Below are 57,671 nucleotides of genomic sequence, written 5' to 3'. Positions count from 1 at the left end.
TGACCTCCAGCGAAAAAAACAATCTGCTGCGCTATGGCATCGACGAGCCGTTGCTGTTCGTCGGCCACTACTGGCGCAGCGGCAAACCGGCGCCGATCCGCCCGAACCTCGCGTGTCTCGATTACAGCGCGGTGCTCTACGGCAAACTGGTGGCCTATCGTCTGGATCAGGAAACACGTCTGGATCCGCATAAATTTGTCTGGGTCGATGTCGAGCGGCCGGAGGTGCTGCAATGAGTGCGGTAGCGGTATTGCGTCTGCCGTTGGCGGTGGATCTGAGCGGTTTCGTCAAACTGCTGCAACGGATGCAGGTGCCGCATCGAGTCAGCGAAGAGGCGGGCGAGCAGGTGCTGTGGGCGCCTTCGGAAATCAGCGAGGACGTGCGTTCGCTATACGAGCGCTTCCCGGCCGGTGACCCCGATCAGCAACTGGACATTCCGCTGGCGCCGACCTTCAAGCGTCCGAGCTTCGCCGAGCAACTCAAACACGCCAAGGCCACCGGGTTGATCCTGCTGCTGAGCCTGCTGGTCGGCGGCCTGACCTATCTGGGTGACAACCTCGACACCATTCGCTGGCTGACCTTCCTCGACTTCCGCGTGGTCGGCGAGTACATCCAGTTCACGCCGCTGGCCGACAGCCTGGCGGCGGGGCAGTGGTGGCGCCTGTTCACGCCGATGCTGCTGCACTTCGGCATCCTGCACCTGGCCATGAACGGCATGTGGTACTGGGAACTGGGGCGGCGCATCGAGTCACGTCAGGGCAGCATCAACCTGCTCGGTCTGACCCTGCTGTTCAGCCTGGTGTCGAACTACGCGCAGTTTGCCTGGAGCGGCCCGAGCCTGTTTGGCGGCTTGTCTGGCGTGCTCTACGGTTTGCTCGGCCATTGCTGGATTTTCCAGTTGCTGGCGCCGAACCCGGCGTATCGCCTGCCGCGAGGCGTGCTGGTGATGATGCTGGTGTGGCTGGTGATTTGCATGTCCGGACTGGTCTCGATGATCGGTTTCGGCCAGATCGCCAACGCCGCGCACGTCAGCGGGTTACTCATCGGATGCTTCACCGGTTTGTTGGGCGGTTTGTATAACCGCCGTAAACTGGCCGCCTGAAATTTTAAGTGAATAAAGAGCACGGAGACCCTGATGTCCTCTTTTAACGACATGATCAAAAACATCACCCCGGACATCTACGAGAGCCTGAAACTGGCCGTGGAAATCGGCAAGTGGTCCGACGGTGGCAAACTCACCGCCGAACAGCGCGAGCTTTCGCTGCAGGCGATGATCGCCTGGGAAATCCAGAACCTGCCTGAAGACCAGCGCACCGGTTACATGGGCCCGCAGGAATGTGCGTCGAAGTCGATCGAAGTGCCGAACATCCTGTTCAAGTCGGATGCCATCCATTGATCGAGATTGGCCGCGGTGCAATCAGCAAAATGTCGGCGCGCCTGGACGGGCCGAATGTGCAATACGCGTTTCGTCTGGATGACGTCGAGGTCCCGGTCAACCCCATGATCGGCACCACGGTGCGTCTGGAGTACCTGGGGGCGATTCATTGCACCCATTGCGGGCGCAAGACCAAAACCAGTTTCAGCCAGGGTTACTGCTACCCGTGCATGACCAAACTGGCGCAGTGCGATCTGTGCATCATGAGCCCGGAGCGTTGTCACTTCGAGGCCGGCACCTGCCGGGAGCCGGAGTGGGGTCAGAAGTTCTGCATGACTGATCATGTGGTGTATCTGGCCAACTCGTCGGGGATCAAGGTCGGTATCACCCGCGCCACGCAGTTGCCGACCCGCTGGCTCGATCAGGGCGCGAGTCAGGCGCTGCCGATCATGCGCGTATCGACGCGCCAGCAGTCGGGCTTCGTCGAAGACCTGTTCCGCAGCCAGGTGGCCGACAAGACCAACTGGCGCGCCTTGCTCAAGGGCGATGCGGCGGCGGTGGATCTGGCGCAAGTGCGCGATCAACTGTTTGAAAGCTGCGCCGAGGGCTTGCAAGGCCTGCAGCAGCGATTCGGCCTACAAGCAATTCAGACGATTGCCGATGTAGAACCTCTCGAAATCCGCTATCCGGTCGAGCAATACCCGGCCAAAATCGTCAGCTTCAACCTGGACAAGAACCCGATTGCCGAAGGCACGCTGCTGGGAATCAAGGGTCAGTACCTGATTTTTGACACCGGCGTGATCAACATTCGTAAATACACGGCCTATCAGCTCGCCGTGCATCAATAAGGATTCCAGCATGCGCACCGAACAACCGAAGATGATTTACCTGAAGGACTATCAGGCGCCCGAGTACCTGATCGACGAGACGCACCTGACCTTCGAGCTGTTCGAGGACCACAGCCTGGTCCACGCGCAACTGGTGATGCGCCGCAACCCGGAGCGTGGCCCGGGCCTGCCGCCGCTGGTGCTCGACGGCCAGCAGTTGGAACTGCTGTCGGTAACCCTGGCCGACCAGGAACTGAGCGCCGGCGATTATCAGCTGAGCGAAAATACCCTGACCCTGCAGCCGGCCAGCGCCAGCTTCACGGTCGACACCAGCGTCCGGATTCACCCGGAAACCAATACCGCGCTGGAAGGCCTGTACAAGTCCGGCACGATGTTCTGCACCCAGTGCGAGGCCGAAGGCTTCCGCAAGATCACCTATTACCTCGACCGCCCGGACGTGATGAGCAAGTTCACCACCACGGTGGTCGCCGAGCAGCACAGCTATCCGGTGCTGCTGTCCAACGGCAACCCGATTGCCTCCGGCCCGGGCGAAGACGGCCGACACTGGGCGACCTGGGAAGACCCGTTCATGAAACCGGCGTACCTGTTCGCGCTGGTGGCCGGTGATTTGTGGTGTGTCGAAGACACCTTCACCACCATGACCAATCGCAATGTTGCACTGCGCATTTACGTCGAGCCGGAAAACATCGACAAGTGCCAGCACGCGATGAACAGCCTGAAGAAGTCGATGCGCTGGGACGAAGAGGTCTACGGTCGCGAGTACGATCTGGACATCTTCATGATCGTCGCCGTCAACGACTTCAACATGGGCGCGATGGAGAACAAGGGCCTCAACATCTTCAACTCCAGCGCCGTGCTGGCCCGCGCCGAAACCGCCACCGACGCCGCGCACCAGCGGGTCGAGGCGATCGTCGCCCACGAATACTTCCACAACTGGTCGGGCAACCGCGTGACCTGCCGCGACTGGTTCCAGCTGTCGCTCAAGGAAGGCTTCACGGTGTTCCGCGACGCCGGTTTCTCCTCGGACATGAACTCGGCCACGGTCAAGCGCATTCAGGACGTGGCGTACCTGCGCACCCACCAGTTCGCCGAAGATGCAGGTCCCATGGCCCACGCGGTACGCCCGGACAGCTTCATCGAGATCTCCAACTTCTACACCCTGACCGTGTACGAAAAGGGCTCGGAAGTGGTCGGCATGATCCACACCCTGCTGGGCGCCGAAGGCTTCCGCAAGGGCAGTGACCTGTACTTCGAACGCCACGACGGCCAGGCCGTGACCTGCGACGATTTCGTCAAGGCCATGGAAGACGCCAACGGTGTCGACCTGACTCAGTTCAAACGCTGGTACAGCCAGGCCGGCACGCCGCGTCTGGCGGTCAGCGAGTCCTACGACGCCGCGGCGAAAACCTACAGCCTGACCTTCCGCCAGAGCTGCCCGGAAACCCCGGACAAAGTGGAAAAACTGCCGTTCGTGATCCCGGTCGAACTCGGTCTGCTCGACAGCAAAGGCAACGAGATCGCGCTGCGTCTGGCCGGTGAAGCGTCGGCGCAAGGCACAACCCGCGTGATCTCGGTGACCGAGGCTGAGCAGACCTTCACCTTCGTCGACATCGCTGAACAGCCGCTGCCATCGTTGCTGCGTGGTTTCTCGGCACCGGTGAAACTGAGCTTCCCGTACAACCGTGACCAGTTGATGTTCCTGATGCAACACGACAGCGACGGCTTCAACCGCTGGGATGCCGGTCAGCAGCTGTCGGTGCAGGTCCTGCAGGAGCTGATCGCCCAGCAGCAGAAGGGCGAGAGCCTGGTGCTCGATCCGCGTCTGATCTCGGCGTTGAAAACCGTGCTGTCCGACGAGTCGCTGGATCAGGCCATGGTCGCCGAAATGCTCTCGCTGCCAAGTGAAGCGTATCTGACCGAAATCAGCGAAGTGGCGGATGTCGAGGCGATCCACACCGCTCGCGAGTTTGCCCGCAAGCAACTGGCGGACAACCTGTTCGAAGCGCTGTGGCTGCGTTATCAGGCCAACCGCGATTTGTCGAAGCAGACACCGTATGTGGCCGAGGCCGAGCACTTTGCCCGTCGCGCGCTGCAGAACATTGCGCTGTCGTACCTGATGCTCAGCGGCAAGCCGCAAGTGCTGGCCGCTACGCAAGAACAGTTCGAAAACAGCGACAACATGACCGAGCGCCTGACCGCGCTGGCGGTGCTGGTCAACTCTCCGTTCGAAGAACACAAGGCCAAAGCGCTGGCGACGTTCGCCGAGCACTTCAAGGACAATCCGCTGGTCATGGATCAGTGGTTCAGCGTGCAGGCCGGCAGCACACTGCCGGGCGGTCTGGCGCGGGTGAAGGCGTTGATGCAGCACCCGGCGTTCAATATCAAGAACCCGAACAAGGTGCGTGCGCTGGTCGGTGCGTTTGCCGGGCAGAACCTGATCAACTTCCACGCCGCCGACGGTTCGGGCTACCGCTTCCTTGCGGATCTGGTGATCGAACTGAACGGCTTCAACCCGCAGATTGCTTCGCGGCAACTGGCGCCACTGACTCGCTGGCGCAAATACGACAGCGCCCGTCAGGCGTTGATGAAGGCTGAGCTGGAGCGGATTCTGGCTTCCGGTCAGCTGTCCAGCGATGTATATGAAGTGGTGAGCAAAAGCCTGGCGTAACGCATAACGAAATGTGGGAGCGGGCTTGCTCGCGAACGCGGTGTGTCAGACACGGAGATGTCGACTGGTATACCGCATTCGCGAGCAAGCCCGCTCCCACAGGTTTTTGCGTTTTCCGTTATTTCAGGTCGAATCGATCCAGCTCCATCACCTTGGCCCACGCCGCCACGAAGTCTTTGACGAACTGTTCCTTCGCGTCAGAACTCGCATACACCTCGGCCAGCGCACGCAGTATTGCGTTGGAACCAAACACCAGATCGACCCGCGTCGCGGTCCACTTCACGCTACCGGTCTTGCGGTCGCGTCCTTCGAACTCGTCCGCTGCCGCTGACGTCGGCTTCCACTCCACGCCCATGTCCAGCAGGTTGGTGAAGAAGTCGTTGCTCAGGGTTTCCGTGCGCGAGGTGAACACGCCATGCCGGCTCTGCCCGACATTCGCCCCCAATACCCGCAGACCACCGACCAGTACGGTCATTTCCGGAGCGGAGAGGGTGAGCAGTTGCGCCTTGTCGATCAGCAGCGCTTCGGCCGACACGGTGTATTTGCCCTTGCTGTAGTTGCGGAAACCATCGGCAATCGGTTCGAGGAAACCAAACGACTCGACATCGGTTTGCTCCTGAGTCGCGTCGGTGCGTCCTGGATTGAACGGCACAGAGACCGAGTGCCCGGCGTTTTTCGCCGCTTGCTCGACCCCGGCGTTACCCGCCAGCACGATCAGATCCGCCAGCGAGACTTTCTTGCCGGATGATCCGGCGTTGAACTCGTTCTGAATGCCCTCAAGGGTCTTCAGCACCTTGTCCAGTTGCTCCGGCTGGTTGGCCTGCCAGAATTTCTGCGGGGCCAGACGCAGACGTCCGCCGTTGGCGCCGCCACGTTTGTCCGAACCACGGAAGGTCGATGCGGCGGCCCAGGCGGTGGAAACCAGTTGCGACACCGACAGACCGGACGCCAGCACTTTGCTTTTCAGCGCAGCCGCGTCGTTGCTGTCGATCAGTGGGTGAGTGGCCTCAGGAATCGGGTCCTGCCACAGCAGTTCTTCGTTCGGCAGTTCCGGGCCGAGGTAGCGCGACAGTGGGCCCATGTCGCGGTGGATCAGTTTGTACCAGGCGCGGGCGAAGGCGTCGGCCAATTGATCAGGATTGGCCAGGAAACGGCGGGCGATCGGCTCGTAGATCGGGTCGAAACGCAGCGCCAGGTCGGAGGTGAGCATGGTCGGCGAAAGCTTCTTGCTTGGATCGTGCGCGTGCGGAACGGTGCCAGCGCCGCCGCCGTTCTTCGGTTTCCACTGGTGCGCACCGGCCGGGCTTTTGAACAGTTCCCACTCGAAACCGAACAGGTTTTCCAGGTAGTTGTTGCTCCACTGAGTCGGGGTCGTGGTCCAGGTGACTTCGAGGCCGCTGGTGATGGTGTCGGCGCCTTTGCCGGTGCCGAATGCGTTGCGCCAGCCGAGGCCTTGTTCTTCCAGGCCGGCCGCTTCCGGCTCAGGCCCGACATTATCGGCCGGGCCGGCGCCGTGGGTCTTGCCGAAGGCGTGACCGCCGGCGATCAGCGCGACGGTTTCTTCGTCGTTCATGGCCATGCGGCCGAAGGTTTCGCGGATATCGCGACCGGAGGCGACCGGGTCGGGATTGCCTTCAGGGCCTTCCGGGTTCACGTAAATCAGGCCCATCTGCACGGCGGCCAATGGATTTTCCAGATTACGTTCGCCCTGATCGGTGCGGCTTTGCTCTTTGCCGTGCAAGTCCGGTTCGGCCACCAGCGTACCGTCACCCGGTTCCTGCATGGCCGACTTGTCTTTGCCGTAGCGGCTGTCGCCGCCGAGCCATTCGCGCTCCGAACCCCAATACACGTCTTCGTCCGGTTCCCAGACATCGGGACGTCCGCCGGAGAAGCCGAAGGTCTTGAAGCCCATCGACTCCAGTGCAACGTTGCCGGTGAGCACGATCAGGTCGGCCCAGGAAATATTGCGGCCGTATTTCTGTTTGATCGGCCACAGCAGTCGCCGCGCTTTGTCGAGGCTGACGTTGTCCGGCCAGCTGTTGAGCGGAGCGAAACGCTGTTGCCCGGAGCCGGCGCCACCGCGGCCATCGGCGGTGCGATAGGTGCCGGCGCTGTGCCAGGCCATGCGGATGAACAGCGGGCCGTAGTGGCCGAAGTCCGCCGGCCACCAGTCCTGGGAGTCGGTCATCAGCGCACGCAGGTCTTGTTTCAGGGCCTGGAAGTCCAGGCTCTGGAAGGCTTTGGCGTAGTCGAAGTCCTTGCCCAGCGGATCGGACTTGGGCGAGTGCTGGCTGAGGATCTTCAGGTTCAGTTGATTCGGCCACCAGTCACGGTTTGTCGTACCACCACCGGCGGCGTGGTTGAACGGGCATTTCGATTCGTTTGCCATGTTCGAGTCCTTATCAGGTCTTGTGCGGCCGGCTCATGCCGACTTCGGACTAGTAAGGCTAGACCCGACTCGGGCAGTCAGCTAATAGGCCGACTATTGGAGGCTGATAGGCAAACTCTTCAATGAATGATGCTATGGAATGAGTTGAAAGGTTTTTAGCTCGAAATCGACTAAACGACTGTCATTTCTGACAGTGCGCGGAGGAATTAATAAAAAATATATTGGCTGCATGTTAAGGGCCTGATGAATCACAAACCTTTGTTGGCAATCGAGTCGGGAGTGTATTTGCATGAAAAATTCAATTAAACCAGAAGAGCAAATTCTTAAGCTGATTCATGAAGGTCGCGGTAAATATAAAGGCACGTTTAAAGCTAGCGTTGATAACGTAGAGTTCATGTTCGCGGATACGAACGTGGTGTTTCACAGGGCAGGAGAGGAATATTACATTGTTGGGGCTGATAGAGATAATAAAAACTCCGTAGCCTTCTGTGTTCCATGGGCTATAAAAGAAGGCCCTCACGAGGTGAAGTGGTACAAAGGTGGTCTGGTTTGGAGCGTTAGTAAGGGCGGCGATTTTCACGAGATTCAACAAGGGGTGGCAACTGTGACGTTCTTACAAAGCGGCGAATATAAATACGGTGTTAAAGGTGAAATCGATTTTAGTTTGCCTCGAGTAGGGAAAATAACAGGTAAATTTGAAATTAAGCTCCGTGAGTAAACGTAAAGGGACGGATCCAACCAATCCGTCCCTTCCCTGATTTCAACTCGATTGCACAGTCTCATCATCCGGCAACGCATCCAGCGGATCTTCCTGCCCCGGCAATTCAGTAATCACACTGAAATCCGTGACCTCGACCGCACCCAATCCATAACCCAGCAAATGAAACGAGAAAGCCTTGCGCTGTTGCGGGTTGTCGAAACTGAAATCCATCTTCAGCGGCTGATCCGCCGTGGCGACCATCTCGGTCGGCAGGCCCAGTTGCACGTCCTGTTCGAACTCCTTGGCCTTGAGCTGAATGTACGCCGCCTGCTGCGGGTCCACCGAGCGCACGGTCAGGCGCACGCGGGTGTGCGAACCCTTGGGCATTTCCAGGTATTGCGCACCGATCAGGTTATCGGCCCAGTCATCCTTGATCTGCGCCTGCAGCGGGATGACGTTGTTGCTGCCGAACTGGTAACGCTGATTGAGCGGGGTGCGCAGCAGCGACAGGTCCAGCGCCATGGCCCGCGCGGCAATCTGCCGGGCCTGCTGGCTGCTTTCATTGCCCTTGAAGGTGGCCCGCTCGGCAATGAACCCGGCGCTTTCGTAGTAGCGGCAGCGGCGCGGCATGTCGCACTCGGAAAAGATCCCCTGGCCGTTGTGGTAGCGCAGCTTGCCGTTGGTGTAGGACATGATTTCGCGTCCGCTGTCGTAGTCGCGGAACAGCGAACGGCCGCTCAGCGCCGACGGCACCGGCAGATCGAAATAGTCGAGGATCGACGCGCTCAGATCGACATGACCGTAGACCCCGGCATTCAGTCGCGGCAGTTGCTCGTGTTCCGGGGCCAAGGTCAGGTTGAAACCCCAGGACGACGCCAGACGCACGCCATCGATGCCGTGGGATTCGTCCGAGGTGATCACCACCAGCGTGTCTTTCAGTACGCCCTGGCGTTCGAGACCGCTGAGAAACTGCTCCAGCGCATCATCGAGATAACCGACGGCAGCCTGTTTCGGCGTCTCGTAGCGCGCCAGATAGTCTTCCGGTGCGGAGTAGGGCTGGTGCGTGCCGACGGTCAACAGAGTGAGCATCCACGGTTGCTTCTGCTTCTTCAGTTGGCCGACGTAATCCAGCGCGCCTTCGAAGAACGCCTTGTCATCCTTGCCCCACGGAAACTCCAGATAGTTGGCGTTGCTGAACCACTCCAGACCATGGGTCGCATCGAAACCGATGTGCGGCATGATCTTGTCTTTGGCCATGAAACGCAGACCGGCGCCTTGCAGGTAGTGAGTGCTGAAGCCGTTCTGCCGCAGTTGCGCCGGCAGGCAGGCCTGATTGCGCTCCTGCTGGGTGAGCATTTCCACGCCTTTGGGCGTGCCGTTGTTGAGCTTGTCGTAATCGCCACAGAGCATGGCGTACAGGCCACGAATGGTCTGGTGCGTATGCAGCACGTAATCCGGGGTGTTCATGCCGCGCTCGGCCCAGCGACTGAGATGAGGCATCAGGTCTTCCTGATAATGACTGCCGATGGCCTCGCGATTGGCGCGGATGTACGCGCCGGGGATGCCCTCCAGGGCGATGATCAGCACATTGCGCGCCTGCCCCGGTGCGGCCAGCAGCTTGTGGCCATTGAGATCCAGATCGGTCAGCCCGGCCATCTGTGGCGCGGCGGGTTCGACGTCACCGTCCAGCCATTCCTCGGCCTGCAACTGCAGCTCGGCGACTTGCGAGGCGAGCAATTGATGCGGCAGGTTGTACATGCGCCACGGATCCTCCTCGCTCGGCCACTGGTTTTGCACGCCCCAGTGCGCGGCGAACAGCAGCGCCGGTGCGGCCCACACGGCACGGGGCAGAGCAGCAGCGGGTTGCGCGCGATTGGCGAAACGCGTCAGCAACCAGAGCAGCAGCGCCAGCAACAGGGCCACGCCCAGCGCCGGATGGGCAAAGCCGCCACCGGTGGAGTTCTCCACGAACTGCGGGTCAATCAGGTAATGCAGGTCGGATGGGTTCGGCAACCGGCCGACAGCGCTGACCAGCTCCGCCGTCGCCACCGCCAGCACCCCCCAGAACAGCAGCAACGGCAACGCCTGCCACCACGCACGGCGATGAAGCAACAGCACCAGCAAACTGCCAATGGCCAAGTCAGACAAATAGCCCGGCGACGACGACCAGCCCAACGCCGCGCGCAGGCACACCGGTACGATCAGCACCAGCAGAATCAGGGAAAACAGGCGGGCATGCGGCTGCCGCAACCAACGCAAAAGAACGCTCACAAACAAAGACCTTCCAGCCATCAAACCGTCATAAAAGTGTGCGCGATGATACCAAGGGTGGGCTGTCTGATCGCCCTTTTAAACTACCGGCTGATCCGCTCTCGCAGGCACGGCGCAGGGCTTGAGGCCGTGACTGGCGTTGGTGTCAGCGCGCTGACGGCTGACGCACAGCGTGTAATCGATGGCAGATTTATTGTTTCAGGCTGTTTAAATCAGCGCACGATGGCAAACGTGAGCGTGCTATGGATATTCGATAACGGTATTTAATTTCTGTTTTTTATAGCGATAGAGTTCGGCCTTTCAGCCAATTCACCCAGCTGCGAGGTTGTCATGGCCATACCGTTCAAACGTTCTGCGCTGATTCTGTTGGCCGCATCCCTGGCAGGCAGTCTTCTGCTCAGCGGCGGTGCCCAGGCCGAAGGCAAGATCAGCATCGCCCAGCAATTCGGCATCGGTTATCTGATTCTCGATGTGGTCCGTGATCAGCAGTTGATCGAAAAACACGGCAAGGCGCAGGGGCTGGAGATCAAGGTCGACTGGAACAGCATCTCCGGCGCCACCGCCATGAACGAAGCGCTGCTGACCGGCGCGCTGGACGTGGTCTCCGCCGGGGTGCCGCCGATGCTCACCGTGTGGGATCGCACCCGTGGCAAACAGAACGTCAAGGCGATTGCCTCGCTCGGCTCGATGCCCAATTACCTGCTGACCAACAACCCGAACATCAAGACCCTGAAGGATTTCAGCGACAAGGATCGCATCGCCGTGCCGGCGGCGGGCGTGGGGTTCCAGTCGCGGACCCTGCAGATCGAAACGGCCAGGGAATTCGGCAATGACCAGTACAAAAAATTTGACGACATCTCGGTCAGCCTGCCGCATCCGGACGCCACGGCGGCGCTGATTGCCGGTGGTTCGGAAATCAACTCGCACTTCTCCAGCCCGCCGTTCCAGTATCAGGCGTTGCAAAACCCCAACGTGCACAAAGTGCTGAGTTCCTACGACGTGCTCGGCGGTCAGGCCACGTTCAACGTGCTCTACACCACGGAAAAATTCCACGACGAAAATCCCAGGACCTACAAGGCGTTCTACGACGCGTTGGCCGAAGCGGAAAAAATCATCAAGGCCGACAAACCCGCCGCCGCCCAGGCGTACATCCGCGTCGAACAGTCGAAGCTGCCGCTGGCGCTGGTCGAGCAGATCGTCACCGATCCGGAAATCGACTTCACAGTGGTGCCGCAGCGCACGTTCATCTATGCCGAGAAACTGCAGGAACTGGGCGTGCTGAAGAACAAGGCCGACAGTTGGAAGGATTACTTCTTTGAAGAGGCGCATGGCGGCGCGGGGAGCTGATAACGGCTCGCCAAAGCGTTGAAACCTGTGGCTGTTTCTGGACAGCCTGATGGCCACTCAGTAGCATTCGAGCCCAACGGATTTTCCCTTCGCACGTCGTCCGACGTGGAGTTCTCAAGGAATCGACATGCGCGACACCCCCAATGGCGAACAACGAACGGTCGTGACCTTGGTCAACGGCGAGATTCATCACGAAACCCAGATCAGTTTCAGCTCGGTGTCGGTCGTCAATGGCGAAGTGCGGGTGCATACCGCTGAAGGCAATCAGATAAATGTCCAGGTACCGGGGGCGGACTTCTCATTGCGCTTTGATCTGGATGGAGTGCAGCAGACTCCAGTGGCGCAGCAGGCACCGGTTGAAACGGTGCCCGTCGACAACAACCTGAAGCTGTTCACCTGGAAAACCGTACTGATCACCCTTGGGCTGTGGACAGTGGTCAACCTGATCACCGGTTGGCTGGGATTTTTTGCGGCGGCCGGTTATCTCGGTTATCGCTGGAGTCAGGTGTTGAAGCGCAAGCAGCAGTTGGCTGTGGCGCCCGTGGAGAAAACTGCAGCGGCATCGCGCTCGGGGATGTCGAGAGAAAGCGTGCGCAATGCACTGGCCCGCAAGCGCGGCTGACATGCGCGATAAAAAAGGGGCGACCTGATCATCAATCAGGCCGCCCCTTTTTATTACCGCCAAGTCAGATCAATGCATCTTGCTGTGATCGTGGCCTTCCATGTGCGTCAGCGCACGCACTTCGGCTTTGACTTCGACGGTTTCTTTCTCGCCCTTGGCGTTTTCCACGGTCAGGGTCAGCGGTACGCTTTCGCCTTCCTTGAGCTGGCCGGTCAGGCCCATCAGCATCACGTGGTAGCCGTTCGGGTCGAAGGTGACGGCTTTGCCGGCTGGCAGGTCAACCGATTTGACCGGGCCCATGCTCATCACGTCGTTCTTCATCGACATTTCGTGGATCTGCACATCCTTGGCCACTGGCGAGGCCACGCTCAGCAGTTTGCTGTCGCTGTCCGCGGTGACGGTCATGAACGCGCCGCTGGCCGATTGGGTCGGCACGGTCGCACGCACCCAGGCATCATCGACCTTGGTCTGAGCCGAGGCTTGAAACGCCAGGCCCAGCAGGGACAGGGCGAAAACGGCGCGTTTGATGTTGTTCAAAACGGGGTGCATCAGCAGACCTCCATAACGGTGAGCAAATCTTCCGTGCACTCTTGTGCCGAAAGCGATACAGACAGACCCATGCGCAACTGGCCGCGCGAGTCGTAGACGTAACTGGTGGACGTGTGGGAGATGGTGTAGGTTTCGCCGGCCGGCACCTTCTCGAAGAACACGTCGAATTCCTTGGCGGTGGCCTGGGTTTCTTCCAGCGTGCCGTACAGTGCGACGAAGCTCGGGTCGAAGGCTTTGACGTAGGCGTCGAGGATCTGCGGCGTGTCGCGTTCCGGGTCGAGGGTGATGAAGATCACCTGCAGACGGTCGCCGTCCTTGCCCATCAGCTTCTTGATTTGCGCGGCGCGGGCGAGAGTGGTCGGGCACACCGCCGGGCATTGGGTGAAGCCGAAGAAGATCATCGGCATCATCCCGCGAAAGCTCGACAGCGTCATGGTTTCACCGTCGGTGTTCTTCAGCTTGAAGGTGCGTCCGAGGATCTTGTCACTCAGGTCCTTGCCGTACTTGTACGACAGTTGGCCACGGGTGTCGCAGCCGGCGAGCAGGCCCAGGCCCAGCACGCCCATTCCCGCAAGCACCTTGCGGCGAGTCAACAAAGCCGTCATCTAATACCGCCTTTTGCAGCCCGTCAGTCGGCAGGACTGGCGGGGGGTTAACCGTAAAAGCGGCGCATGATACCAAACTGACGGCAGACGCCGGCCACGGATCGCCGCGCGGCGTCGTATCGGGCGACAAAAGGTGTAAGAAAAAGTGACGAGGGGCTACTGAACCCGGGCCTCATCGGCCTGCCAGCCGCCGCCCAGCGCGGTGTACAGGTTGACCTCGGCAACCAGCTGCGCCAGCCGATCAGTGATCAGCCCCTGCTGTGAACTGAACAGTGAACGTTGCGCATCAAGAAACGTCAGGCTGCTGTCGACACCGTTTTGATAGCGGTGCTGCGCCAGGTTGTAGTAGTCCTGTGTCGCCTGCACCAGATCGCGCTGTGCCTGCAATTGCTGCTGATAAGTGCTGCGCGCTGCCAGGCCGTCGGCAACTTCCTGAAACGCGGTTTGAATCGATTTCTCGTATTCGGCGACCGCGACGTCTTTCTGCAATTTCGAATAATCCAGACTCGCGCGCAGGCCGCCGGCGTTGAAAATCGGCAGGTTGATTTGCGGCTGGAACGTCCACGCCCCGGAGCCGGCGCTGAACAGGCCGGACAGATCGCGGCTGGAGGTGCCGGCGCTGGCGGTCAGGCTGACACTGGGGAAAAACGCCGCGCGCGCTGCACCGATATTGGCGTTGGCCGCTTTCAGTTTGTACTCGGCCTGGAGAATGTCCGGGCGCCGTTGCAGCAGATCCGACGGCAACCCGGCCGGCAATTGCTGAACCAGATCGCTGGCCAGTGGTTGCGCCGGCAGTTGCTCGGGGATCTGAGCGCCAACCAGTAGCGTCAGGCTGTTGAGATCTTGCGCCACCTGACGTTTGTATCGCGCCAGATTGGCTCGCGAACTGTCGACGCTGGTTTGCGCCTGCGCCTGTTCCAGCGCCGAAGACTTGCCGGCGTCGCGGTTGCGCGTGGTCAGGCGCAGGCTTTGCTGATCGGCGGCCAGGGTCTGGCGCGTCAGTTCGAGCAACTCCTGATCGGCGCGCCAGGTCAGGTAGGCATTGGCGACGTTGGCCACCAGACTCAGCTCGGCACTGCGCCGCGCCTGTTCGGTCGCCAGCCAGGTTTGCAGCGCCTGTTCGCTGAGGCTGCGCACCCGGCCGAAAAAATCTAACTCATAGGCACTGACGCCCAGGTTCACCGCATAGGTCGAATTGATCATGGCTTTGCTGCGGGTCACGCTGGGCGGCATGCGCTGGCGCGACTCGCTGGCATTGGCCGATACCGCCGGCAGCAGATCGGCGCGCTGGATCCGGTACTGCGCCTGGAACGCCTCGACGTTCAGCGCCGCCACCCGCAGATCGCGATTGTTCACCAGCGCGCTTTCGATCAACTGTTGCAGCGCCGGGTCGTTGAACAGCGTGCGCCAGTCTTCAGTGCGCGCTGCGGCGGGTGTCGGTGCCGGGTAAACCGCGCCTTGCGGGTACTGCGCAGCGCTCGGTGAAGCAGGGCGCTGGTACTCGGGAATCAACGAACAACCGGCCAGCAGGGCGGCGAGGGACAGCAGGGAAATGCGCAGCATCGAACGCTCTCATGCAGAAAAAACACGTGCCGGGCACTGCGTCCCCACACCATCATCAAACACCGTTGAACCATGCCGCGCGGTTACGCCCCGGCCATCCAGCGCGCCAGACCGTGCCGTCCGCTGACCCCCAGTTTGGCGGTCGCCCGTTTGAGGTAGGTCTCGACCGAACTGCTCTTGACCCGCAGCTTCTCGGCCAGTTGCGGCACGGTACCGCCGGTCAGCAGACCCAGGCAGACTTCCTTTTCCCGCGCCGACAGCACGATGCCACCCAGCGCCAGACGTTCGTCGAACACCTGCTGCAACGGCGCCTGTTCCAGGTCGGCCAACGGCAGGCGTGGCTGTTTGGCGATGATCTGCCGACTGAGCTGCGCGTGCCGTTCGATCAGCGGCAACAGCGTGTCGGACAGGCTTTTGAGAAACGACAGTTCCGGCAGGGAAAACACCCGTTGCGTATGCGGTCGGTAGAACGAGATGACACAGCGGCGATTAGAGGTGCGGGACACCAGATTGCACTGGTGCACGCTGTGCTGCGGATGTTGCGGCTGGAGCGACGCTTTGAGTTGAATCAGCAGGGAATCATTCATCTCGATCATCTTCTGCAACAACGGATGATCGTCCGGACTTTTCAACGGGTCCGGTGGCGGGAAGGTCTGCGGCAGTCCGGCGCTGCCCAGCGCCTTGATCTCGACCACGCTGGCCTGACGTTCGTCCAGCGTCCACTCACTGAGATCGACGCGATTGACCGGCACCAGGGTGTCGACCAACTGGAACAGGTTGCTGGCGAAATGATCGTCGCCGGTGCTGGCAATCAGTTCCCCCAGTTGCCAGTAGAAATGCGGGTTTTCCATGTTGCGAATGCTGCCGGTCAGATTCATATCCTTGTCATCCCTGGTTCCGAGTCATCACCGAGTCGTCCGCTGTTTATGCAAAAGCCGCCCACGCAATCGTCTCTCCTTGAAACTGATCTGGGGCGGGATTTAAGCCTATGGATTTGTCCTACGTCTGTAGGGGAAAACAGGGACACAAAGTGCCATCATTTCTGAAAGTTGGCGCCGGGCTTCTGACGCCATTTGCGATAGGTGTTGCGCATCGCGTGACTGTTTGGTCACGGCAAGACCTTGAAAACCGGGGCAGTTGCGTTTTTTTGAGGTCACAACGCAGGTCGATGGCAGCGCTGGTGTGTGGCATTTTTCCTACAGGATTTTCAGTGTTTCCTCTCCGAACTTTTAGTGGGTTCCCACCCAATCAGCGGTTACAAGCGCTGACAGGCCAGCCCCCGGGGCGGGGTTGTCCGGGTTTTACGTGTCATGTCGGCATCAGGGCCGATGCTTGAATAGGCGCAAAATCACATGAGAAGGATCTTATGCCGCCTATTTCTGCCCCCGCGGTGGCCACGCCGTCCGCATCGCTCCAGACGTATCCGCTGACCGCTGCGCAGCTGGATATCTGGCTGGATCAGCTGAGTCGCGGGGATTCGCCGCTGTACAACATCGGCGGCTACCTGGACCTCAGCGGGCCGCTGGATCCGGCGCGGATGCAGGCTGCGCTGGAGTTGCTGGTGGCCCGGCATGACGCGCTGCGCACGATTCTGCTGCCGGGCGCTGGCGCCGATGGCCTGCCTTTGCAGCAGTTCGCCCGGTCAGTAGCGGTGCCGATGCCGATCGACGATGTGTCGGCGCACAGCGACCCGGAATCGGCGGCGCGGGCATTGGTGCAGGCGCGAATCGATCAGCCCTTTGTACTGGACGGCGGCTGCCTGTTGCGCTTTCTGTTGATCCGCCTCGATGAGCAGCGACACTGGCTGTCCGTGCAGGCTCATCACTTGATCGTCGATGGCTGGGGCTTCGGCGAAATGTTCAAGTCGCTGGACGAGATCTACAACGCGCTGGCGCACGGCCAACCGACACCGGTCGCGGCGCCGTCGTACATCGACTTCATCGAGGACAATGCGCGCTATCACGCGTCGCCGCGTTATGCGCAGGATCGCGCCTATTGGCTGGACAAGTACCGACAATTGCCCGAGCCGCTGTTGCTGCCACGGCATCAGCAGAGTCTGGCCGGCCAGACCGCGCAGACGCAGGTCTACGCGCAGCCCTTGCCGGCGTTGCTGCACGAGCGCATGCAGCAGGTGGCCCGAGCGTTCGGCGCGTCGGCGTTCCATGTGTTGCTGGCGGCGCTGCATGTCTACTTCAGCCGCACCGCACAACGTGACGAATGGGTGGTTGGATTGCCGATTCTCAACCGCTCCGGCGCGCGCTTCAAATCCACGCTTGGGTTGTTCGCCCAGGTCAGTGCGGTGCGCATGGGCTTCGGTCGCCACTGCACGTTCGCTGAACTGATCACGGCGATCCGTGAGGAACTGCGCAAGGATTTCCGCCATCAGCGCTTCCCCGTGAGTGAGATGAACCGCGCCCTCGGCCTGCTGCGGGAGGAGCGCTCGCAGCTGTTCGAAGTCACTGTTTCCTACGAGCAGGGCACTCACGATTATCGCTACGGCGAGGCGTCGGGACGGATTATCAAGGCCTCGAACGTCGAAGAGGCCACACCGCTGGCGGTGCACTTGCTGAGCAATCTGGCCAATGACGACGCGCGGCTGTACCTGATCTACAGCGAGGCGTATTTCAACGCCGATGAAGTCAAGGCACTGGCCGAACGCTGGTTGCTGATTCTGGAGCAGGGGCTGGAAGCGGTGAACCTGGCGGTGACGGATTTCGATCTGAGCGCGCCGGAAGAAACCGCGTTGCTGCAACAGTGGAATGCCACGCGGGTGGACTACCCGGCTCCGACCACCATTCAGCAGCGTATCGAAGCGCAGGCGACGCTTCGGCCGCAGGCGCTGGCGGCGGTTGATCAGGGGCAAAGCCTGACCTATGCCGAGTTCAATCAACGCGCCAACGCGCTCGCTCATCATCTGCGCGATCTCGGGGTGCGCCCGGATGACCGGGTGGCGATCGTTGCCCGGCGCGGCCTCGACACACTGGTCGGGCTGTTGGCGATCCTCAAAGCTGGCGCCGCTTATGTGCCGCTGGATCCGGCGCATCCGGCCGAGCGCCTGAGCTATCTGCTGGAGGACAGCGCGCCAATCGCGGTTCTGACCCAGCGTGCGCTGCGCGGGCATTTGCCGGCGTTGTCGGTGCCGGTGATCGAGCTGGATCAGCCGAGCTGGTCCGCCGAACATGTCGGCGCGCCGAAGGTGCCGGGGCTGACCCCGGCCAACCTCGCTTATGTGATTTACACCTCCGGCTCGACCGGCCTGCCCAAGGGGGTGATGGTCGAGCACCGCACCCTGTGCAATCTGGTCGATTGGCACGCTGATGTCTTCGACCTGCATGCCGGCAGCCATACCTCAAGCCTGGCCGGTTTCGGTTTCGATGCGATGGCCTGGGAAGTCTGGCCGGCGCTGTGCGTGGGCGCGACCCTGCACCTGGCGCCGGCCAGCGAGGGCAGCGAAGACATCGATGCGCTGCTCGACTGGTGGCGTGCGCAGCCGCTGGACGTGAGTTTTTTGCCGACGCCGATCGCCGAATACGCGTTCAGCCGCCAGCTCGATCACCCAACATTGCGCACGCTGCTGATCGGTGGCGATCGCCTGCGCCAGTTCCCGCGTCAGCCATCGTTCGAAGTGATCAACAACTACGGCCCGACCGAAGCCACGGTGGTGGCGACCTCGGGACGTATCGACGCCGGGCAGGCGCTGCACATCGGCAAACCGGTGAGCAACGCCACGGTGTATCTGCTCGACGAGCAGCAGCAACCGGTGCCGCTGGGCGTGACGGGCGAGTTGTACGTCGGTGGGGCCGGGGTGGCGCGCGGTTACCTGAACCGCGCAGAGCTGAGCGCCGAACGCTTCCTGCGTGATCCGTTCAGTGCTGAACCGGGCGCGCGCCTGTACCGCACCGGCGACCTCGCGCGATGGCGCGCCGACGGCAATCTCGAGTACCTGGGGCGCAACGATGATCAGGTGAAAATCCGTGGCATCCGGATCGAGCCGGGGGAGATCGAGAGCGCACTCGCCAGCCATTCGGCGGTGCGCGAAGCGGTGGTGCTGGTGCGCGACGGGCAATTGCTGGCGTGGTTCACCGAGCAGGCGCCGCTAGACATCAATGAGCTGCACGCGCAGCTGAAAACCCGCCTGAGCAACGCCATGCTGCCGAGCGCCTATGTGCGTCTGTCGGCGCTGCCGCTGACCGCCAACGGCAAGGTCGATCGCAAGGCACTGCCGGCGCCCGGGCCGGACGATCTGATCCGCCGCGAATACGAAGCGCCGCAGGGTGAGGTCGAAATCGCCCTGGCGCAGATCTGGGCCGAAGTCCTGCAAGTCGAACGGGTCGGGCGTCATGACCATTTCTTCGAACTCGGCGGGCATTCGTTGCTGGCGGTGATCTTGATCGAGCGCATGCGTCAGCTCGATCTGAGCAGCGACGTGCGCGTGCTGTTCAGTCAGCCGACCCTGTCGGCGCTGGCGGCTTCGGTCGGCAGCGGTCGGGAGATCGAAGTGCCGGCCAACCGCATCACTGCCGATTGCACCCATATCACTCCGGCAATGCTGCCGCTGGTGCAACTGCAGCAGGCGGACATCGAGCGGATCGTCGCCACGGTACCGGGCGGCGCGGCCAACGTGCAGGACATCTATCCGTTGGCACCGCTGCAGGAAGGCATTCTCTACCACCACATCACCGCTGAGCAGGGCGATCCGTACCTGCTGCAATCGCAACTGGCGTTCGACAGTCTTGAACGCGTCGAGGCTTTCGCCGCAGCGTTGCGAGAAGTCATGGCGCGCCACGACATTCTGCGCACTTCGGTGCTCTGGGAAGGCCTGAACACCCCGGTGCAGGTGGTGTGGCGCGCGGCAATTCTGCCGTTGCAGGAGGTCGAGCTGGACCCGGCCGACGGCCCGGTCATCGAGCAGTTGCACGCGCGCTTCAACGCCCGGCGTTATCGCCTCGACGTCAGCCAGGCGCCTCTGATGCGCCTGGTGTATGCCCGTGATCCGGCGCTGGATCGGGTGGTGGGGATTCTGCTGTTCCATCACCTGGCCATGGATCACATCGCTTTGGAGGTGATGCGCGGCGAGATGCAGGCCAGTCTGTCGGGGCAGGTCGTGGCGCTGGCGCCGCCGGTGCCGTATCGCAATTACGTGGCGCAGACGCGGCTGGGCGTCAGCGAGCAGGAACACGAGGCGTTTTTCCGTGAGCAACTGGCGGACATCGACGAGCCGACCCTGCCATTCGGCCTGCAGGAAGTGCAGGGCGACGGACGCGGCATCGACGAAGCGCAGCAGGCGTTGCCGGCTGACGTCTATCAGCGTCTGCGCACCCAAGCACGACAGGCCGGGGTCAGTGTGGCGAGCCTGATTCATCTGGCTTGGGCGCGGGTGCTGGCGGCGACATCCGGCCAGCAGCGTGTGGTGTTCGGCACGGTGCTGATGGGGCGCATGCAAGGCGGCGAGGGCGCTGACCGGGCCTTGGGCGTGTTCATCAACAGCTTGCCGTTGCGCATCGATGTCGATGCCGGAGTGCTGGACGCTGTGCGCGCCACCCATGCGCGGCTGACCGCGCTGCTCGGGCATGAGCACGCGTCGCTGGCACTGGCTCAGCGCTGCAGCGGCGTCGCCTCGCCGTCACCGTTGTTCAGCGCTTTGCTCAATTATCGGCACAGTGACGAGTCCGAACTGCTGGAGCCATCCAGTCAGGCTTGGCAAGGCATCGAAACCCTGGCCAACGAGGAGCGCACCAATTACCCGCTGACCATGAGCGTGGATGATTTTGGCAACGGCTTGCGCCTGACCGGCAGGGCTGTGGCGCAGATTGGCGCGCAACGGATTTGCGGTTACATGCAAGCGGCGTTGAGTGGCCTGGTGCAGGCCCTGGAGCAGACGCCGCAACAGCCGTTGAACCGTTTGCCGATCCTGCAGCCCGAAGAGTTGCAACGCTTGCTTATCACCTTCAACGCCACTGAGGTCGATTGTCCGCTGGAGCAGCCACTGCACGCGTTGTTCGAAGCGCAGGTGCGGCGTAAGCCGGACGCCATCGCGCTGCAATCCGCGCAGGGAACCCTGACTTACCTTGAGCTCAATCAGCGCGCCAATCGTCTGGCCCATCACCTGCGTGAACTCGGCGTGCAACCGGACTCGCGCGTAGCAATCTGCGTCGAGCGCGGGCTGGATCTGATCGTTGGTCTGCTCGGCATCCTCAAGGCTGGTGGTGCCTATGTGCCGCTGGACCCGGACTATCCGCTGGAGCGCCTGAACTACATGTTGCAGGACAGTGCGCCGGTCGCACTGCTGGTGCATGACGCTACGCGGCAATTGCTGGGCGAGCCGGGTGTGACGACGATCAATCTGGAGCACGGCAGTTGGGAGCAGCTGTCGTCAGACAATCTTCAAGTGCCGGGCCTGCGTGCGTCGAACCTCGCCTACATGATCTACACCTCGGGTTCTACCGGGTTGCCGAAAGGCGTGATGATCGAGCATCGCAGCGCCTGCAACATGGTGCATTGGGGTTCGCAGCTCAGCCCGCCGACCGAGCACGGTGCGCTGCTGCAAAAGGCGCCGTTCAGCTTCGACAGCTCGGTGTGGGAGATCTTTTGGCCGCTGTGTTCCGGGATGCGTCTGGTACTGGCGCGACCGGACGGCAACCGCGATTCGGCGTATGTGGTGCAGACCATTCGCGAGCAGCAGGTGACGGTGGTCAAGTTCGTTCCGGCGCTGTTGCAGCAGTTCATCGAACAGGACGGTGTCGAGCAGTGCACCAGCCTGACCGATGTGCTCAACGGCGGTGGCGAACTCAGCGCGGCGCTGGCCCGCCAAGTGCGTACTCGCCTGCCGTGGGTGCGTTTGCACAACGTTTATGGCCCGACTGAAACCACGGTGGACAGCACGGGCTGGACGCTGGAGCCGGACATGCCGGTGCCGGACAACGTGGTGCCAATCGGTACAGCCTTGAGCAATACACGCCTGTACGTGCTCGACGCGTACGGACAACCGGTGCCGCAAGGCGTCAGCGGTGAGTTGCACATCGGCGGCGTCGGCGTGGCACGTGGTTATCACGGCTTGCCGGAGATGCAGGCCGAGCGCTTCATCGACAGCCCGTTTGTGCCGGGGGATCGCCTGTACCGCACGGGCGATCTGGCGCGCTACAACAATCATGGGGAACTGGAATTCCTCGGCCGTAATGACTTCCAGATCAAGCTGCGTGGCTTGCGTCTGGAGCCGGGGGAAATCGAGGCGCGGCTGATCGAACATCCGGCGGTTCGCCAAGCGGTGGTGATGGTGCGCGATGAGCGTCTGGTGGCCTGGTACAGCTTGCGCGCCGGCATCGACGCGCCATCGTTGGAAACCTTGCGCAGCCATGTGCTGGAGCGTTTGCCGGAGTACATGGTGCCGGGCGCGTTTGTGCTGCTCGACGCGTTGCCGCTGACGCCAAACGACAAGATCGACCGCAAAGCCCTGCCGGAACCTGGGGCAGATGCGGTGATCAACCGACCGTACGTGGCGCCACAGGGTGAAGTCGAAACCGCACTGGCGCAGATCTGGGGTGAAGTACTCGGCGTCGAACAGGTCGGTCGTCACGACAACTTCTTCGAACTCGGCGGGCATTCGTTGCTGGCGGTGAGTCTGGTGGCGCGTATGCGTCAGAGCGGTTTGCACACCGACGCCCGGGCACTGTTCAGCCAGCCGACGCTGGCGGCACTGGCGCTCAGCACCACACCCGAGGCGCAGCAAGTGGCCATCCCGCAAACCACCATCCCGAGCCTCACCCGCAAACGCCGGCTCTAGCCCGGAATTGATTGTGTAAACCAAACCCTGTGGGAGCGGGCTTGCTCGCGAATGCGGTGTAACAGTCACCATCAACATCGACTGACCCACCGCATTCGCGAGCAAGCCCGCTCCCACAGGGGGATTGCGGCGGCCGAGCCGGCGGCTTGTCCCCGCTTCCCATGTCAGCCCCGCAAGCCCCGATGTTTTAGTTTTTCCAGGCTGCGCACAGCAGGCACGGACTCGCGGCTGCGCGCTCCTTTTTCTCGTATTTACAGCAGGTTATCCCATGCATTTCAGCGAACTGATGGCTGTTCTTTCCACCCATGCGATCCGCCTTCAACAGGAAGATGAAGACCTGGTCATTCTGGGCAGCGACGACGCGCTGGACGATGCGTTGTGGGACAGCCTCAGCGAACACAAGGCGCAACTGCTGGAACTGGTTGCGCAAAACGGTGGCGACTGGCTGAGCCCGGCGTTTCGCATCACCCCGGACATGCTGCCGCTGGTGACGCTGGATCAGCCGACCATCGATCGGCTGGTCGCCAATGTGGCGGGTGGCGCCGCCAACCTGCAGGACATTTACCCGCTGGCGCCGCTGCAGGAAGGCATGCTCTATCTGCACCTGTCGGCGCCCGCCGGTGACCCCTACGTGTCGCAAGCGCGATTCGCCTTCGACAGCCGCGAACGTCTGGAGGCTTTCGCCGAGGCGCTGCAATGGATGATCGAACGCCACGACATCCTGCGCACCTCGTTCGTCTGGGAACGCCTGGACGAACCGCTGCAAGTGGTGCAGCGGCAGGCTCGTCTGCACTGCGAAGAAATCGCCCTCGCGCCGGGCGCGGATGTCCTGACGCAACTGCTGGAGCGCCACGACCCACGGTTCTTCCGCCTCGACATCCAGCAGGCGCCGCTGCTGCGTCTGGTGTACGCCATGGATCCGGCCAACGGGCGCGTGGTCGCGCTGTTGCTGTTCCATCACCTGATCATGGACCACGTCGCGCTCGACGTGGTGCGCCGTGAAACCCGCGCGCATCTGCTGGGCCAGACCGCGCAGGTCGGGCCGCCGGTGCCATACCGCGATCACCTGGCCAAGGCCCGTCTGCGTCTGGACGAACAGACTCACGAGCAGTTTTTCCGCGAGATGCTCGCCGACATCGACGAGCCGACCTTGCCCTGTGGTTTGCAGGATGTGCAGGGCGATGGCCAAGGCATCGAAGAAGCTGTGCTGATGCTCGACACCGACTTCAGCCGGCAACTGCGTGGCCAGGCGCGTCAGCTCGGCGTCAGCGTGGCGAGCCTGATGCACCTGGCGCTGGCGCGGGTGCTCGGCCAGTTGTCGGGCCGCACCGCCGTGGTGTTCGGCACCGTGTTGCTGGGGCGGATGGAGGCGGGCGAGGGCGGCGAACAGGCGCTGGGAATGTTCATCAACACCTTGCCGCTGCGCGTGGATGTCGGGCAGGACGGCGTGCGCGCCGGGGTGCTGGCCACCCATCGACGCCTGACCGCGTTGCTCGGCCATGAACAGACCTCACTGGCCCTGGCCCAGCGTTGCAGCGCAGTGGCGGTGCCGACGCCGTTGTTCAGCGCGATCCTCAACTATCGCCACAGCAGCAGTGAAGAGATCGCCGAGGTCAGCGAACTGGCCCCCGGCGTGCAAGTGCTGGGCGCCCGCGAACGCACCAACTACCCGCTGACGATCAACATCGACGACCTCGGCGAAGACTTGCGCATCACTGCGCTGGCGGATGCGGCGCTGGGTGCCGAACGCATCGCCGCTTACCTGCACACCGCGTTGCACAGCCTGCTGCAGGCCTTGCAATCGACCCCGGATGCGCCGCTGCAACGCCTGAATATTCTGCCGGCGGCCGAGCGCGAATACTTGGTGCACGGGGTCAATTCGCCGTTGCCGCAGTTCCCGGAAACCCCGCTGATTCACCAGCAGTTCGAGGCCCACGCGGCGGCACGCCCCGAGGCCACAGCGCTGCTGTTCGAGGAGCAGACGTTGAGCTACGGCGAACTCAATCGCCGCGCCAACCAGCTTGCCCACCACCTGCTGGCGCGGGGGATTCGTCCGGATCAGCGCGTGGCGATCTGCGTCGAGCGCGGCCCGCAGATGATCATCGGCCTGCTCGGTATCCTCAAGGCCGGCGCCGGTTACGTGCCGATCGACCCGGCGTATCCACTGGAGCGCATCGCTTACACCCTGGAGGACAGCGCCCCGGTGGCGGTGCTGACCCAGGCCGATACGCTGGATCGGGTTGGCGCGCTTGACGTGCCGATCATCGATCTGGACAGCCTGCAGTTGCAGGCTGAACTCAGCAGCAATCCGCAGATTCCCGAGCTGAGCCCGAGTCATCTTGCCTACGTGATCTACACCTCGGGCTCCACCGGGCAGCCCAAGGGTGTGATGGTCGAACACCGCAACGTCACGCGTCTGTTTTCGGCGACCCACGACTGGTTCAACTTCAACCCGCAGGACGTGTGGGCGCTGTTCCATTCCTTCGCCTTCGATTTCTCGGTGTGGGAAATCTGGGGCGCGCTGGCGTTCGGCGGACAACTGTTGCTGGTGCCGCAGGCGGTCAGCCGCTCGCCGGACGACTGCTACGCGCTGCTGTGCCGCACTGGCGTCACTGTGCTCAATCAGACCCCGAGCGCCTTCCGCCAGTTGATCGCCGCGCAGGGCCGCAGCCCGTTGCAGCACTCGTTGCGCGAAGTGATCTTCGGCGGCGAAGCGCTGGAACCGGGCCTGCTCAAACCGTGGTACGCGCGGGTCGGCAATGCCGGTACGCGGCTGGTGAACATGTACGGCATCACTGAAACCACGGTGCACGTGACCTATCGCCCACTGCAGGCAGCGGACGCGCTACTGGTCGGGCGCAGCCCGATCGGTGTGGGCATTCCCGACCTGCAACTGTACGTGCTCGACGCGCAGCGCGAGCCGGTGCCGGCCGGCGTGATCGGCGAGTTGTACGTCGGCGGCGCCGGGGTTGCCCGGGGTTATCTCAATCGTGAAGCGCTGACTGCTGAACGCTTTATCGCCGACCCGTTCAGCGGCCGTGCCGAGGCGCGTCTGTACAAGACCGGTGACCTGGCGCGCTGGTCAGCGGGTGGCAGCCTCGAATACCTCGGGCGCAACGACGATCAAGTGAAGATCCGTGGTTTCCGCATCGAACTCGGTGAAATCGAAGCTCGCCTGGCAGCCTGCGCCGGTGTGCGCGAAGCGCTGGTGATCGCCCGCGAAGACAGTCCCGGTGACAAACGTCTGGTCGCCTACTGGCTGGCCGCCGAAGGCACTGAACCGAGCGCCGCGCAATTGCGCGACGCGTTGCTGCAATCGCTGGCCGAGTACATGGTGCCGAGCGCCTTTGTGCGCCTCGACGCCATACCGCTGACCACCAACGGCAAGCTTGATCGCAAAGCCTTGCCGCAACCGGACAGCGATGCGTTCGCCCGTCGCGGTTTCGATGCCCCAGTGGGGGAAGTCGAAACCCTGATTGCCGGGATTTGGCAGACCCTGCTCGGTGTCGAGCAAGTCGGGCGGCATGACAATTTCTTCGAACTCGGCGGCCATTCGCTGTTGGCGGTGAAATTGATCGAACGCATGCGCCAGCACGACTTGCAGTGCGACGTGCGCGTGCTGTTCGGCCAGCCGAGCGTCGCGGCGCTGGCGGCGACGCTGAGTCACAGTCATACCCTGCGGGTGCCGGACAATCTGATTCCTTTCGATTGCACGCGGATCACCCCGGACATGCTGCCGTTGGCCACGCTGGATCAGGCCGCCATCGACCGCGTGGTCGCCAGCGTGCCCGGCGGCGTCGCCAATGTGCAGGACATTTACGGCCTGGCACCGTTGCAGGCGGGGATTCTCTACCACCATCTGGCGACCAGCGCCGGTGATCCCTACGTATTGCAGGCGCAATTCGCCTTCGCCGGTCTGGCACAGATCAAGGCCTTCGTCCGTGCGTTGAATGCGGTGATTGCGCGTCACGACATTCTGCGCACCAGCGTGGTCTGGGAAGGGCTTGAGGAGCCAGTGCAAGTGGTCTGGCGCGAGGCGCCGCTGGCGCTGGAACGGGTCGATGCCGACCTGCTTGAGGGCGATGTGCTGGAGCAGATGCAGGCGCGGTTCGATCCACGGCACTACCGCCTCGACCTGCGCCGGGCGCCGCTGATGCGTCTGGCCTACACAGAAGACCGTGAACAGCAGCGCTGGGTCGGCATCCTGTTGCTGCACCACATCGTGCTCGACCACACCGCACTGGAAGTGTTGCTGGCGGAAATGAACGACAGCCTGTACCCGAGCGGCGCCGATTTGCCGATGCCGGTGCAGTACCGCAACTACGTGGCGCAGGCGCAACAGCAGGCCGATACTCAGGCGCATGAAGCGTTCTTCCGCGACATGCTCGGCGACATCGACGAGCCGACCGTGGCCTTCGGTGTGCAGGATGTGCATGGCGATGGCAGCAGCATCGTCGACAGCGAGCAGGCGCTGGACGCCGGCGTGGCCGAGCGGTTGCGCGAGCAGGCGCGCCGCCTCGGCATCAGCGCGGCCAGCCTGGTGCACCAGGCCTGGGGCCAGGTGCTGGCGCAGGTTTCGGGGCGTGAAGAGGTGGTGTTCGGCACCGTGCTGCTCGGGCGCATGCAGGGTGGCGAGGGCGCCGATCGCGCACTCGGCATGTTCATCAACACCTTGCCGTTGCGGGTCAGTGTTGGCGCGACTGCGGTGGAGCAAGGCGTGCGCGCTACTCATGAGCGTCTGGCGCAACTGCTGGCGCATGAGCAGGCCTCGCTGTCGCTGGCCCAGCGTTGCAGCGGTGTTGCCGCATCGCTGCCGCTGTTCAGCAGCTTGCTCAACTATCGCCACAGCGCGGCCGAACCGGCAGGCGTGACTTGGGACGGGATCGAGATTCTCAGCTCGCGCGAGCGCAGCAACTATCCGCTGGTGGTCAGCGTCGACGACCTCGGCACCGGTTTCCGCCTGAGCGTGCAAGCGGTGCCGCAAGTGGATGGCGCGCGGGTCTGCGATTACCTGCAAACCGCGCTGCACAACTTGCTGACCGCTCTGGAGCACTCGCCAGCAAAGTCGCTGCGGCAGATCTCGGTGCTGTCGCCGAGCGAACGCCAACGGGTCCTGGTCGGCTTTAACATCACCGGTCGCGATTACCCGCCGGCGCAAACCGTGCAGCGTTTGTTCGAGGCCCAGGCGGCCGCGCACCCCGAGGCATTGGCGGCGGTGCAAGGCGCGCAGCAGTTGCGCTATGGCGAACTCAATCAACGGGCCAATCGTCTGGCGCATCACCTGATCGGCCTTGGCGTGCAACCCGATGACCGGGTCGCCCTGTGTGCCCGGCGCAGCCCGGACATGCTGGTCGCGCTGCTGGCAATCCTCAAGGCCGGCGCCGGTTATGTGCCGGTTGATCCGGCGTATCCACCAGAACGCATCGCCTACCTGTTGCAGGACTGCGCCCCGGTGGCAATCGTGGCGCAAGCATCGACCCGCGATCTGCTCGGTGGCGTGCCGGTCATCGATCTGGACAACGACCTCTGGCAGCACCTGTCGGAGGCCAACCCGCAGGTGCCGGCATTGACGCCGAAGCATCTGGCGTACGTGATCTACACCTCCGGCTCCACTGGCCAACCGAAAGGGGTGATGGTCGAGCATGCCACCCTGGAAAACCTCGTGCACTGGCACGCTGAAGCCTTTGACTTGCAGGCCGGCAGCCAGACCGCGAGCGTCGCCGGCTTCGGTTTCGATGCGATGGCCTGGGAAGTCTGGCCGGCACTGTGTGTCGGCGCAACCTTGCACCTGCCGCCGCCGTCGATCCGCAACGAGCACCTCGACGAGCTGCTCGACTGGTGGTGCGCGCAGCCGTTGCAGGTCAGCTTCTTGCCGACGCCGGTGGCCGAATACGCGTTCAGCCGGCAATTGCAGCACCCGACCTTGTGTACGCTGCTGATCGGCGGTGACCGACTGCGTCAGTTCAGTCGCGCGCAAACCTTCGAGGTGATCAACAACTATGGCCCGACCGAAGCGACGGTGGTCGCCACCTCGGGGCCGGTCGAACTGAATCAGCCGCTGCATATCGGTCGGCCGATCGCCAATGCCAAAGTCTATGTGCTGGACGCCGAGCAGCGCCCGGTGCCGGTGGGTGTGGCGGGCGAGTTGTATGTCGGCGGGGCAGGCGTGGCGCGCGGCTATTTGAATCGTCCCGAGCTGAGCGCGGCGCAGTTCCTCTTCGATCCGTTCAGCGACGAGCCGCAGGCACGCATGTACCGCACCGGCGATCAGGCGCGTTGGCTGGCCGACGGCAACATCGAGTACCTGGGGCGCAACGATGATCAGGTCAAACTGCGTGGCGTGCGTATCGAACTCGGTGAAATCGAAGCCGCGCTCGGCAGTCACGTTGCACTGCAGGAAGTGGTGGTGCTGGTTCGCGATGGGCGGCTGATTGCGTGGTTCACCGAGCGCACGGCGGTCGATATTCAACAGTTGCACTCGCATTTACAGGCTCGCTTGCCAGATGCGCTGCTACCGGCGGCTTACGTGCGTCTGGACGCATTGCCGCTGACCGCCAACGGCAAGATCGACCGCAAGGCCTTGCCGAAACCGGAGCAGGGCGCGTGGCTCAGCCGCGAATATGAAGCGCCACAGGGTGCGGTGGAAACCGCACTGGCGCAGATCTGGATCGACGTGCTGAAAGTCGAGCGGGTCGGGCGTCACGACAACTTCTTCGAATTGGGCGGGCATTCGCTGCTGGCGGTGAGCCTGATCGAGCGCATGCGCCAGATCGACCTCGCGGCCGACGTGCGCGTGCTGTTCAATCAGCCGACCCTGGCCGCATTGGCCGCCGCTGTGGGCAGCGGTCGCGAAATCGAGGTGCCGGCCAACCGCATTCCGCCGGGCTGCACGCACATCACTCCGGACATGCTCAGCCTGACTGAACTCGATCAAGCGAGCATCGAGCGCATCGTCGCCACCGTGCCGGGCGGGGCTGCCAACGTGCAGGACATCTATCCGCTGGCACCGCTGCAGGAAGGCATTCTTTACCACCACTTGAGCGCCGAACAGGGCGATCCATACCTGCTGCAATCGCGGCTGATCTTCGACAGCGTCGAGCGCCTGCGCACCTTCAGCCAAGCCTTGCAGCAGGTCATCGCGCGTCACGACATTCTGCGCACCAGTGTGGTCTGGGAAGGGCTGGCGAGTCCGCAGCAAGTGGTCTGGCGTCAGGCGCCGCTGGTGGTGCAGGCGGTGGCGCTGGATCCGGCGCAGGGCGACGTTCTCGAACAGTTGCACGCGCGGTTCGATGCCCGGCACAACCGCCTCGACCTGAGCCAGGCGCCGCTGATGCGCATCGTCTATGCCGAAGACCCGGCGCAGCAACGGGTGGTGGCGATCATCCTGTTCCAGCACTTGATTCTCGACCACACCGCCATGGAGGTGGTGGGCCAGGAAATGCGTGCTTTCATGTTCAATCAGGCCGACAGCCTCGGCACGCCGATGCCGTACCGCAACTACGTGGCGCAGGCGCGTCTGGGCACCAGCGAGCAGGAACATGAAGCGTTCTTCCGCGACATGCTCGGCGATATCGACGAACCGACCTTGCCGTTCGGCCTGCACGATGTGCAAGGCGATGGCGGCGACATCGAGGAGGCGCAGCAAGCCGTGGATGCCGGGTTGACCCTGCGCCTGCGTGAACAGGCGCGGCAGTTGGGTGTCAGCCCGGCGAGTTTGATGCACCTGGCCTGGGCGCAGGTGCTGGGCGTGCTTGCCAACCGCCGCGACGTAGTGTTCGGCACGGTGCTGTTGGGTCGTTTGCGGGGCGGTCAAGGCGCGGATCGCACCCTCGGCGTGTTCATCAATACCTTGCCGCTGCGGGTGGATGTCAGCGAAGGCGTGCGCGCTGCGGTCAAGACTACCCACGCACGGCTGACCGCGTTGCTGGCCCATGAACACGCGCCATTGGCGCTGGCCCAGCGTTGCAGCGCGGTGTCCGGGGCGCCGCTGTTCAGCGCACTGCTCAACTACCGGCATACCGCTGCCGAAGCGCAGCCGCGTGACGGTCAGGGCATCTGGGAAGGCGTGCAATTGCTTGGCGGCGAAGAGCGCAGCAACTATCCGCTGACCCTCAGCGTCGACGATCTCGGCGAAGACTTTTCCCTGTCCGTGCTGGCGTTGGCGCAGATCGGCGCGCAACGGATCTGCGGCTACATGCACACCGCGCTGGAACATCTGGTGCACGCACTGGAGCAGACGCCACAGCGTGCGCTCAACCGTTTGCCGATTCTTGCGGTCGAGGAATACGAGCGCCTGCTGGTCGGTTTCAACCCGACGGCGGCGGCATACCCGCGCGGCGCAACGATTCAGGCGCTGGTGCAAGCGCAGGCCGAGCAGCAGCCGCAGGCATTGGCGGTGGTGCAGGGCACGCAGCAACTGACCTATGCGCAACTCAATCAGCAGGCCAATCGCCTGGCCCAGCACTTGCTCGGCCTCGGCGTGCAACCGGACGACCGGATTGCCGTGTGCCTGCAACGCAGCCCGCAGATGCTGGTGGCGCTGCTGGCGATTCTCAAGGCCGGCGCCGGTTATGTGCCGGTCGATCCGGCGTACCCGGCCGAACGCATCGCTTACCTGTTGCAGGACAGCGATCCGGTGGCGGTGCTGGCGCAGGGCTCGACCCGCGAGCTGCTGGGCCGGGTGCCGGTGATCGATCTGGACAACGCCCTCTGGCAACACCTGTCCGATTGCAATCCGCAACTGCCGACGCTGACCCCGGCGCATCTGGCCTACGTGATCTACACCTCGGGTTCGACCGGTCAGCCGAAAGGCGTGATGGTCGAACACGCGACCCTGGAAAACCTTGTGCACTGGCACTGCGAGGCGTTCGACCTGCGCGCCGGCAGCCACACCGCCAGCGTCGCCGGTTGCGGTTTCGACGCGATGGCCTGGGAGGTCTGGCCGGCGCTGTGTGTCGGCGCGACCCTGCACCTGCCGCCGCCGTCGATCAGCAACGAACACCTCGATGAACTGCTCGACTGGTGGCGCGCGCAACCGTTGCAGGTGAGTTTCCTGCCGACGCCGATTGCCGAATACGCCTTCAGTCGTGAGTTGGGTCACCCGACCTTGCGCACGCTGTTGATCGGTGGCGACAAGTTGCGCCAGTTCTCGCGTGGGCAGACGTTCGACGTCATCAACAACTACGGCCCGACCGAAGCCACGGTGGTCGCGACATCCGGGCAGATCCATGCCGGGCAATCGCTGCACATCGGCCGACCGATGAGCAACGCCAGGGTCTATCTGCTCGATGAACAGCAACGTCCGGTGCCGGTTGGCGTGGCGGGCGAGCTGTACGTCGGTGGCGCGGGTGTGGCCCGTGGTTATCTGAACCGTCCCGAGCTGACCGCCGAACGTTTCCTCGAAGACCCGTTCAGTGACGAGCCGCAGGCGCGCATGTACCGCACCGGTGACCTCGCGCGCTGGCTGGCCGACGGCAATATCGAGTACCTGGGGCGTAACGACGATCAGGTCAAACTGCGCGGCGTGCGGGTGGAACTGGGTGAAATCGAAGCCGCGCTGTCCAGCCATCCGGCGGTGCAGGACGCGGTGGTGCTGGTGCGCGAGGCGCGGTTGATCGCCTGGTTTACTGCTCGCACAACAGTCGATAACGAGGATCTTCGCGCGCATTTGCAAGCGCGTCTGCCACAAGCACTGGTGCCGGCAGCTTACGTGCGGCTTGAGGCGCTGCCACTGACCGCCAACGGCAAACTCGACCGCAAGGCCTTGCCCGAACCCGATCAGGACGCTTGGCTCAGCCGCGAATACGCAGCCCCGCAAGGGCCGGTGGAAACCGCGCTGGCGCAGGTCTGGGCCGAGGTGCTGCAAGTTGAACAGGTCGGGCGGCACGACAACTTCTTTGAACTGGGCGGACATTCGCTGCTGGCGGTGACCCTGATCGAGCGCATGCGTCAGCTCGGCCTGAGCACTGACGTGCGCGTGCTGTTCAGCCAGCCAACCCTCGCCGCACTGGCCGCCGCCGTCGGCAGCGGTCGCGAAGTCGCGGTGCCGGATAACCTGATTCCACTCGGTTGCACGCATATCACTCCAGACATGCTGACCCTGCTGCAACTGGATCAGGCCAGCATCGAGCGCATCGTCGCCACGGTGCCAGGCGGGGCCGCCAATGTGCAGGACATTTATCCGCTGGCGCCGTTGCAGGAAGGCATTCTTTATCACCACTTGAGCGCCGGGCAGGGTGATCCGTACCTGCTGCAATCGCGCCTGGCATTCGACAGCCTTGAACGCTTGCACGCCTTTGCCGCCGCACTGCGCCAGGTCATGACACGTCACGACATTCTGCGCAGCGGAGTGGTCTGGGAAGGGTTGTCGACGCCGGTGCAAGTGGTCTGGCGTGAAGCCGAGCTGCCGCTGCAGGAGGTTGCATTCGATCCGGCGGGCGGTGATGTTCTGGCGCAGTTGTATGAGCGTTTCGACGCGCGGCATTACCGCATCGACCTCAGTCAGGCGCCGTTGATTCGCCTGGTCTATGCACAAGACCCGGCCAATGATCGAGTGGTCGCCATGCTGCTGTTCCATCACATCGCCATGGATCACACGGCGCTGGAAGTGGTGCAGCAGGAACTGCAGGCGCTGCTCTTCGGTCACGGCGAAGCCCTGATCCCCGCCGTGCCGTATCGCAATTACGTGGCGCAGACCCGGCTGGGTGTCAGCGAGCAGGAGCACGAAGCGTTTTTCCGCGCGATGCTCGGCGAAATTGACGAACCAACGCTGCCGTTCGGTCTGCTGGACGTGCACGGTGACGGCCATGACATCGAAGAATTCCGTCAGCGCCTGCCGGACGCCGTGGCGCAGCGCTTGCGCAGCCAGGCGCGGCAGCTGGGCGTGAGCGTCGCGAGCCTGTTCCATCTGGCATTTGCCCAGGTATTGGCGGCGACCTCCGGACATGCGCGCGTGGTGTTCGGCACCGTGCTGTTGGGGCGGATGCAGGGCGGTACCGGCGCTGATCGCGGTCTGGGGATGTTCATCAACACGCTGCCGCTGCGGGTAGATTTGGGTGATGTTTCGGTGCGTGCCGGGGTGCGCGCCACCCATGCGCAACTGACCGCATTGCTCGGCCATGAACATGCGTCACTGGCATTGGCCCAGCGTTGCAGCGGGGTGGCGGCGCCGTCGCCGCTGTTCAGCGCCATGCTCAACTACCGCCACAGCGTCAGCGAGGAACAGTTGCAGGCCAATCGTCTGGCCTGGCAAGGCATCGAAAACCTCTCCAGCGAGGAGCGCACCAACTATCCGCTGAGCTTCAACGTCGATGACCTGGGGCAGGGCTTTGACCTCACGGCCATGACCCCTTCGCAGATTGGCGCGGCGCGGGTGTGTGGCTACATGCAGCAGGCGTTGGCGGGGCTGGTCGAGGCGCTGGAGCAGACTCCGCAGCAGGCGTTGAATCGCCTGCCGGTGCTGGCGGATGCCGAGCGTCAGCATCTGCTGTTCGGCCTGAACGCCACGGAGGTCGATTACAACCTTGAGCAAACCATTCACGGCTTGTTCGAGACGCAAGTGGCGCGCACGCCTTGGGCACCAGCGGTGGCCGCTGATGAACAGCCACTGACTTATGCCGAACTCAACGCCCGGGCCAATCAACTGGCGCGGCACCTGCGCGAATTGGGCGTAGGGCCGGACTCACGGGTGGCGATCTGCGTCGAGCGCGGTCTGGACATGGTGGTCGGGCTGCTGGCGATCCTGAAGGCCGGTGGCGGTTATGTGCCGCTGGATCCGGCGTATCCGCTGGAACGACTGGCCTACATGCTGGAGGACAGCGCGCCGCTGGCGGTGCTGGTGCAGGGAACGACGCGCTCGTTGCTCGGTGACGTTGGCGTGCCGGTGATCGACCTGGATCAGCCGCATTGGCAAGCGCTGCCGACAGACAATCTTGCGATAACCGAACTGGCCCCGCAGCACACCGCTTACGTGATCTACACCTCCGGTTCCACTGGCCAACCGAAAGGCGTGATCAACGAACATAGCGGGGTAGTCAACCGCTTGTTGTGGATGCAGGACGCTTACCAACTGAGTTCTGCCGACACGGTGTTGCAGAAAACCCCGTTCAGCTTCGACGTCTCGGTCTGGGAGTTCTTCTGGCCGTTGATGACTGGCGCCCGATTAGTCATGGCCCGGCCCGAGGGACACAAGGATCCGCTGTATCTCAGCGAAATCATCGAACGCGAACACATCACCACACTGCACTTTGTTCCGTCGATGCTCGACGTCTTTCTCGCCCACGCCGAAACCGCACGTTGCGGCAGTCTGCGGCAAGTCATGTGCAGCGGCGAAGCGTTGCCGGGCAGCGTGGTGCGGCGTTTCAAACAGCAACTGCCGGCCAGCCAATTGCACAACCTCTATGGCCCGACCGAAGCCGCGGTGGACGTGACCGCGTGGAACTGCGCCGGGCCGTTGGAATACACCCCGGACAACACGCCGATCGGCAAACCGATCGCCAACACCCGGATGTACATCCTCGATGCCCAGCAACAACCGGTGCCGCACGGCGTGGTCGGCGAGCTGTACATCGGTGGCGTGCAGGTGGCGCGCGGTTATCTGAATCGCCCGGAACTGAACGCCGAGCGCTTCCTCAATGATCCGTTCCAGAACAATGGGCGGATGTACCGCACCGGCGACGTCGCCCGTTATCTGCCGGACGGCAACATTGAATACCTGGGTCGCAACGACGATCAGGTGAAGATCCGTGGCCTGCGCATCGAACTCGGTGAAATCCAGGCACGCCTGACCCAGATCGATGGCGTGCAGGAAGCCGCCGTACTGGCCCGCGAAGACGTTCCGGGCGACAAACGTCTGGTGGCGTACTACACCGGCGCACGCCTGGAAATCGAAACGCTGCGCAGCCATCTGCTGGAAAACCTGCCGGACTACATGGTGCCCGCCGTGTTCGTGCATCTCGATGCATTACCGCTGAGCCCCAACGGCAAACTCGACCGCAAGGCGCTGCCGGTTCCGGATCAGGCGGCATTGCCGGTGCGCGAATACGAAGCCCCGGTGGGCGACGTCGAAATCACCCTCGCACGGCTCTGGGCCGAGTTGCTCAACGTCGAGCGGGTAGGGCGCCACGATCATTTCTTTGAACTGGGTGGTCACTCGCTGCTGGCGGTCAGTCTGATCGGCCGCTTGCGTCAGGAAGGCATGGAAGCCGATGTCGGGTCGCTGTTCGAACATCCGACCCTGGCCGGCTACGCCGCAATTACCGAACGAATGGAGATCGTCCTGTGAACGTGATCGAACTGTTGGCCACATTGAAGGCTAAAGATATCCAGCTGGCTGTCGCGGACGACCAATTGCGGGTCAATGGCAACAAGCAGGCGTTGAACGACCCGGCGTTGCTGGCGCTGTTGCGCGAGCACAAACCGGCGCTGATCGAACTGATCAAGGCCGGGCAGTACTCGGCCAGCAAGCACGGCCAGGTCGAGGTGCCGGCCAATGGCATCGTCTCGGGCACCACGCGCATCACCCCGGCGATGCTGACGCTGGTCGAACTCGACCAGGCGACCATCGACCACCTCGTCGCACAAGTCCCCGGCGGCGCAGCCAATGTGCAGGACATCTACCCGCTGGCGCCGTTGCAGGAAGGCATCCTGTATCACCACGTCAGTGGCGGTGACGGCGATCCGTATGTCATGCAATCGCATTTCGCCTTTGCCAGCCGCGAGCGTTTTCAAGCGTTCGCTCAAGCGCTGCAAGCGGTGATCGATCGCCATGACATTCTGCGCACCGCTGTGCATTGGGCAGGGCTGGACGCGCCGGTGCAGGTGGTCTGGCGTCGGGCCGAACTGCCAGTGGAAGAGGTGACGTTGCCTGATGCAAATGGCGACGTGCTGGCGTATCTGCATGAGCGTTTCGACGCCCGGCACTTCCGCCTCGACGTTACCCTGGCGCCACTGATGCGTCTGGCCCACGCCTGGGATGAAGCCGGGCAACGGGTGATCGCCACGCTGCTGTTCCATCACATGGCCCTCGACCACTCGGCCCTCGACGTGGTGCGCCACGAAATGCGCGCCTGCCTCACCGGGCAGCGTGAACTGCTCGGGCGCCCGGTGCCGTTTCGCAACTACGTGGCGCAGGCGCTTCTGGGTGTCAGCGAGGCCGAGCACGAGGCGTTTTTCCGCGAGATGCTCAGCGACATCGATGAACCGACGCTGCCTTACGGCCTGCAGGATGTGCAAGGCGACGGCAGCGAAATCGTCGAACTCAGTGTGCCGGTCGCGGCGCTGTTGGGCCAGCGTCTGCGGGCGCAGGCACGGACGCTCGGCGTCAGTGTCGCCAGCCTGTTCCACCTCGGCTGGGCGCAGATACTGGCCGCGCTGACCGGCAAGCAGCAGGTGGTCTTCGGCACGGTGCTGATGGGTCGCATGCAAGGCGCCGAAGCGATTGACCGGGCGCTGGGAATTTTCATCAACACCTTGCCGTTGCGGGTGAACATCGACGGCCAGGATGTGCGCGCGGCAGTCAACGCCACCCACGCCCGGCTGACCACGCTGATGCGTCACGAACACGCACCGCTGGCTCTGGCTCAGCGCTGCAGTCACGTTCTGGCGCCGACGCCGCTGTTCAGCACGCTGCTCAATTATCGCCACAGCCACAACGTCGCCACCGCCAGTGCCGAAACCCTCGCGGCGTGGGACGGTATCTCCACGTTGCATTCCGAAGAGCGCAGCAACTATCCGTTGACGATGAGTGTCGATGACCTCGGTGATGCATTCAGCCTGACCCTGCTGGCCAGCACCCAGACCGATCCGCAGCGTATCTGCGACTACCTGCACTGCGCGCTGGAAAACCTCGTGCTTGCGCTGGAGCAGGCGCCGCAGACACCGGTCAATCAACTGCCGATCCTGCCGGCGGCGGAGCTTGCGCAGGTGCTGCTCGACTTCAATGCCACCCATGTGGATTTCCCGACGGCACAGACCCTCCAGCAACGTTTCGAGGCGCAGGTGGCCGAGCGGCCTGAGGCGCTGGCGGCAGTGTTTGCCAATGCGCATTTGACCTACGCCGAACTCAACCGTCAGGCCAACGCTTTGGCGCATCACCTGATCGGCCTGGGCGTGAAACCGGATGACCGCGTGGCGATCGTCGCCCGCCGTGGGCTGGACACCCTGGTCGGACTGGTGGCGATCCTCAAGGCCGGCGCCGGTTATGTGCCGATTGATCCGGCGCATCCGGCCGAGCGTTTGAACTACCTGCTCGACGACAGCGCGCCAGTCGCCGTACTGACCCAAAGTCATCTGCGCGAGCGACTGCCGGCGCTAAACGTCCCGGTGCTCGACCTCGATCACTGCAACTGGCCACTGACTGCCACACAAAACCCGCAGGTACCGGGCCTGAGTACCGCGCACCTGGCCTATGTGATCTACACCTCCGGCTCCACTGGTTTGCCCAAAGGCGTGATGGTCGAGCATCACACCTTGAGCAATCTGGTCGACTGGCACTGCACCGCGTTCGACCTGTGTGCCGGGCGTCACACCTCAAGCCTGGCCGGGTTCGGCTTCGATGCGATGGCCTGGGAGGTCTGGCCGGCGTTGTGTGCGGGCGCGACCCTGCATCTGGCGCCGACTCACGAGGGCGGCGAAGACATCGATGCCTTGCTCGCGTGGTGGTGCGCGCAGCCGCTGGACGTGAGCTTCCTGCCGACCCCGGTGGCCGAATACGCCTTCAGCCAGAACCTCGAACACCCGACCCTGCGCACGTTGTTGATCGGCGGCGACCGTTTGCGGCAGTTCAATCGCAACCAGCATTTCGACGTGATCAACAACTACGGCCCGACCGAGGCCACGGTGGTCGCCACTTCTGGTCTGGTGCAAAGCGGCGATGCGCTGCACATCGGCAAACCGCTGAGCAATGCCACGGTGTACCTGCTCGACGAACAGCAGCGCCCGGTGCCGCTTGGCGTGGCGGGCGAGTTGTACGTTGGCGGTGCCGGGGTCGCCCGTGGCTACCTGAATCGCCCGGACATGACTGCCGAGCGCTTTCTGCGTGACCCGTTCAGCCCCTTGCCGAATGCGCGGATGTACCGCACCGGTGACCTTGCACGCTGGCGTGAAGACGGCAACATCGAGTATCTGGGGCGCAACGATGATCAGGTGAAGATCCGTGGCGTGCGCATCGAGCTGGGCGAGATCGAAACCTGCCTCAACCAGTTGCCGGGGATTCAGGAAGCGGTGCTGCTGGCTCGCGAAGATCAACCCGGCCAGCCACGACTGGTGGCGTACTTCACCGAGCAGGCGCAGGTCGAAGCGCTGCCGGTGGGCGAGTTGCGCGCGCAATTGCTCAGCCGTTTGCCGGAATACATGGTGCCGACCGCGTTCGTCAAACTCGCCGCGCTGCCGCTGACCGCTAACGGCAAAGTTGACCGCAAGGCCTTGCCGGCGCCGGATCTGGCAGCGCTGTTCACCCGCGAGTACGCAGCGCCCGAAGGCGAGGTAGAAACCGCGCTGGCACAGATCTGGGCCGACGTGCTGCAGGTCGAGCGGGTTGGGCGCCAGGATCACTTTTTCGAACTCGGCGGGCATTCGTTGCTGGCGATGCGCATGGTCTCGCAAGTGCGCCAACGTCTGGGTGTCGAGCTGGCGCTGAGCGATCTGTTTGCCAACGCCGAACTGGCGGCGGTCGCGGCAGTGCTGAACGAGGCCGGACGCTGTGCGCAACCGCAGATCGTGCCGGTCCCGCGTGACGGCGCGTTGCCGCTGTCGTTCGCCCAACAACGCCTGTGGTTCCTCGCGCAAATGGAAGGCGCCAACACCGCCTACAACATTCCCGTGGCCCTGCGGCTGCGTGGCCGTCTCGACGACGCGGCGCTGCAACGCGCGCTGGCGCGCATTGTGGCCCGCCACGAAACCCTGCGCAGCCGCTTCGCCCAATTCAACGACGAAGCGCAAGTGCTGATCGCCCCGGTGGATACCGGTCTTCTGCTGCGGGTCGAAGACCTGCGTCAGCACCCGCAACCCGAGGAAACCCTGCAGGCGCTGATTCAGGGCGAAGCCTCCGGGCCGTTCGACTTGCAGGACGATCCGTTGATTCGCGGGCGACTGGTGCGGTTGGCCGAAGATCACCATGTGCTGTTGCTGACCCTGCACCACATCATCTCTGACGGCTGGTCGATGGGTGTTTTGACCCGTGAACTGATGGCGCTGTATCAGGCGTTCAGTCACGGCCAGCCGGATCCACTGCCGCCGCTGGCGCTGCAATACACCGACTACGCGGTGTGGCAGCGGCGCTGGCTCAGCGGCGAGGTGCTGCAACGCCAGAGCGAATATTGGCAACGGACCCTCGCTGGCGCCCCGGCGCTGTTGATGCTGCCGACCGATCGGCCGCGTCCGGCGCAGCAGGACTATGCCGGCAGCAGCGTTGCCGTCGTGCTCGACGAACGCTTGAGCGCCGGGCTCAAAGCCTTGGGCCAGCGCCACGGCGTGACCCTGTACATGACGCTGATGAGTGCCTGGGCGATGCTGCTCAGCCGCTTGTCCGGACAGGCGGAAGTGGTGATCGGTTCGCCAGTGGCCAACCGCACCCGCGCCGAAATCGAAGGCCTGATCGGCATGTTCGTCAACACCCTGGCGCTGCGCATCGACACCTCGGGCGAGCTGAGCGTCGAAGCGCTGCTGGCGCGGGTCAAGGCGCAAACCCTGCAAGCGCAGGCACATCAGGATCTGCCGTTCGAGCAAGTGGTGGAAATCACCCGGCCCGTGCGCAGCCTGGCCCACAGCCCGTTGTTCCAGACCTTGCTCAGTTGGGATGGCCTCGAAAGCACGGCGCTGGCCCTCGGCGAACTGACGCTGGAGGGCGTGGCCGAGCCGAGCCACTTCGCCAAGTTCGATCTCTCGCTGAGCCTCAGTGAGTCCAACGGCATCATTCGCGGATCGCTGGAATACGCCACAGCGTTGTTCGATCAGAGCACGGTCGAGCGCTTCGTCGGTTACTTCCTGCGCCTGTTGCAGGCGATGGTCGCCAACGATCAGGCGCTGCTGCAACAGGCGCCGCTGCTGGCGCCGGAAGAACAGCAGCGTTTGCTGGTCGAGTTCAATGCCACGGACGTCGATTACGACCTTAAGCAGACCATTCATGGTCTGTTCGAAGCGCAAGTAGCGCGTACGCCTTGGGCTCCCGCGGTGGTTGCTGATGAACAGCAACTGACTTATGCCGAGCTCAATGCCCGGGCCAATCAACTGGCACGGCACCTGCGTGAATTGGGCGTAGGGCCGGATGCGCGGGTTGCGCTCTGCGTCGAGCGCGGTCTGGACATGGTGGTCGGGCTGCTGGCGATCCTCAAGGCCGGCGGCGGTTATGTGCCGCTGGATCCGGCGTATCCGCTGGAGCGTCTGGCTTACATGCTGGAAGACAGCGCGCCGCTGGCGGTGCTGGTGCAGGGAACGACGCGCTCGTTGCTCGGTGACGTTTCGGTGCCGGTGATCGACCTGGATCAGCCGCACTGGCAGTCGCTGCCAACGGAAAACCTGCATGTCAATGAGCTGACCCCGAATCACACCGCGTACGTGATCTACACCTCCGGCTCCACCGGCCAACCAAAAGGCGTGATCAACGAACATCGCGGGGTGGTCAACCGCCTGCTGTGGATGCAGGACGCCTATCAACTGACCGCCAGCGACACGGTGTTGCAGAAAACCCCGTTCAGCTTCGACGTCTCGGTGTGGGAGTTCTTCTGGCCGCTGATGACTGGTGCACGTCTGGTCATGGCCCGGCCCGAGGGGCACAAGGATCCGTTGTATCTCAGCGAAATCATCGAGCGCGAACACATCACCACGCTGCACTTTGTCCCGTCGATGCTCGATGTTTTCCTTGCTCACGCCGACACCGCACGTTGCAGCAGTCTGCGGCAAGTCATGTGCAGCGGCGAAGCGTTGCTGGGCAGCGTGGTGCGGCGCTTCAAGCAGCAACTGCCGGACAGCGAACTGCACAACCTCTACGGCCCGACCGAAGCCGCGGTGGACGTAACCGCGTGGAATTGCGCCGGGCCGCTGGAAAGCACCCCGGACAACACGCCGATCGGCAAACCGATCGCCAACACCCGCATGTACATTCTCGATGCCCAGCAACAACCGGTGCCGCACGGCGTGGTCGGCGAGCTGTACATCGGTGGCGTGCAGGTCGCACGCGGTTATCTGAATCGTCCGCAGCTGAACGCCGAACGTTTCCTCAATGATCCGTTCCAGGCCAATGGGCGGATGTACCGCACCGGCGACGTCGCCCGCTATCTGCCGGACGGCAATATCGAATACCTGGGCCGTAACGATGATCAGGTGAAGATCCGTGGCCTGCGCATCGAACTCGGTGAAATCCAGGCACGCCTGACCCAGATCGATGGCGTGCAGGAAGCCGCCGTATTGGCCCGCGAAGACGTGCCGGGCGACAAGCGTTTGGTCGCGTACTACACCGGCGCACAGCTGGAAATTGAAACACTGCGCGGCCACTTGCTGGAAAACCTGCCGGACTACATGGTGCCCGCCGTGTTCGTGCATCTCGAAGCATTGCCGCTGAGCCCCAACGGCAAACTTGACCGCAAGGCGCTGCCGGCCCCCGATCTGGCGGCGCAGACCGCCCGTGAATACGAAGCCCCGGTCGGCGAAGTGGAAACCGCGCTCGCGCAGCTCTGGGCTGAATTGCTCAAGGTTGAGCGGGTAGGGCGCCACGACCATTTCTTCGAACTCGGTGGTCACTCGCTGCTAGCGGTGAATCTGGTGGCGCGGATGCGCCGTGCCGGCCTGAGCGCCGACATTCGCGTGCTGTTCAACCAGCCGACCCTCGCCGCACTGGCCGCTGCCGTGGGCGGTGAACCGGAGGCCGAAGTCGCGGCCAACCTCATCCCGGCGAACTGCACGCACATCACCCCCGAGCTGCTGCCACTGGTGGCGCTCGACCAGCCAAGCATCGACCGTATCGTCGCCAGCATCCCCGGCGGCGTGGCCAACGTGCAGGATATTTACCCGCTGGCGCCGTTGCAGACCGGCATCCTCTTTCATCACCTGTCCGCCGCACAGGGCGATCCGTATGTGTTGCAGGCGCAGTTCGCGTTTGCCGATGAGCAACGCCTGAACAGCTTCACCCAAGCCTTGCAGAACGTAATCCAGCGCCACGACATCCTGCGCACTTCGCTGTTCTGGGACGGACTGCAAGACCCGGTGCAAGTGGTCTGGCGTGAGGCGCCGCTGGCGTGCGAATGCCTGGAACTGCATGACGCGGACGGCGATGTACTGGAGCAATTGCGCCGGCGTTTCGACGCTGCGCAGTACCGCATGGCCGTCAATCAGGCGCCGCTGATGCGCGTGGTGCACGCGTGGGACGCCGCCAATCAGCGGGTGGTGGCGTTGTTGCTGTTCCATCATCTGGTGATGGACCACGTGGCGCTGGAGGTGCTGCAACACGAAATGCAGGCGTTCCTCAGCGGCCAGCCGCAACGTCTGGCCGAGCCGGTGCCGTATCGCAATTATGTGGCGCACACCCTGTCCGGCTTGAGTGACCAGCAGCACGAAGAGTTCTTCCGCGAGATGCTCGGTGACGTCGACGAACCAACCTTGCCTTATGGGCAGAATCCGGCGCAGGAAGGGCTGGCCACGCAGGCACAGTTGAGCCTCGACACCGCGTTGAGCCGCGACCTGCGCAGTCAGGCGCGGCGTCTGGGTGTCAGCGCGGCGTGCCTGATGCACCTGGCGTGGGCGCAGGTGCTGGGGCAGTTGTCCGGTCGAGATGACGTGGTTTTCGGTACGGTATTGCTCGGTCGCTTGCAGGGCGGCGAGGGCGCCGAACGCGCGCTCGGGGTGTTCATCAACACCTTGCCGCTGCGCATCGATCTGCGTGCGCACAGCGTCAAGGGCGCGGCCCTGGCGACGCATCAACGGCTGAGCCAGTTGCTGCAACACGAACACGCGCAACTGGCGCGCATCCAGCATTGCAGCGCCATGGCGCCAAGCACGCCGCTGTTCAGTTCGTTGTTCAATTATCGTCATGGTGCCTCGGCGCAGGGCGGTTCTGCCGAGGCCCAAACGGCCTGGCAAGGCATGCAATTGCTTGAGGCCGAAGAACACAGCAACTATCGCCTGACCCTCAGTGTCGACGATCTCGGTGAAGGCTTCAGCCTGACGGCGCTGGCCGGTGCCGGCATCGATGCGCGGCGTACCTGCGACTATCTGCAATGCGCCTTGCACAGGCTGGTGGATGCGCTGGAACGCGCGCCGCACCAAGGTTTCGAGCACCTGTCGATCCTGCCGGATGGGGAGCGCGAGCAGTTGTTGCACAGCTTCAACGCGACCCGCGCCAATTACCCACAGAGACTGACGATTGCCCAGCGTTTCGAGCAACAAACGCTTGAACGACCGCAGGCGCTGGCGGCGGTGTTTGCCGGTGCTTCGCTGAGCTATGCCGAGTTGAACCGCCAGGCCAACAGTCTGGCGCATCATCTGATTGCATCGGGTGTACAGCCTGACGACCGCGTGGCCATCGTCGCCCGGCGCGGTCTCGATACGCTGGTCGGGCTGGTGGCGATTCTCAAGGCCGGCGCCGGTTATGTGCCGGTGGATCCGGCGCACCCGGCGGAGCGCCTGAGCTATCTGCTGCAAGACAGTGCGCCCGTCGTGGTGCTGAGCCAAAGCGATCTGCGTGAACGCCTGCCGGCATTGACGGTGCCGCTGATCGACCTTGATCTGCGCCAATGGTCAAACGAGCGCATCGACAACCCATCGCTGCCGGCCCTGAGCCCGCAGCATCTGGCTTACGTGATCTACACCTCCGGCTCCACCGGTTTGCCGAAAGGCGTGATGGTCGAGCACCAGACGCTGAGCAACCTCGTGGACTGGCACTGCGCGGCCTTCGATCTGCACGCCGGCAGCCATACCTCAAGCCTGGCCGGGTTCGGTTTCGACGCCATGGCCTGGGAGGTCTGGCCGGCGCTGTGCGTGGGTGCGACCGTGCATCTGGCGCCAACCCATGACGGCAACGAAGACATCGACGCACTGCTTGCCTGGTGGCGTGCGCAGCCGCTGGACGTGAGCTTCCTGCCGACCCCGGTGGCCGAATACGCCTTCAGTCAGGAGCCGGCGCATCCAACCCTGAAAACCCTGTTGATCGGCGGCGATCGACTGCGTCAGTTCAACCGTAACCAGCCGTTCCGGGTGATCAACAACTATGGCCCGACCGAGGCTACGGTGGTTGCTACCTCCGGCCTGATTGCGGCGGGCGAGGTGCTGCATATCGGTAAACCGGTGAGCAATGCCATGGTGTATCTGCTCGACGCACGGCAACGCCCGGTACCGCTAGGGGTGATCGGCGAGTTGTATGTCGGAGGTGCCGGCGTGGCCCGTGGTTACCTGAACCGTCCGCAGATGACCACCGAACGCTTTCTGCGCGATCCGTTCAGCAGCCTGCCAAATGCACGTATGTACCGCACCGGCGACCTTGCGCGCTGGCGTGAGGACGGCACGCTCGAGTACCTCGGGCGCAACGACGATCAGGTGAAAATCCGCGGCGTGCGTATCGAGTTGGGCGAGATCGAAACCCGGCTCAATCAGCTCCCCGGTGTTCAGGATGCGGTGTTGCTGGCCCGTGAGGACGAACCCGGTCAGCCACGGTTGGTGGCGTATTACACCGAGCAGGGCGCATCGTTGAGCGTCGCTGATCTGCGCGCGCACCTGCTCACGCAATTGCCTGAGTACATGGTGCCGGCGGCGTTTGTCCGGCTCGACGCGTTACCCCTGACCGCCAATGGCAAGGTTGATCGCAAGGCATTGCCGAAACCTGACCTGACTGCGCTATTCACCCGCGAATACATCGAGCCGCAAGGTGAGCTGGAAACCGCGCTGGCGCAGATCTGGGCCGAGGTGCTGCAGGTCGAGCGGGTTGGCCGCCATGATCACTTCTTCGAACTCGGCGGGCATTCACTGCTGGCTATGCGCATGGTCGCGCAGGTGCGTCAGCAACTGGGACTGGAGCTGGTGCTGGCTGATCTGTTCGCCAACCCTGAACTGGCGGCGGTCGCCGAATGCCTTTGCGTAGCGCAGGTCAGTAGCCAACCGCAGATCGTAGCGGTGCCGCGTGACGGCACGCTGTCCTTCGCCCAGCAACGCCTGTGGTTCCTCGCGCAAATGGACGGCGGCAATTCGGCGTACAACATTCCGCTTGGCTTGCGTCTGCGCGGGCAACTCGATGTCGAAGCCTTGCAGCGCGCGCTGACGCAGATCGTTGCGCGGCACGAAACCCTGCGCAGCCGTTTCGTCAGCGTCGACGATCAGGCACAGGTGACGATTGCACCGGTCGATAGCGGCCTGCTGTTGCAGGTGGAAGACCTGCGCCAGGATTCACAGGCCGAAGCCACGGTGCAGGCACTGCTCGCGCTGGAAGCCGCGACTGCCTTCGATCTGCAGCACGATCCGCTGATTCGCGGACGCCTGCTGCGTCTGGCTGACGAGCACCATGTGCTGTTGCTGACCGTGCATCACATCGTCGCCGATGGCTGGTCGATGGGTGTGCTGACCCGTGAGCTGATGGCGCTGTATCAGGCCTTCAGTCACGGTCAGCCGGATCCATTGCCACCACTGGCGCTGCAATACGGCGACTACGCCGTGTGGCAGCGGCGCTGGCTCAGCGGTGAAGTGCTGCAGCGGCAGAGCGATTACTGGCAGCAGACCCTCGACGGCGCACCGGCCTTGCTGACCTTGCCCACCGATCGTCCGCGTCCGGCGCAGCAGGATTTTGCCGGCAGCAGCGTCGAAGTACGGCTGGACGAGCGCCTGAGCGCCGGGCTAAAAGCCCTGAGTCAGCGGCACGGCGTGACCCTGTTCATGACCCTGATGAGTGCCTGGTCGCTGTTGCTGAGTCGTCTGTCCGGGCAGTCCGACGTGGTGATCGGCTCGCCGGTGGCCAACCGCACCCGGGCCGAGATCGAAGGCCTGATCGGCATGTTCGTCAACACCCTGGCGCTGCGCATCGACACCTCGGGCGAGCCGAGCGTGGCCACACTGCTGGCGCGGGTCAAGGCGCGCACGCTGGAAGCGCAGGCGCATCAGGATCTGCCGTTCGAGCAAGTGGTGGAAATCGCCCGGCCGGCGCGCAGTCTGGCGCACAGTCCGCTGTTCCAGACCATGCTGAGCTGGGACAGCAGCGTCGGGCCAAACCTGACGCTGGGCGATCTGCGCCTCGAAGGCGTGGCCGCGCCGGGCCGGGTGGCCAAGTTCGACCTGACCCTGACCCTGGGTGAGGTCAACGGGATGATTCGCGGTTCGCTGGAATACGCCACGGCGTTGTTCGATCAAGCGACCGTCGAGCGTTATGTCGGCTACTTGCAGCGCCTGCTGGCGGCGATGGTCAACGATGAGCAGACGGCGTTGGAGCGGGTGACGTTACTCGCCGAGTCTGAGCGTCAGCGCTTGCTCTACGACTTCAACGCCACGGCGCGCGAGTACCCGCAAACGCTGACCGTGCACGGGATTTTCCAGCAGCAGGCAGCGGCACATCCGAAGGCGGTGGCGGCGGTGCATGGCGAGCATTCGCTGAGCTACTTTGAGCTGAACGCCCAGGCCAACCGTCTGGCGCATCACTTGCTCAGCCAAGGCGTGCAGCCGGGCGACCACGTGGCGATCCTGTTGCCGCGTTCGCTGGAATTGCTGGTGGCGCAACTGGCGATTGCCAAGTGCGCGGCGGCCTATGTGCCGCTGGATATCAATGCGCCGAGCGAGCGGCAGGCGTTCATGGTCGAGGACTGTCAGGCCGCGGCGTTGCTGACCCTCAGCAGTGAAGTCATCGACTACGCTGCACCACGCATCGACCTCGACCGCTTGACCCTCAGCGGTCAGCCGACGCACAACCCGAATCTGGCGCAGTCCTCGGAGTCGCTGGCGTACATCATGTACACCTCCGGCTCCACCGGCACCCCGAAAGGCGTGATGGTGCCGCACCGCGCCATCGGCCGCCTGGTGCTGAACAACGGTTACGCCGATTTCAATGCGCAGGACCGCGTGGTGTTCGCCTCCAATCCGGCGTTTGACGCCAGCACCATGGACATCTGGGGACCGCTGCTCAACGGCGGGCGTGTGGTGGTGATCGATCACCAGACCCTGCTTGATCCGAACGCGTTCGGCCATGAATTGAGCGCCTCCGGGGCGACTGTGCTGTTCGTCACCACTGCGCTGTTCAACCAGTACGTGCAGTTGATTCCGCAGGCGCTGAAAGGCCTGCGCATTCTGCTGTGTGGCGGTGAACGGGGCGATCCGGCGGCGTTCCGTCGACTGCTGGCCGAGGCGCCGGCGCTGCGCATCGTGCATTGCTACGGTCCGACCGAAACCACCACTTACGCCACCACCTTCGAAGTGCGTGAAGTGGCGGAAAACGCCGAAAGCGTGCCGATTGGCGCGCCGATCTCCAACACCCAGGTGTATGTGCTCGACGCGCATCAGCAACCGGTACCGATGGGCGTGACCGGCGAGTTGTACATCGGCGGGCAGGGCGTGGCGCTGGGTTATCTGAATCGCCCGGATCTGACCGCCGAGAAGTTTCTGTGTGATCCGTTCAGCGAGCAGCCGGGTGCGTTGCTGTATCGCACGGGTGACCTCGCACGCTGGCTGGCCCCGGGGCAGCTCGATTGCATCGGGCGCAATGACGATCAGGTGAAGATTCGCGGTTTCCGTATCGAATTGGGCGAAATCGAAAACCGCCTGCTCAACTGCCAGGGGATCAAGGAAGCGGTGGTGCTGGCGCGCCGCGGTGGTCAGGACATCACGCGTCTGGTGGCGTACTACACCGCCCACGCCGGGCGCCTGGACAGCGCCGACCTGCACGCGCAGTTGCTAGCGCGACTGCCGGAATACATGGTGCCGACCGCCTGGGTACAACTGGATGTACTGCCGTTGAACAACAACGGCAAGGTTGACCGCAAGGCGCTGCCGGCGCCGACCCAGGCAGCGATGCTAAGTCGGGTGTATGTGGCGCCGATCTCGGCGCTGGAACACCATTTGGCACGGATCTGGGCTGGCTTGCTGCAGCTCGAACAGGTCGGTCGTCACGACAACTTCTTCGAACTGGGCGGGCATTCGTTGCTGGCGATGCGCATGCTGTCGCAAGTGCGCCAGCAGTTGGGCGTCGAGCTGACGCTGGCCGAGCTGTTCGCCAACCCCGAGCTGGCCGCTGTCGCCGAGGTGCTGAGCCGGGCGGGGCGCAGCACCTTGCCGGAGATTTTGCCGGCGCCCCGCGATCAGCTATTACCGCTGTCTTTCGCTCAGCAACGCCTGTGGTTCTTGGCGCAGATGGACGGCGGCAACAGCGCCTACAACATCCCGGTCGGTCTGCGCCTGCGCGGTCGGCTGGATGAAGACGCGCTGCAACGGGCACTGGCACGCATCGTCGCGCGTCACGAAACCCTGCGCAGCCGCTTCAGCCAGATCGACGATCAGCCGCAGGTGTTGATCCTGCCGGCCGAGATCGGTCTGTTGCTGGCGGTAGAAGACTTGCGTCAGCACCCACAGGCTGACAACGCCTTGCGTGGCCTGATCGAGGAACAGGCCTGCGCCTCCTTCAATCTGCAGCACGATGCGCTGCTGCGCGGACGTCTGGTGCGTCTGGCCGACGACCATCATGTGCTGTTGCTGACGCTGCACCACATCATCGCCGATGGCTGGTCGATGGGCGTGCTGACCCGTGAGCTGGCCGCGTTGTATCAAGCGTTCAGCCGTGGCGAAGACGATCCGCTGCCGCCGCTGGCGCTGCAATACACCGACTACGCAGTGTGGCAACGGCGCTGGCTCAGCGGCGAGGTGCTGCAGCGCCAGAGCGATTACTGGCAGCAGACCCTGACCGGCGCGCCGGCCTTGCTGACCCTGCCCACCGACCGTCCGCGTTCGCCACAGCAGGACTATTCCGGCAGCCGCGTCGACATGCTGCTTGATCAACACTTGAGCGCCGGTTTGAAAGCCTTGTGTCAGCGTCGCGCGGTGACGCCGTACATGGTGATCATGAGCGCCTGGGCGATGTTGCTCAGTCGTTTGTCCGGGCAGAACGACGTGGTGATTGGCTCGCCAGTGGCCAACCGCACCCGCGCCGAGATCGAAGGCCTGATCGGCATGTTCGTCAACACCCTGGCGCTGCGCATCGATACCTCGGGCGAACCGAGCGGCGAGGCGTTGCTGGCGCGGGTCAAGGCGCAAACCCTGAACGCTCAGGCGCATCAGGATCTGCCGTTCGAGCAAGTGGTGGACATCAGCAAGCCTGTCCGCAGCCTGTCGCACAGCGCGTTGTTCCAGACCATGCTCAGTTGGGACAACAACGACGGCCCGAGCCTGACCCTCGGCGACCTGACCCTGGAAGGGGTGGCCGGCGACAGCCACTTTGTGAAATTCGACCTGTCACTGAGCCTCGGCGATTCGCCCGACGGCATTCGCGGTTCGTTGCGCTACGCCACGGCGTTGTTCGATGAGGCGACGGTGCAGCGGTTTGTCGGCTACTTCCAGCGACTGCTGGCGGCGCTGATCAATGATGATCGGGCCGTGCTTGCGCGAGTGCCGTTGCTCGCACCGCAGGAGCAGCAGCGTTTGCTGGTCGATTTCAATGCCAGCGCTGTTGATTGTCCGTTGGAGCAACCGTTGCATGGCTTGTTCGAAGCGCAGGTGCGGCGCAAACCGGACGCTGTCGCGCTGCAATCCGCGCAAGGAAACCTGACCTACCGCGAGCTCAATCAGCGCGCCAACCGCTTGGCCCAGTACCTGCGCGAACTCGGTGTGCAGCCGGATGCGCGGGTGGCGATTTGCGTCGAGCGTGGGCTGGATCTGATCGTTGGTCTGCTCGGCATCCTCAAGGCTGGTGGTGCCTATGTGCCGCTGGATCCGGGGTATCCGGCGGAGCGTCTGGCCTACATGCTCAAGGACAGCGCGCCGACCGCGGTGCTGGTGCAGACCGCTACTCGCGGGTTGTTCGATGAAGGTGCCGCGGCGTTGATCGACCTGGATTACGGCAGTTGGCAACATTTGCCGGATCACGATTCGCCAGTGCCGGGCCTCAGCGCCTCGAACCTCGCCTACATGATCTACACCTCGGGCTCTACCGGGTTGCCGAAAGGCGTGATGATCGAGCATCGCAGCGCCTGCAACATGGTGCATTGGGGTTCGCAGCTCAGCCCGCCGACCGAGCACGGTGCGCTGCTGCAAAAAGCGCCGTTCAGCTTCGACAGTTCGGTGTGGGAGATTTTCTGGCCGCTGTGTTCCGGGATGCGTCTGGTACTGGCGCGACCGGACGGCAACCGCGATTCGGCGTATGTGGTGCAGACCATTCGCGAGCAGCAGGTGACGGTAGTCAAGTTCGTCCCGGCGCTGCTGCAGCAGTTCATTGAGCAGGACGGTGTCGAGCAATGCACCAGCCTGACCGATGTGCTCAACGGTGGCGGCGAACTCAGTGCAGCGCTGGCGCGGCAGGTGCGTGATCGCTTGCCTTGGGTGCGGTTGCACAACGTTTATGGCCCGACTGAAACCACGGTGGACAGCACGGGCTGGACGCTGGAGCCGGACATGCCGGTGCCGGACAACGTGGTGCCAATCGGTACAGCCTTGAGCAATACACGCCTGTACGTGCTCGACGCGTACGGACAACCGGTGCCGCAAGGCGTCAGCGGTGAGTTGCACATCGGCGGCGTCGGCGTGGCACGTGGTTATCACGGCTTGCCGGAGATGCAGGCCGAGCGCTTCATCGACAGCCCGTTTGTGCCGGGGGATCGCCTGTACCGCACTGGCGATCTGGCGCGCTACAACAATCATGGGGAACTGGAATTCCTCGGCCGCAATGACTTCCAGATCAAGCTGCGTGGCTTGCGTCTGGAGCCGGGGGAAATCGAGGCGCGGCTGATCGAACATCCGGCGGTTCGCCAAGCGGTGGTGATGGTGCGCGATGAGCGTCTGGTGGCCTGGTACAGCTTGCGCGCCGGCATCGACGCGCCATCGTTGGATACCTTGCGCAGCCATGTGCTGGAGCGTTTGCCGGAGTACATGGTGCCGGGCGCGTTTGTGCTGCTCGACGCGTTGCCGCTGACGCCAAACGACAAGATCGATCGCAAAGCCCTGCCGGAACCGGGGGCAGATGCGGTGATCAACCGCCCATACGTGGCGCCCGAGGGTGAAGTCGAAACCACGCTGGCGCGGATCTGGGGCGAGGTGCTTGGCGTCGAACAGGTCGGACGGCACGACAACTTCTTTGAACTCGGTGGGCATTCGTTGCTGGCGGTGAAGCTGGTCAATCTGCTGCAACGGGCCGGGCTGCAACTGTCGCTGGCCGAACTGTTCCAGCATCCGAGCATCGAGTCTGCCGCCGCGCTGCTCAGTCAGGATGAGGCGCTCAGTCAGCCTGACGGGCTGGTCGTGGTGCGTGCCGGGGCGCACGGTACGCCGCTGTTTCTGCTGCATGAATTCAGCGGCAGGGACGTGTATTTCCCGACGCTGGCCCAGCACATCGGTGGCGAGTTCCCGATTTACGGTTTGCCCGGTGTGCCGCTGGGGCAAGCGCAATTGCGCACGCTTGAGTGCATGGCGCAGCGCATGGTCGGAATCATCCGCGCGGTACAGCCTCACGGGCCGTATCGGCTGGCGGGCTGGTCGTTCGGCGGGGTGCTGGCGCATGAGGTCGCGCAGCAATTGCTCGGCCTCGATGAGCCGGTGGATTTCATCGGCATGCTCGACAGCTACGCGCCAAACCCGCTCGCCCAGGACAAGGCAATGTGGAGCGGCGAGGGCCTCGACAAGCGCCAGTTACTTGGCCATTGCCGAGGGCGTTCGCTGATGCTGGGTGCCGAAACCGAGGCGGCGCTGGCGGCGGTGCAAGTGCTGGAAGCGCAAGTCGAACAGCTGGATTTCCCCGAGCTGTTCAAGCGCTGTCAGGCGCAGCAACTGACCGATCCGGAACTGGCCACGGTCAGCGCGGCGGACGCCTGGCATTACTTTGATCGCGAAGCGGCGCATCGTCTGGCGCTGGCGCATTACCGGGTCAGCCCGGCGAGCCAGCCGATCCACCTGTTCCGTGCACAGGAACTGATGGAAGGCCAGTCATTGCCGAGCCCGACGCGCGGCTGGGAAGAGCGCTTCAACATTGGCTTGCTGCGTTGCATCGACATCCCCGGCGATCACCGGACCATGATGAAGCACCCGCACATCCAAGCGCTTGGCCAGGCCATTACCCAGGCGCTGGAAACCCTGGTGACGCCGGAACCGGCGCTGTATCAACCGCTGCTGACGATTCAGACCGGGCAGTCGGGGCATGCGCCGATTTTCTGTGTGCCGGGGGCGGGTGACAGCGTCACCGGGTTCATTCACCTGACCGAGGCGATCGGCCCGGAGTGGCCGATCATCGGCTTGCAACCGCGCGGGCTGGACGGCGTCAGTGTGCCGCACAGCGCGGTCGAAGCCGCTGCCGCGTTCTACCTGCAAGCCATCGAGCAGATCCACCCGCAGGGGCCGCTGCACCTGATCGGTCATTCGTTCGGCGGCTGGGTCGCGCATGCCATGGCCGCGCAGTTGCAGGCGGCCGGGCGCGTGGTGGCTTCGCTGACGTTGATCGACAGCGAGGCACCGGGCGGTGACGGCACGGCGGGCAAACCATACACCGCCACTGCCGCGCTGCAACGGCTGATCGACACCCTGCAACTGTCCTGTGGCAAGTCGCTGGGCATCGATCCTGTGCTGTTCGCCGACGCCGACGACACCACGCAATTGCGCATGCTGCACGACGGCATGGTGCGCGCCGGGGTGTTGTCGGAGCGCGCGGCGCCGGACGCGATGCATGGCCCGGTACGCACCTTCGCCAGCGCCTTGCGCACGGTCTATCAACCGCGACTGGCCTATACCGGGCCGGTGCGGCTGGTGCTGGTCGATGACCCGACGCTGGACGAGTGGGGCAATCAGCGCGAACAGGCGGCAGTGCTCGAAGGCTGGCAGCGGCAGGTCAGCGATCTGGCGGTGTGGTACGGGCCGGGCAACCACTTCACGATTCTCAAGGCGCCCAACGTCTTCAGTTTCGCCGCGTGGTGGCATGACGGTCTGGCACTGGCAGTCGGCCAAGTGCTGTCCTGAGTGTGGTTGTTCTATCAAGACCCGGCCGCTGGCCGGGTTCATCCCTGAACGGACTTGTGGTTATTTATGGAAAAGTCGAAGTTGCGCAAAGTCGGTATGGGGTTGGCGTTGGCGGCGGTGGCCGGGTTGGTGCTGTACACGGTGCAGGCTCCGGCCGAAGCGCCGAAATACCAGACCGCGCCGGTCGAACGCTCGGATATCGAAAACACCGTGCTCGCCACCGGTTTGCTGGAAGGCGTCAAGCAGGTGGACGTCGGTGCTCAGGTGTCGGGGCAGTTGAAGTCGCTCAAGGTCAAGGTCGGCGACAAGGTGAAGAAGGGCCAGTGGCTGGCGGAAATCGATCCTCTGGTGCTGCAGAACACCCTGCGTCAGGCTCAGGTCGATGAGGAAAACCTGCAGGCGCAAAAGCGCGCCACGCAAGCCCAGCTCAAACAGACCAAAGCGATCTACGAGCGCTATCAGAACCTGCAGGAAGATGCGTCGATCTCGCGTCAGGATTTCGAAACCGCGCAATCGGATTACGAGGTGCAACAGGCCAATCTGCTGTCGCTGGACGCGCAGATCAAGAGTGCGCACATCCAGATCGACACCGCGAAGGTCAACCTCGCGTACACGCGGATCGTCGCGCCGATCGATGGCGACGTGGTCGGCATCGTCACCCAGGAAGGCCAGACCGTGATCGCCAACCAGTTGGCGCCGATCCTGCTGAAACTGGCGGATCTGGACACCATGACCATCAAGGCCCAAGTGTCGGAAGCCGACGTGATTCATATCGCGCCGGGGCAGCAGGTGTATTTCACCATTCTCGGCGAAGACAAACGCTATTACGGCAAGCTGCGCGGCACTGAGCCGGCGCCGCAGAACTTCCTCGAAACGCCGCCGGCCGGCACCCCGAAGCAAAACACCGCAGTGTTCTATAACGCGCTGTTCGAGGTGCCCAATCCCGACCATCGCTTGCGCATCTCGATGACCGCGCAAGTGCGCATCGTCCTCGATACCGCGCAATCGGTGCTGACCGTGCCGGTGGCCGCGCTTGGGCCACGCAACGCCGATGGCAGCTTTCCGGTGCGGGTGCTCGATGCCAAGGGCCAGGCGCAGTCGCGCAACGTGCAGACCGGGATCAACAACAACGTCAAAGTGCAGATCAATCAGGGCCTCAGCGAAGGCGAGCGGGTGGTGATCGGTGATCCGTTGCCCGCCGTGGCGGGAGCTTGAGCATGACGCAAGCGTTGCTGCAACTGACCGGCATCACCCGCAGTTTTACCGCCGGCGACCGTGAATTTCTCGCACTGAAGAACATCAACCTGACGATCAACGCCGGAGAAATGGTGGCGATCATCGGCGCCTCCGGTTCCGGCAAGTCAACCCTGATGAACATCCTCGGCTGTCTCGATTACGCCACCGCCGGCAGCTACAAGATCAATGGCCAGGAAACCCGCGACCTCGATGATCAGGCGCTGGCCGAGCTGCGCCGCGATTATTTCGGTTTCATCTTCCAGCGCTATCACTTGCTGCCGCACCTGAGCGCGATGCACAACGTCGAGATGCCAGCGATCTACGCCGGCATCCCCGCGCCGCAACGCCACGCCCGCGCCCGCGAGTTGTTGGCGCGACTGGGTCTCGACGGGCACCTGACCCACCGGCCGAGCCAGCTCTCCGGTGGTCAGCAGCAACGGGTGAGTATCGCCCGGGCCTTGATGAATGGCGGGGAAGTGATCCTCGCCGACGAACCCACCGGCGCTCTCGACACCGCCAGCGGCAAGGAAGTGATGCGTATCCTGCTGGAGCTGCACGCGGCCGGGCACACGGTGATTCTGGTGACCCACGACCCGAAAGTCGCGGCCAACGCCGAACGCATCATCGAAGTCAGCGACGGTGAAATCCTCAGCGACCGGCGCAACCAGCGCGACACCGGGCAACTGTCGGACGAAGAGGAGGTGCCGCCCAAACCACCGGCGACACGCCGTTTGGTCGCCAGCCTCGGGCTGTTCAAGGAGGCCTTCAACATGGCCTGGGTGGCGCTGATTTCGCACCGCATGCGCACCTTGCTGACCATGCTCGGGATTGTCATCGGCATCACCTCGGTGGTGTCGATTTCGGCGATCGGTGAGGGCGCGAAAAACTACGTGCTCAAGGACATTTCGGCGATCGGCAGCAACACCATCGACATCTATTCCGGCAGCAGTTTCGGCGACAAGCGCGCCGCCTCGATCGAGACACTGGTGCCAGCGGATGTCACCGCGCTGAATCAACTGTATTACGTCGACAGCGCCACCCCGGTGGTCGGTCGCAGCATGCTTCTGCGTTATCGCAACATCGACCTCGACGCGCAGATCAATGGCGTCAGTGATCAGTATTTCCAGGTTCGCGGAATCAAACTGGAGGCGGGCATCACCTTCAGCGAGAGCGACGCGCGGCGTCAGGCGCAGGTGGTGGTGATCGACTTCAACACCCGGCATCGGTTATTCGGCGAGGGCGTCGATCCGCTGGGGCAGGTGATCCTGATCGGTAACCTGCCATGCACCGTGATCGGCGTGGCCGCCGAGAACAAGAACCTGTTTGCCTCGGGCAAAACCCTCAACGTCTGGGTGCCCTACGAAACCGCCGCCGGGCGTATCCTGGGCCAACGTTTTCTCGACAGCATCAGCGTACGGATCAAGGACGGCCAGTCGAGCAAAGTCGTGGAAAATCACGTCACCCAATTGATGCTGCAACGCCACGGCATCAAGGACTTCTACACCAACAACCTCGACAGCGTGATGCAGACCGTGCAGAAAACCAGCCGCTCGCTGGCCTTGCTGCTGTCGCTGATCGCGGTGATTTCGCTGGTGGTCGGCGGCATCGGGGTGATGAACATCATGCTGGTGTCGGTCACCGAGCGTACCCGCGAGATCGGCATTCGCATGGCGGTCGGCGCACGCCAGTCGGACATTCGTCAGCAGTTTCTGGTGGAGGCGGTGATGGTCTGCCTGCTCGGCGGGGCCATCGGCATTTCCCTGTCGTATGCCATCGGCCATCTGTTTTCGCTGTTCATCAAGGAATGGGAGATGGTGTTCTCCATGGCCTCGGTGCTGACGGCGGTGATCTGCTCGACGTTGATTGGCATCGTCTTCGGCTTCGTCCCCGCGCGTAATGCATCGCGCCTGGACCCGATCGAGGCGCTGGCGCGGGACTGATTGCCGAAGCTGATTGGCCGGGCTCGTGCACTGAAGTGCACAAATCGAAAGGGACGGGTCATGAACCCGTCCCTGTTTTTCGCTTTCCAACTGTGGGAGCTGGCTTGCCAGCGATGACGGCCTACCCGCCGACCAACCTCCCACCTGAATGCACGCATTCCAACTGTGGGAGCGAGCCTGCTCGCGAAAGCGGCCTCACAGTCGACTAGTCCCTGACTGAGTGCACTCGATCAAATTGTGGGAGCTGGCTTGCCAGCGATGGCGGCCTACCAGCCGACCACCTCCCACCTGAATGCACGCAATCCAACTGTGGGAGCGGGCTTGCTCGCGAAAGCGGCCTCACAGCCGACCAATCCCCAACTGAATGCACTCGTCAAATTGTGGGAGCTGGCTTGCCAGCGATGGCGGCCTACCCGCCGACCAACCTCCCACCTGAATGCACGCAATCCAACTGTGGGAGCGAGCCTGCTCGCGAAAGCGGCCTCACAGCCGACCAATCCCCAACTGAATGCACCCGGTCAAATGGTGGGAGCTGGCTGCCAGCGAGGACGGCCTACAAGCCGACAACCTCCCACCTGAATGCACACATTCCAACTGTGGGAGCGAGCCTGCTCGCGAAAGCGGCCTGCCAGACACCATCAAAACTACAGGAGCAATCCCGGTTCTCCACACACACC

19 protein-coding genes (1 of these 19 running past the window's edge) are annotated in these 57,671 nt (G+C 63.2%); 13 read left to right on the top strand and 6 right to left on the bottom strand.

The annotated features are described in order from the left end of the window. The 5 genes in view from ACM6I7_RS05490 to pepN are tightly spaced (at most 33 nt apart) and all read left to right on the top strand, a layout consistent with a single transcriptional unit that may run on beyond the window. Nucleotides 1-236 carry the 3' end of a metallophosphoesterase gene (locus ACM6I7_RS05490; protein ID WP_372241222.1) on the top strand. Its footprint begins 739 nt before the window's first position, so 236 of the gene's 975 nt are visible here — the last part of the coding sequence; its start codon lies beyond the left edge, outside the window; it ends in the stop codon at nucleotides 234-236. Then, a complete protein-coding gene (locus tag ACM6I7_RS05485) occupies nucleotides 233-1,102 on the top strand; it encodes a rhomboid family intramembrane serine protease (protein WP_027613138.1) in 870 nt (289 codons plus the stop codon). The genes ACM6I7_RS05490 and ACM6I7_RS05485 overlap by 4 nt, the downstream gene beginning before the upstream one ends. A gap of 33 nt (nucleotides 1,103-1,135) precedes the next feature. After that, nucleotides 1,136-1,396 carry a YeaC family protein gene (locus ACM6I7_RS05480; protein WP_003224178.1) on the top strand — a complete coding sequence of 87 codons (261 nt, stop codon included), beginning with the start codon at nucleotides 1,136-1,138 and terminating at the stop codon, nucleotides 1,394-1,396. After that, nucleotides 1,393-2,223: a DUF2797 domain-containing protein gene (locus ACM6I7_RS05475; protein WP_027613137.1), complete on the top strand. Its 831-nt coding sequence runs from the start codon at nucleotides 1,393-1,395 to the stop codon at nucleotides 2,221-2,223. The genes ACM6I7_RS05480 and ACM6I7_RS05475 overlap by 4 nt, the downstream gene beginning before the upstream one ends. Nucleotides 2,224-2,233: 10 nt before the next feature. Beyond that, entirely contained in the window at nucleotides 2,234-4,891 is a 2,658-nt protein-coding gene (gene pepN, locus ACM6I7_RS05470) for an aminopeptidase N (RefSeq protein WP_414888105.1), read from the top strand. Nucleotides 4,892-5,009: 118 nt separating this feature from the next. On the opposite strand, the gene katG is transcribed toward pepN, so the two are convergent. Then, nucleotides 5,010-7,280 carry a catalase/peroxidase HPI gene (gene katG / locus ACM6I7_RS05465; RefSeq protein WP_285374478.1) on the bottom strand — a complete coding sequence of 757 codons (2,271 nt, stop codon included), beginning with the start codon at nucleotides 7,278-7,280 and terminating at the stop codon, nucleotides 5,010-5,012. A gap of 289 nt (nucleotides 7,281-7,569) precedes the next feature. Between katG and ACM6I7_RS05460 the strand changes: the two genes are divergently transcribed. Continuing rightward, the gene (locus ACM6I7_RS05460; RefSeq protein ID WP_097087905.1) at nucleotides 7,570-7,998 is read left to right on the top strand and encodes a hypothetical protein; all 429 of its coding nucleotides are present in this window, start codon (nucleotides 7,570-7,572) and stop codon (nucleotides 7,996-7,998) included. A gap of 42 nt (nucleotides 7,999-8,040) precedes the next feature. On the opposite strand, the gene ACM6I7_RS05455 is transcribed toward ACM6I7_RS05460, so the two are convergent. Continuing rightward, on the bottom strand, nucleotides 8,041-10,272 hold the full coding sequence (locus ACM6I7_RS05455; protein ID WP_414888104.1) for an LTA synthase family protein: 2,232 nt from the start codon (nucleotides 10,270-10,272) through the stop codon (nucleotides 8,041-8,043). A gap of 309 nt (nucleotides 10,273-10,581) precedes the next feature. Here ACM6I7_RS05455 and ACM6I7_RS05450 point away from each other — a divergent pair, with 309 nt between their 5' ends. Further along, nucleotides 10,582-11,598 carry an ABC transporter substrate-binding protein gene (locus ACM6I7_RS05450; protein ID WP_027613132.1) on the top strand — a complete coding sequence of 339 codons (1,017 nt, stop codon included), beginning with the start codon at nucleotides 10,582-10,584 and terminating at the stop codon, nucleotides 11,596-11,598. Between the two features lie 127 nt (nucleotides 11,599-11,725). Further along, a complete protein-coding gene (locus ACM6I7_RS05445) occupies nucleotides 11,726-12,220 on the top strand; it encodes a hypothetical protein (RefSeq protein ID WP_027613131.1) in 495 nt (164 codons plus the stop codon). 69 nt (nucleotides 12,221-12,289) lie between these two features. Here ACM6I7_RS05445 and ACM6I7_RS05440 read toward each other — a convergent pair whose 3' ends face one another. From ACM6I7_RS05440 to ACM6I7_RS05425, 4 genes are all read right to left on the bottom strand, one after another. After that, nucleotides 12,290-12,769, bottom strand: coding sequence for a copper chaperone PCu(A)C (locus tag ACM6I7_RS05440; RefSeq protein WP_027613130.1), 480 nt, complete (start codon nucleotides 12,767-12,769; stop codon nucleotides 12,290-12,292). Further along, complete coding sequence (locus tag ACM6I7_RS05435; RefSeq protein ID WP_027613129.1) at nucleotides 12,769-13,374, bottom strand: SCO family protein; 606 nt, start codon at nucleotides 13,372-13,374, stop codon at nucleotides 12,769-12,771. Before ACM6I7_RS05435 ends, ACM6I7_RS05440 begins: the two co-directional genes overlap by 1 nt. A 156-nt stretch (nucleotides 13,375-13,530) precedes the next feature. After that, nucleotides 13,531-14,937 (bottom strand): efflux transporter outer membrane subunit, encoded by a 1,407-nt coding sequence (locus ACM6I7_RS05430; protein WP_414888103.1) that lies wholly within the window; start codon nucleotides 14,935-14,937, stop codon nucleotides 13,531-13,533. Between the two features lie 83 nt (nucleotides 14,938-15,020). Further along, complete coding sequence (locus ACM6I7_RS05425; protein ID WP_225138690.1) at nucleotides 15,021-15,815, bottom strand: helix-turn-helix transcriptional regulator; 795 nt, start codon at nucleotides 15,813-15,815, stop codon at nucleotides 15,021-15,023. A gap of 488 nt (nucleotides 15,816-16,303) precedes the next feature. On the opposite strand from ACM6I7_RS05425, the gene ACM6I7_RS05420 reads away from it, so the two are divergent. The 5 genes from ACM6I7_RS05420 to ACM6I7_RS05400 all read left to right on the top strand — a co-directional run bounded on the left by ACM6I7_RS05420 (nucleotide 16,304) and on the right by ACM6I7_RS05400 (nucleotide 56,994). Then, nucleotides 16,304-22,717, top strand: coding sequence for an amino acid adenylation domain-containing protein (locus ACM6I7_RS05420; protein WP_414888102.1), 6,414 nt, complete (start codon nucleotides 16,304-16,306; stop codon nucleotides 22,715-22,717). A gap of 268 nt (nucleotides 22,718-22,985) precedes the next feature. Further along, nucleotides 22,986-35,999: an amino acid adenylation domain-containing protein gene (locus tag ACM6I7_RS05415; RefSeq protein ID WP_414888101.1), complete on the top strand. Its 13,014-nt coding sequence runs from the start codon at nucleotides 22,986-22,988 to the stop codon at nucleotides 35,997-35,999. Further along, entirely contained in the window at nucleotides 35,996-53,818 is a 17,823-nt protein-coding gene (locus ACM6I7_RS05410; protein ID WP_414888100.1) for a non-ribosomal peptide synthase/polyketide synthase, read from the top strand. Before ACM6I7_RS05415 ends, ACM6I7_RS05410 begins: the two co-directional genes overlap by 4 nt. 66 nt (nucleotides 53,819-53,884) lie before the next feature. Then, nucleotides 53,885-55,033: a macrolide transporter subunit MacA gene (gene macA / locus ACM6I7_RS05405; protein ID WP_098968301.1), complete on the top strand. Its 1,149-nt coding sequence runs from the start codon at nucleotides 53,885-53,887 to the stop codon at nucleotides 55,031-55,033. A 2-nt stretch (nucleotides 55,034-55,035) separates the two neighbouring features. After that, complete coding sequence (locus ACM6I7_RS05400) at nucleotides 55,036-56,994, top strand: MacB family efflux pump subunit (RefSeq protein WP_027613122.1); 1,959 nt, start codon at nucleotides 55,036-55,038, stop codon at nucleotides 56,992-56,994. The last annotated feature ends 677 nt before the right edge of the window (nucleotides 56,995-57,671 follow it).

This window comes from Pseudomonas sp. IT-93MI4 (assembly GCF_949767635.1).
Classification (GTDB): Bacteria; Pseudomonadota; Gammaproteobacteria; order Pseudomonadales; family Pseudomonadaceae; genus Aquipseudomonas; species Aquipseudomonas putida_A.
This window is presented reverse-complemented; position numbering and strand designations above follow the sequence as displayed.

Bases quoted from the DNA above. Each gene is read 5' to 3' on its own strand.
- ACM6I7_RS05485 (WP_027613138.1), top strand. From the start codon at position 233: ATGAGTGCGGTAGCGGTATTGCGTCTGCCGTTGGCGGTGGATCTGAGC.
- ACM6I7_RS05480 (WP_003224178.1), top strand. From the start codon at position 1,136: ATGTCCTCTTTTAACGACATGATCAAAAACATCACCCCGGACATCTAC.
- pepN (WP_414888105.1), top strand. From the start codon at position 2,234: ATGCGCACCGAACAACCGAAGATGATTTACCTGAAGGACTATCAGGCG.
- katG (WP_285374478.1), bottom strand. From the start codon at position 7,280: ATGGCAAACGAATCGAAATGCCCGTTCAACCACGCCGCCGGTGGTGGT.
- ACM6I7_RS05460 (WP_097087905.1), top strand. From the start codon at position 7,570: ATGAAAAATTCAATTAAACCAGAAGAGCAAATTCTTAAGCTGATTCAT.
- ACM6I7_RS05455 (WP_414888104.1), bottom strand. From the start codon at position 10,272: ATGGCTGGAAGGTCTTTGTTTGTGAGCGTTCTTTTGCGTTGGTTGCGG.
- ACM6I7_RS05450 (WP_027613132.1), top strand. From the start codon at position 10,582: ATGGCCATACCGTTCAAACGTTCTGCGCTGATTCTGTTGGCCGCATCC.
- ACM6I7_RS05445 (WP_027613131.1), top strand. From the start codon at position 11,726: ATGCGCGACACCCCCAATGGCGAACAACGAACGGTCGTGACCTTGGTC.
- ACM6I7_RS05440 (WP_027613130.1), bottom strand. From the start codon at position 12,769: ATGCACCCCGTTTTGAACAACATCAAACGCGCCGTTTTCGCCCTGTCC.
- ACM6I7_RS05435 (WP_027613129.1), bottom strand. From the start codon at position 13,374: ATGACGGCTTTGTTGACTCGCCGCAAGGTGCTTGCGGGAATGGGCGTG.
- ACM6I7_RS05430 (WP_414888103.1), bottom strand. From the start codon at position 14,937: ATGCTGCGCATTTCCCTGCTGTCCCTCGCCGCCCTGCTGGCCGGTTGT.
- ACM6I7_RS05425 (WP_225138690.1), bottom strand. From the start codon at position 15,815: ATGAATCTGACCGGCAGCATTCGCAACATGGAAAACCCGCATTTCTAC.
- ACM6I7_RS05420 (WP_414888102.1), top strand. From the start codon at position 16,304: ATGCCGCCTATTTCTGCCCCCGCGGTGGCCACGCCGTCCGCATCGCTC.
- ACM6I7_RS05415 (WP_414888101.1), top strand. From the start codon at position 22,986: ATGCATTTCAGCGAACTGATGGCTGTTCTTTCCACCCATGCGATCCGC.
- macA (WP_098968301.1), top strand. From the start codon at position 53,885: ATGGAAAAGTCGAAGTTGCGCAAAGTCGGTATGGGGTTGGCGTTGGCG.
- ACM6I7_RS05400 (WP_027613122.1), top strand. From the start codon at position 55,036: ATGACGCAAGCGTTGCTGCAACTGACCGGCATCACCCGCAGTTTTACC.